The organism is Pseudomonas fluorescens group sp. PF-1 (assembly GCF_054481335.1).
Map to the genome: position 1 here is coordinate 334,976 of NZ_JBTMNG010000001.1, position 57,533 is coordinate 392,508.

Sequence of the window (57,533 nt, forward strand, 5' to 3'; positions counted from 1 at the left end):
GCACCGGCCCAGAACGTGTCGGCGGTGAGGCCGGAACCGGGAATGGCTTCGTTGTTCACGAAGTCGAACAGGACTTTGGCGACCTGCAGGCCACCGACTTGAACGTGTTCAGTCATTGCTTGCCTCACTCTGCTCAGCTATTTCGCTTTTCAGCTCTTCAATTTAACAATGAAGCCTTTGGCATTTAAACCACAAACCCTGGGACCAGTACATGCCATTTCTGACGGCTGGGTGGGGACCCATCAACGGCGCGGAGACCGTGCTGACGGGGCTTTCAGGGATGCGACTGCGCCTGAGGCAGACATCGATCCAACGTTATGTAGTGCGCGCTGCGGCATACTACATGATGAATTGCGGTTGTGAAAATTAGACTAATTACGTCGTTCTGCGACCCCATGACGCATTGCAGTCACGTCGAGGATCGGGATGTTCTCAAAAAAACATGAGATTGTTCCAGTTAAATATAAAAAGTTGTACACATAATCTTTGGTGGCCCGGCGATGGGGCTTTGTTTTCTGTGGCGAGGGAGCCAGCTCCCTCGCCACAGAACAGCAGTGCCAAGCCGATTCCGGCGCCTTGCCTATACTTGGTTTTCTATAACAAAAGTCATGACCAGAGGGCTGCGCCATGGACCACCTCGTACTCACTGTTTTCGCTCCAGACAAGCCAGGGCAGGTCGAGCGCATCGCCCAATGCATTGCCGAGCACGGCGGCAACTGGCTGGAAAGCCGCATGTCGCGCATGGCCGGGCAATTTGCCGGGATCCTTCGGGTCGGCGTACCGGCAGAGGCCTACGATGAACTGGTCGATGCCCTGCAAGGTTTGTCCGCCCAAGGCATTCGCGTCTTGATTGCCGAAAGCGGCATTGAGCAATCGTGCACCTGGAAACCCATCGCCATGGAGTTGGTCGGCAATGACCGGCCGGGAATCGTACGTGATATCACCCGACTGTTGAGTGAGCAGGGCGTGAACCTGGAACGGCTGGTGACTGAAGTGCGGCCGGCGCCGATGAGCAGTGAGCCGCTGTTCCACGCCGAAGCGATTCTCGCGGTGCCCTTGACCTTGTCCCTGGATGTACTGCAATCGCGCCTGGAAACCCTGGCCGACGATCTGATGGTGGAATTGGTGCTGCGCAGTGAGCCTTGATCCGGTTATCCAAGTTAAACGTGCACCTGCCTGTGGATAACCTGTAGAGACAGCCCGCCAGGCCATGCTGGCCGGGGCTCTTCTGGAATTGATCAAAAAACCAGCAGTTTCAGCGACTTGCGCACATTCGCCGGGGATCAGGTTGTGGATAACCTTGGGAAGAAACGACGCAGGCCACGGTAGACGTGGCCTGCATAGATTTGTGCGTTTTTTGATCAGCTTCGGCGGCGCAGGCTGACCCAGGCATCGACGCTGTAAACGGCCAGGCCGGCCCAGATAAAGATGAATGCCAGTAACGTGCTCGACGACAGGTGTTCGCCAAACAGCAGCACGGCTTGCAACAACACCAATGTCGGCGCCAGGTACTGGAGGAATCCCAACGTGGTGTAGGGCAAATGCCTTGCAGCAGCGTTGAAGCAGACCAGCGGCACCAGCGTCACCGGGCCGGCAGCGACCAGCCACCAGGCTTCGGACGTCGTCCAGAATTCAGGTTGAGCACTCACAGCTGTCGGATTGAAAAGCAACCAGGCAATGGCAATCGGCACCAGCATCCAGGTTTCCACCACCAGCCCCGGCAAGGCCTTGACCGGTGCCTGTTTGCGGATCAACCCGTAGCAACCGAAGGTCAGGGCCAGCACCAGCGACACCCACGGCAGGCTCCCGACCTGCCACACCTGCTGCGCCACGCCGACCGTCGCCAGACCCACGGCGATCCACTGCATGCGCCGCAATCGTTCGCCGAGGATCAGCATGCCCAGCAGCACGTTCACCAGTGGGTTGATGTAGTAACCCAGGCTGGCTTCAAGCATGCGTCCGTTGTTCACCGACCAGACGTAGGTCAGCCAGTTGGCGGCGATCAGCGTGCCGCTCAGGGCCAGGATCGCCAGTCGTTTCGGGTTCTCCCGCAGCTCGCGCCACCAGCCCGGATGTTTCCAGACCATCAGCAGCAAAGTGCCGAACAGCGCCGACCACAACACGCGGTGGATGATGATCTCCGCGGCTGGCACGTTGGCGATGGCTTTGAAATAGAGCGGGAAAATTCCCCAGATGATGTAGGCACTCAGGCCCAGGATGTACCCCCGGCGGAGGTTGGCAGCTTGCATGCAGAGTCCTTGCTTAGGCAGCTAACAAAAAGGGGATTGTAAGGAGATTTTTCCCGATGTGCTGATCCTTGTAGGCGCGAGCCTGCTCGCGATGAACTCAGAGGCGCCGCGGGGTATCAGGTTCCCCGCGTCATCGTTCACGACCCTCACGAGCAGGCTCGCTCCTACAGGGGGCGCTGCTGTTTAGAAGAGTTTCAGCGGCTCTTCGTTGAGGGCCGCCAATTGTTCACGCAACGCCAGCACCTGGTCGCCCCAATACCTTTCGGTCCCGAACCACGGGAAACTGCGCGGGAAGGCCGGGTCGTCCCAGCGGCGGGCGAGCCAGGCGCTGTAGTGCATCAGGCGCAAGGCGCGCAGCGGTTCGATCAAGGCCAGTTCGCGCGGGTTGAAATCGTGGAACTCGTTGTAACCGTCCATCAATTCCGACAACTGCCCCAGGCAATCCTGGCGATCCCCCGCCAGCATCATCCAGATGTCCTGCACCGCAGGGCCCATGCGGCAGTCATCGAGGTCGACGATGTGGAACATCTCGTCGCGGCACATCATGTTGCCGGGGTGGCAGTCGCCGTGCATGCGGATGTTCTGGTGCGGGGTGGCGTCGTAGACCTCTTCCACGCGCTTGAGAAGATCGCGGGCCACTGACTCGTAAGCGGGCAACAGGCTGCGGGGGACGAAGTTGCCTTCGAGCAAGGTTGTCAGCGAGTCGTAACCGAAGTTCTTCACACCCAGGGCTTCACGGTGCTGGAACGGTTTGGTCGCGCCCACCGCGTGCAGGCGCCCGAGCAATTGCCCGAGGCGATACAGCTGATCGAGGTTGCCCGGCTCCGGCGCGCGACCGCCACGGCGGGGGAACAGGGTGAAACGAAAGCCGTTGTGTTCGTGCAGGGTTTCACCGTTATGGATCAGCGGCGCGACGACGGGCACCTCGACATCGGCGAGTTCGAAGGTGAACTGGTGTTCTTCGAGAATCGCTTCGTTGGTCCAGCGCTGCGGACGGTAGAACTTGGCGATCAGCGGCTCGGAGTCTTCGATGCCGACTTGATAGACGCGGTTCTCATAACTGTTGAGCGCCAGAATGCGCGCGTCGCTGAGAAAGCCGATGCTTTCGACGGCATCGAGCACGAGGTCTGGGGTGAGGGTTTCAAACGGATGGGCCATGCTGACTCCTGCGCGCAGCAGGCTGCCGCGTCCGGCCAAGCATGGTAGCGCAGACGGGGCTTCTTTAGTGACTGGGCTTGAGATGTGTGTGGTTTGGGCTGACATCACCGCGAGCAAGTTCTCCCCCACAGGTTCGGTGTTGACCATGTGGGAGCGAGCCTGCTCGCGATGACGCCGGATCAGGCGCCGACGATTCCGCCATCCTCGCGGGTAATCGCCATCACCGAAGAGCGCGGCTTGCCGTTCGGCAAATGCTCGGGGAAGGTCGATCCACCGTTTTCGCCAGGATGCTGAATCCCGACGAACAGCGTCTTCTGATCCGGCGAGAAGCTGATCCCTGTTACCTCGCACCCAATCGGTCCGACCATGAAGCGGCGAATCTCACCCGTCTTCGGGTCGGCGCAGAGCATCTGGTTGTTGCCCATGCCGGCAAAGTCGCCGGCATTGCTCATGTCGCCGTCGGTCAGAATCCACAAGCGCCCGGCCTTGTCGAAACCCAATCCGTCCGGGCTGTTGAACATGTTCTGGGCGGTGATGTTCGACGACCCGCCTTTTGACGTCCCGGCGTGCACCTGCGGGTTGCCCGCGACCACGAACAAGTCCCAGGCGAACGTGTTCGCGCCATGGTCGTCGTGGTCGGTGCGCCAGCGCAGGATTTGCCCGTAGACGTTCTTCTCCCGCGGGTTCGGACCGCCTACCGGTTGGCCGTCTTCACCGCGTTTGGCGTTGTTGGTCAACGTGCAGTAAACCTGGCCGTCCATGGGGCTGACGACGATCCACTCCGGGCGATCCATGCGCGTGGCTTTGACCACGCTGGCGGCCAGGCGCGCATGAATCAACACCTCAGCCTGATCGGCAAACCCGCTGCTGGCGTCGATGCCGTTCTTGCCGTGGGTCAGTTCGATCCATTCACCCTGGCCCTTGGGGTGATCAGCGTTCCCGTCACCGGCGTCGAAACGCGCCACGTACAAGGTGCCGTGGTCCAGCAGATCGCGGTTGGCCTTGGGGTTGTTGTGGTTGATTTTGTCGCGGCTGACGAATTTGTAGATGAACTCGCCGCGTTCGTCGTCGCCCATGTACACCACGGCGCGACCGTCACCGGTTTCCGCCAGGGCCGCGTTTTCATGTTTGAAACGGCCCAGCGCGGTGCGTTTGACCGGGGTCGATTTTGGGTCGAACGGGTCGATCTCCACCACCCAGCCGTGACGGTTGAGTTCGTTGGGGTTCTTGGCCAGGTCGAAGCGCTCGTTGTGCGGGTGCCAGTTGATGTCTTTACTGGTCGCCACCGCGCCGTAGCGTTTCTGTGCGGCATCGAATGTCTGTTCGGCGTTGCTGCTGCCGAAGCAGTCGGTGAAGTTCTCTTCGCAGGTCAGATACGTGCCCCAGGGCGTCTTGCCGTTGGCGCAGTTCTGGAATGTCCCGAGGACGTTCTTGCCGTGTGGATCGGCGCTGGTTTTCAACAGATCGTGGCCAGCGGCCGGGCCGCTCAGGCTGATCGGCGAATTGCCGTGGATGCGTCGGTTGTAGTGCGAGCCCTGGACGAACTGCCAGTGACCGTTCTTGCGCTGCACCTCGATCACCGACACGCCTTCGCAGGCCAGTGCCTTGCGCACATCTTGCGCCGACTGCGGCATGCCGCCGTGGGGATAGAGGTAGCGGTAGTTGGTGTATTCGTTGTTGATCGCCATCAGCGCCCGGTCTTTTTCACCGGGGAATTCGAACAGGCTCATGCCGTCGTTGTTGTCGCCGAACTGCACTTCCTGATGTTCGGCCGTGCCATTGCCGCTCGGGTCGAAGGCCGGGCCGTTTTTCTGCAGCGGTTGGCCCCAGCTGATCAGTACCGATGATTTGTAGCCTGGCGGCAGGGTGATCGCGTCGCTGGTGGCGGCGGGGATGCTGTCGAAACCCAGTAACTGGCTGGTGCCGGCGCTGACGCTGGCGGCCAGTACGCTGCGGCTCAGCAGGTTGCCACCCAGAAACATCGCAGCACCGCACAGGGCGCCTGCACTGATGAAACCGCGACGGCTGAAGCCGACCATTTGTTCGAGGTCGGTGGGTTGGTTGTCTTTTAATAGGCTCACATCAGGCTCCCTGCGAATTTTGCAGTCACCTTAATGATGGGCGATGAAGCTTTTGTTGCAGTTGTCCTTACAGCGGTGTGCCGAGCAGGACGTTGGACGGCGAGAACTGTACGCGTACCGATTTGCCGACGCTCAGCTGGCGTGATTGCAAATGCCGGGACCCGGCCAGTGCGCAGAGTGTCAGGCCGTTGGGCAGGCCGATGCGCACTTCGCATGGGCCGTCCTCGGCGTCGAGAATTTCCTCGATCACGCCTGCCAGGCAATTGTTTCCGGCTGTTGCCTCGTCGTCGCCGCCCAGCACTTCGAGCCAACCGGCCTTGATCAGGGCCACGACTTCGGTACCGGTTTGCAGGTCCAGGCGCAGGGTGCTGTCGTGAGTGATTTGCGCATCGAGGCTCAAGCCAGCGGCCAATTCGAGGCGAATCCGGTCGTTGTAGCCCTGGGTTTCAATGGTCGCGACCTTACCGTGCAACTGATTGCGTGCGCTGGTCCGGAGCATCAGCCGGCCAAGCAGGTCGAGGTCGCTGGCGTCCTCGGCGGCCTCCAGTACCTGGGCCTGCAGCGCCTGCAGCTTCTGATAGAGGCGCAACACGCGCTCGCCTTCGGCGGACAGTTTGGCGCCGCCACCGCCCTTGCCGCCGACACTGCGTTCCACCAACGGTTTCTGCGCGAGGTTGTTCAGCTCGTCGATGGCATCCCAAGCGGCTTTGTAGCTCAGCCCCGCGCTTTTCGCCGCGCGGGTGATCGAACCTTGCTCGGCGATGTGTTGCAGCAAGGCGATGCGTTGCGGGCGGCGGACAATGTGCTGGGACAACAACGTAGGCAAGGACATGGCAAGACGCTTTGGGCTGTGACGAGGGTGAGGACGTTGGCGGCTCGGGGGCCGGGAGTCAAGTCACGGCGACTCGCCAGGCTTGGGCGTGCGCGCCAGGCAATAAACGTCGACGCGGGTGGCCCCGGCCTCCATCAGCAGGCGGGCCAGAGCGTGCGCCGTGGCGCCGGTGGTCAGTACGTCATCCACCAGCGCCAGATGGCGTCCCTCTGGGGCAGCATCGGCGGCCAGGGCGAAGGCCTTGCGCAGGTTTTTCTTGCGTGCCTCGGCATTCAGGTCTTGTTGAGCGTCCGTGTCCCGGGGTCTCAGGAGCAACCGTTCATCGGAAGGGATCTCGAGGCGAATGCTGAGCCAGCGCGCCAGCATGGCCGCCTGATTGAAACCCCGTTGGCGCAGGCGCCGGGCGGCCAGGGGCACCGGTACCAGCGTGTCGGGTCGAGGCAGGTCATTGTCGAAGCGATGTTGCAGCGATTGGGCAAGAAGTTCGCCGAGCAGGTGGCCAAATGGCCATTTGGCGCTGTGCTTGAAGCGGGTAATCAGGCTGTCGATCGGGAAGCTGTAAGTCCAGGGCGCGATCACCTGTTCGAAGGCCGGCGGCTGGTTCAGGCATTGGCCGCACGTCAGGCCGGCAGCGGGCAAGGGCAGGGCGCAGGTCTGGCAATGATCGCCGAGCCAGGGCAGCTCGGTTTCGCAGGCCATGCAGATCGGCGTGACGCCATCAGTCCGCTCATCACACAGCAAACAGGATTGTTTGTTTTTTAACCAGTTGTAAACCGGCCCTTTGTATCGTGGTTGACAGCGCATCGCTCTTCCTTAAATATGCCGAAACATCTGTGATGCGCCTGCGGGGTTCCGTTCCCGGCGCTTGCCAAGCATAAAACAAAGGAAACACCCATGAGCGCCAGCACCTCTGCAACCCTGCGTCATGACTGGTCTTTGGCCGAAGTCAAAGCACTCTTCGTTCAGCCATTCAATGACCTGTTGTTTCAGGCTCAGACGGTGCACCGCGCGCATTTCGACGCCAACCGCGTCCAGGTATCGACCCTGCTGTCGATCAAGACCGGCGCCTGCCCGGAAGATTGCAAATATTGTCCGCAGTCCGGTCACTACAACACCGGCCTGGAAAAAGAAAAACTGATGGAAGTGCAGAAGGTCCTCGAAGAGGCCGCTCGCGCCAAGGCCATCGGTTCGACCCGTTTCTGCATGGGCGCGGCGTGGAAACACCCGTCGGCCAAAGACATGCCTTACGTGCTGAAGATGGTCGAAGGCGTAAAAGCCCTGGGCCTGGAAACCTGCATGACCCTCGGTCGCCTGGATCAGGAACAGACCGAAGCCCTGGCCAAGGCTGGCCTCGACTATTACAACCACAACCTCGATACGTCGCCTGAGTTCTACGGCAGCATCATCACCACCCGCACCTATAGCGAGCGCCTGCAAACCCTGGCGTACGTACGTGATTCGGGGATGAAAATCTGCTCCGGCGGCATTCTCGGCATGGGCGAGTCCCTTGATGACCGCGCCAACCTGCTGATCCAGCTGGCCAACCTGCCGGAGCATCCGGAGTCGGTGCCGATCAACATGCTGGTGAAAGTCGCCGGAACGCCGCTGGAAAATGCCGACGACGTCGACCCGTTCGACTTCATCCGCATGCTCGCCGTTGCGCGGATCCTGATGCCGAAATCCCACGTGCGCCTGTCCGCCGGCCGCGAAGCCATGAACGAGCAGATGCAGGCCCTGGCGTTCTTTGCCGGCGCCAACTCGATTTTCTATGGCGAGAAATTGCTGACCACCGCCAACCCGCAGGCCGACAAGGACATGCAGTTGTTCTCGCGTCTGGGCATCCTGCCGGAAGCCCGTGAAGAGCACTCGGACGAAGTTCATCAGGCCGCCATCGAGCAGGCGCTGGTGGAGCAGAAGAGCAGCGAGCAGTTCTATAACGCGGCGGTTTGATGACTGCACCTGTTCCATTGCTGGAATGCAAAACACTGTGGGAGCGAGCCTGTCGAATCGTCGCACCGTCGCGATGGTCGTCAACGATGACGCGGAAAATCTGATACCCCGCGGCGTCCTCAAGCCCATCGCGAGCAAGCTCGCTCCCACACGGAACCGCGATTGCTTCTGAAACCTGACCATCGAGGCCTGCATGTCTTTCGATCTCGCCGCACGCCTTGCTGCCCGTCGTGCCGACAATCTCTATCGTCAGCGTCCGCTGCTTGAAAGCCCGCAAGGCCCGCAAGTGGTGGTCGATGGTCAGCCGTTGCTGGCGTTCTGTAACAACGATTACCTGGGCCTGGCCAATCACCCGCAAGTGATCGAGGCCTGGCGCGCTGGCGCGTCGAAGTGGGGCGTCGGCGGCGGGGCCTCGCATCTGGTGATCGGTCACAGCGGTCCCCATCACGCGCTGGAAGAAGCGCTGGCCGACCTGACCGGTCGTCCACGCGCCTTGCTGTTCACCACCGGCTACATGGCCAACCTCGGCGCAGTGACGGCGTTGGTGGGGCAGGGCGATACAGTGCTCGAAGACCGGCTCAATCACGCGTCGTTGCTGGACGCCGGGCTGTTATCCGGCGCGCGCTTCAACCGCTATCTGCATAACGATGCGGTGAGCCTGGCCAAGCGCCTTGAGAAGGCGACCGGCAATACGCTGGTGGTCACCGACGGCGTGTTCAGCATGGACGGCGACATCGCCGACTTGCCGGCGCTGGCCCGGGAAGCCAAGGCCAAAGGCGCCTGGCTGATGGTCGATGACGCCCATGGTTTCGGTCCGCTGGGGGCCAACGGTGGCGGCATCGTCGAACATTTCGGCCTGAGCCAGGACGAGGTGCCGGTGCTGGTCGGCACCCTTGGCAAGGCGTTTGGCACCGCAGGCGCCTTTGTCGCTGGCAGTGAGGAGCTGATCGAAAGCCTGATCCAGTTCGCCCGCCCCTACATCTACACCACCAGCCAGCCTCCGGCCCTGGCGTGCGCCACCCTGAAAAGCCTGGAGCTGCTGCGCAGCGAGCACTGGCGGCGTGAGCATCTGAAAACGCTGATCAGCCAATTCCGCCGAGGTGCCGAGCAGATCGGCCTGGAGTTGATGGACAGCTTCACGCCGATCCAGCCGATCATGGTTGGCGACGCCGGGCGCGCGGTGCGTCTGTCGCAGATGTTGCGCGAGCGCGGCCTGATGGTGACCGCGATCCGCCCACCGACCGTGCCCGCCGGCAGCGCCCGGTTGCGCGTGACCCTGACCGCCGCCCATAGCGAGGCGCAGGTGCAGCTATTGTTAGAAGGACTGGCCGATTGTTTTCAGCAACTGGGACCGGAGCCAAGTCATGCGTGATCGACTGATTCTGCTGCCCGGCTGGGGGCTCGGCGTTTCACCGCTGGAACCCTTGGCAGCGGCGTTGCAGGGCCTGGACGAGCACCTGCGTGTGGAGATCGAGCCGCTGCCGGAGCTGGAGTCGAGCGATCTTGAAGAATGGCTCGACGAACTCGACTCGACGCTGCCCCAGGACGCCTGGCTCGGCGGTTGGTCCCTGGGTGGCATGCTCGCTTGCGAATTGGCGGCGCGTCGCGGTGATCGTTGCTGCGGCTTGCTGACCCTGGCGAGCAACCCGTCCTTTGTCGCCCATGAACAGTGGCCGAGTGCGATGCCCGGCGAAACCTTCGATGCGTTTCTGGCAGGCTGTGCCGCCGACCCACGGATGACGTTGAAACGCTTTTCACTGCTCTGCGCGCAAGGTGCCGAAGACCCGCGCGGCTTGTCGCGTTTGTTGCTCGGTGGCGCGCCCCATACGTCGGTGCCGGTGTTGATGAGTGGCCTGGAGTTGCTCGCACAACTGGACACACGGCCAGCGTTGCAGGCGTTTCGCGGCCCGCAGTTGCATCTGTTCGCCGGCCTCGACGGGCTGGTGCCGGCCGAAGCGGCGGGCGACTTGCTGGCGTTGCTGCCGGATATCGAAATCGGTCTGATTGAACAGGCCAGCCACGCGTTTCTTCTGGAAGACCCCCACGGTGTGGCGGGGGCGATCCAGGCCTTTTTGCATGAGTCCGGTGATGACTGATTTATCCCTTCCCGTTCCACCCGGCGGTTTGCCCGACAAGCGCCAGGTCGCGGCGTCCTTTTCCCGTGCGGCGGCGAGCTACGACAGTGTGGCCGAGTTGCAGCGTGACGTCGGCAGCCAGTTGCTGCGTCGTTTGCCGGATGATTTCGTGCCGGGGCGTTGGCTGGATCTTGGGTGTGGCACCGGGTATTTCAGCCGTGCGCTGGGCGAGCGGTTTCCCGCCAGTCACGGCGTGGCGCTGGATATTGCCGAGGGCATGCTCAAGCATGCCCGGCCGTTGGGCGGCGCCACGCATTTCATCGCGGGCGATGCCGAGCGTTTGCCGCTACAGGATTCGACCTGCGACCTGATCTACTCCAGCCTGGCAGTGCAGTGGTGCGAGGACTTCGCGTCGGTGCTCGGCGAGGCCAGGCGCGTGCTGAAGCCGGGCGGTGTTTTCGCATTTGCTAGTCTGTGCGTGGGCACGTTGTTTGAATTGCGCGACAGCTGGCGGCAGGTGGACGGCATGGTCCACGTCAACCGCTTCCGCGAGTTCGCGGTTTATCAACGCTTGTGCGCGGCCAGTGGTCTGCAGGCGATCAGCCTGGAAACCCGGCCCCATGTGCTGCATTACCCCGATGTGCGCAGCCTGACCCATGAGCTCAAGGCGCTGGGGGCGCATAATCTGAATCCTGGTCGGCCGGGCGGTTTGACAGGCCGGGCGCGGATTCTGGGTTTGATTGAGGCTTATGAGCAGTTTCGTCAGGCCCAGGGACTGCCGGCGACTTATCAAGTGGTGTATGCCGTTTTGGAGAAACCCTTATGAGTGCAGCCTATTTCATCACCGGCACCGACACCGATGTCGGCAAGACCACGGTAGCCGCCGGGTTGCTGCATGCGGCGCGTTCGGCGGGCCTGAGCACCGCGGCGGGCAAGCCGGTTGCTTCCGGTTGCGAGGTCACCCCCAAGGGCTTGCGCAATGCCGATGCATTGGCGCTGCTGGCGGAGTGTTCACTGCCGTTGACTTATGCACAGGTCAACCCGGTGGCGTTCGAACCGGCCATCGCTCCGCACCTGGCCGCCCGAGAGGCGGGCGTGGCGTTGACGGTGCAGTCCCTGTTGACGCCGATGCGGCAGATTCTCGACAGGCAGGCCGACTTCACCCTGATCGAAGGCGCCGGTGGCTGGCGCGTGCCGTTGGCCGACCAGGCCAATTTGTCCGACCTGGCGATAGCGCTGGACCTGCCGGTGATTCTGGTGGTTGGCGTGCGCCTGGGCTGCATCAGCCATGCGTTGCTGACGGCCGAGGCGATTGCCCGGGACGGTTTGCAACTGGCAGGCTGGGTGGCCAACATCATCGATCCGAAAACCTCGCGGCTGGAAGAAAACCTGGCGACCCTCGCCGAACGAATCCCGGCGCCGTGCCTGGGACGTGTGCCGAAACTCAAGGTGGTGACGGCTGAAGCGGTGGCGGAGCATCTTCAGCTGGATCTGCTTGACTAGGCTTTACCTATGACAAGGCACTGTGCCATTAGTGTTTTTGTCGGGTGTTTTGCAACCGGCTCTGGTTCAATGCGCACTCTTGATCCTTTGCAAAGACGGGTTCTCCCATGGAAATCTCAGGAAGCACCGCTTTTTATGCCGGTCTGAGCACTATTCAGACAGGGCAGAACCGTGTCGACCAGGCCGCCAGTCAGATCGCCAACACGACGATCGAGCGCTCGGTGACCAGCCAATCGTCAGAAGCTCAAGTCGATCGGTTGCGTTCGGTCGATCGTAGTCAGCAATCGGACCTGGCCAGCAACGTGGTCGAGCTGTCCCAAGGCAAATTTCAGGTGGAGCTGGGGGCCAGGGTGGCCAAGGCATCCGATGAAATGCTCGGTACGCTGATCGATACGTTCGCCTGATTCCTCGCTGAATCTGCACCTGAGACGCCGCGACCATTCGCGGCGTTTTGCTGTGTAAGTCCTTCTTGCCAAAAATAATCTTTCCGATACGGCGTGTTGCTCGGTCAACGGCGTTGCGCATCGGTGCGTCCGCCATTCCCGAACAGTGATGACGAACGGCAAAAGATCGGCGCTTGACAAGATTTGGGCGTAAACGTATGTTTCAAACAGCTGTTTGACCGTCATAACAAATCGATACGGTCGCTCATTCCCGGTTACATCAGCAGAGGTTTATCGCTATGCCTGACTACAAGGCCCCCTTGCGTGATATTCGCTTCGTTCGTGACGAACTGCTTGGCTACGAAGCGCACTATCAGAGCCTTCCGGCTTGCGCAGACGCAACTCCGGACATGGTTGACGCCATTCTCGAAGAAGGCGCCAAGTTTTGTGAGCAGGTGCTGGCTCCGCTGAACCGCGTGGGTGACATCGAAGGCTGCACCTGGAGCGAGTCCGGCGTTAAAACCCCGACCGGTTTCAAAGAAGCCTACAAGCAATTCGTCGAAGGCGGCTGGCCAAGCCTGGCCCACGACGTGGAACACGGCGGCCAGGGCCTGCCGGAGTCCCTGGGTCTGGCGGTGAGCGAAATGGTCGGCGAAGCCAACTGGTCGTGGGGCATGTACCCAGGCCTGTCCCATGGCGCGATGAACACCATCTCCGAGCACGGCACCCCAGAGCAACAACACGCCTACCTGACCAAACTGGTGTCCGGCGAATGGACCGGCACCATGTGCCTGACCGAACCGCACTGCGGCACCGACCTGGGCATGCTGCGCACCAAGGCCGAGCCTCAGGCTGACGGTACCTATAAGGTGTCCGGCACCAAGATCTTCATCTCGGCCGGTGAACACGACATGGCCGACAACATCGTCCACATCGTGCTGGCCCGCCTGCCGGATGCACCGGCCGGCACCAAAGGCATCTCGCTGTTCATCGTGCCGAAATTCCTGCCGAACGAAGACGGTTCGATCGGCGCGCGTAACGCGGTGTCCTGTGGTTCCCTGGAACACAAGATGGGCATCCACGGCAACGCCACGTGCGTGATGAACTTCGACGCGGCCACCGGTTTCCTGATCGGCCCGGCGAACAAAGGCCTGAACTGCATGTTCACCTTCATGAACACCGCACGCCTGGGTACCGCGCTGCAAGGTCTGGCTCACGCCGAAATCGGTTTCCAGGGCGGCCTGAAATACGCTCGTGATCGCCTGCAAATGCGCTCGCTGACTGGCCCGAAAGCGCCGGACAAAGCCGCTGACCCGATCATCGTGCACCCTGATGTGCGTCGCATGCTGTTGACCATGAAGGCCTTCGCCGAAGGCAACCGTGCGATGGTGTACTTCACCGCCAAACAGGTCGACATCGTCAAGTACGGTGTGGACGAAGAAGAGAAGAAGAAAGCCGACGCTCTGCTGGCCTTCATGACGCCAATCGCCAAAGCCTTCATGACCGAAGTCGGTTTCGAATCGGCCAACCACGGCGTGCAAATCTACGGCGGCCACGGTTTCATCGCCGAGTGGGGCATGGAGCAGAACGTTCGCGACAGCCGCATTTCGATGTTGTACGAAGGCACCACCGGTATCCAGGCACTCGACCTGCTGGGCCGTAAAGTGCTGATGACTCAAGGCGAGGCTCTGAAAGGCTTCACCAAGATCGTCCACAAGTTCTGCCAGAACAACGAAGGCAACGAAGCGGTCAAAGAGTTTGTCGCACCGCTGGCTGCACTGAACAAGGAATGGGGCGAGCTGACCATGAAGGTCGGTATGGCCGCCATGAAGGATCGCGAAGAAGTCGGCGCGGCCTCCGTGGACTACCTGATGTACTCCGGTTACGCCTGCCTGGCCTACTTCTGGGCCGACATGGCGCGTCTGGCTGCGGAAAAACTGGCTGCCGGCACCACCGAACAGGCGTTCTACACCGCCAAGTTGCAGACTGCGCGTTTCTACTTCCAGCGCATCCTGCCGCGTACCCGCACTCACGTGGCAACCATGCTGTCGGGCGCCAATAACCTGATGGACATGAAAGAAGAAGACTTCGCGCTGGGCTACTAAGCCTTAACGCTGTCGTGCAAAGAGCCGCCATTCCTTCGGGACTGGCGGTTTTTTTTCGGCAATGCTCAAGCGACAGCGGGACTCGTCCAGCGTGTCGGGGCTTCCCCTGCGTCACTGGCAGACCGTTCGTCGACAGTGATGCTCTTTTTTACAAAAATACCTCAGTAATTCACTCAGCAATCCGGAGATTTTGCCGTTAAAGTGGTGGGCACATTGCCATCTTTTTTGATTTGACGGTCGGAGCTTTACCCTTGCCGCGTTCTTCCGCTGTACGTTTCAGTCATTTCCTGCCGTCATTACTGCTGTTGTTCGCGGGACTTGCGGCTGCTTACGTCAAGGATCTGAACGTCTTCTTCACTTCGCTGTTCAACGTGCTGCCAACCCTGGTGCTGTTGCTCGGCGGTTCTTACTGCGCGGTGTACCGACGTCAGCGTGAACTGTTTCTGATGGTCACGGTGTACATCGCCTACTACCTGCTCGACACCCAGACCGACTACTACCGCGATAACGGCAAGGTGCGCGATGACGCGGCTGTGGTCTTCCACTTGTGTTGCTTGCTATTGCCGTTGTTATTCGGCGTATTCGCCGCCTGGCAGGAGCGTACGCATCTGTTCCAGGACATGGTGGCGCGCTTCGCCGTGTTGCTGGCCGTGGGCAGCGTGGCGTTGGGGCTGGAGCAAAGTTACCCGCATGCGCTGTTGATCTGGCTGTCGGAGATCCGCTGGCCGGCGTTGCACGGTGCCTGGATGAGCCTGATCCAATTGTCCTACCCGGTGTTCATCGGTTCGTTCCTGCTGCTGGTGTATCAGTACTGGCGCAATCCGCGACCGCTGCACGCCGCGCAATTGGTGGGCTTGCTCGGACTGTTCTGGATGTTGCCGAAAACCTTCATCCTGCCATTCACCCTGAACATCATGTGCAGCCAGGTGATGCTGATGATCGCCGCCGCCGTTGCGCACGAGGCCTATCAGATGGCGTTCCGCGATGAACTCACCGGTCTGCCGGGGCGTCGTGCCTTGAACGAGCGCATGCAGCGACTGGGGCGCAACTACGTGCTGGCCATGAGCGATGTCGACCACTTCAAGAAATTCAACGATACCCACGGTCATGATGTCGGTGACCAAGTGCTGCGACTGGTCGCCAGCAAACTGTCGAAAATCGGTGGGGGTGGCAAGGCGTATCGCTATGGCGGTGAGGAGTTTGCCCTGGTGTTCGCCGGCAAGACCCTCGAAGAGTGCATGCCGCACCTGGAGGTCATCCGCGAATCCATCGCCACCTATAACATTCATCTGCGTAACCAGGACAGCCGTCCGCAGGACGATAGTCAGGGACGCCAGCGCCGTTCGGGCTCCAATGCTTCGAGCGTGTCGGTCACGGTGAGCATCGGCGTCGCCGAGCGCATTGAACAACGCACCCCTGAAGAAGTGCTTAAATCCGCGGATCAGGCGCTCTACAGCGCCAAGGGTGCCGGCCGAAACTGTGTCATGGCATTCGGTCAGACTCGTCGGGGCGCGGTTCGCATGGACGCCGCTGCGGTTGAGTGATGATGGCGCATTCAGCGTCTGGACTGTGATTGTGAGGCGTGGTCGGCAGCAGTAGGTTTGAGTCATCTGCTGCCGGAGAAATGACCATGCCCGAGTACAAAGCTCCCCTGCGCGACATGCGCTTTCTGATCGACCACGTCTTCGACTTTCACAGCAATTACGCCGCACTGGGGGCTACTGACGCCAGTGCGGACATGGTCAGTGCGATTCTTGAAGAGGGCGCGAAGTTCTGCGAGAACGTGCTGTCGCCACTCAACCGCAGCGGTGACGAAGAGGGCTGCCATTTCGACAATGGCGTAGTGACTACCCCGAAAGGCTTCAAGCAGGCTTTCGCCCAGTATGTGGAAGGCGGCTGGCATGGCCTGGCGGCTGACCCGGCCTACGGTGGCCAGGGTCTGCCGAGCTCTCTGGGGCTGGTCATCAGCGAAATGGTGGCGTCGAGCAACACGTCCTGGGGCATGTACCCCGGCCTGACTCACGGCGCCATGTCAGCGATCCACGCCCATGGCACCGACGAACAGAAACAGACCTACCTGCGCAAACTCACCGCGGGCCAATGGACCGGCACCATGTGCCTGACCGAAGCCCATTGCGGCACGGACCTGGGCATCATCAAGACCCGCGCCGTGCCCCAGGCCGATGGCAGTTACGCGATCTCCGGCAGCAAGATTTTCATCTCTGCCGGCGAACACGACATGAGCGACAACATCGTTCATCTGGTGCTGGCGAAGCTGCCGGACGCACCGGCCGGCACCAAGGGCATTTCGCTGTTCATCGTGCCCAAATTCCTGCCCGATGCCGCCGGTGAGGCTGGCGAGCGCAACGGTGTTTCCTGCGGCTCCATCGAACACAAAATGGGCATCAAGGCGTCGGCCACCTGTGTGCTGAACTTCGACGGCGCCAAAGGTTTCCTGATCGGCGAGCCGAACAAGGGTCTGAACTGCATGTTCACCATGATGAACCATGCGCGTCTGGGCACCGGGATGCAGGGCTTGTGCCTGGGCGAGGCGAGTTTCCAGGGCGCGATCAAGTACGCCAACGAGCGTTTGCAGATGCGCGCGCTCACCGGCCCCAAAGCACCGGACAAAGCGGCCGACCCGATCATCGTCCATCCGGACGTGCGCCGGATGCTGCTGACCATGAAGGCCTTCAACGAAGGCAATCGCGCACTGACGTACTTCACTGCGCAATTGCTGGATGTTGCACACCTGAGCGCAGACCAAACCGCACGCCAGGACGCTGAAGACTTGCTGGCGTTCCTGACGCCGATCTGCAAGGCCTTCATGACCGACACCGGCCTGGAAGTGACCAACCTCGGCATGCAGGTGTTCGGTGGTCATGGCTTCATTCGTGAATGGGGCATGGAGCAACTGGTGCGCGATTGCCGCATCGCGCCGATCTACGAGGGCACCAATGGCATTCAGGCACTGGACCTGCTGGGGCGCAAGGTCCTGGGCAGCCAGGGCAAGTTGTTGCGCGGCTTTACCAAGATCGTGCATAAGTTTTGCGCGGCGAACGCCGAACATCCGCAGTTGGCCAGCTATGTGGCGCAACTCAATGGCCTGAACCAGCAGTGGGGCGAATTGACGACCAGGGTCGGCATGGCGGCGATGAAGAATCCGGATGAAGTGGGTGCCGCTTCGGTGGATTACCTGATGTACAGCGGCTACATCATCCTTGGCTATTTGTGGCTGCGCATGGCACTGGTGGCCCAGGCACGGCTGGAAGCGGGCAGTGGCGATGCGGATTTCTGCAAGGCCAAACTGGCGACCAGCGAGTTTTACTTCAAGCGCCTGCTGCCCCGTACAGCCGCTCATCGGTCGGCGATCGAGGCGGGCAGCGACTGCCTGATGCAGCTGCCGGCGGAGTTGTTTGCGCTTTAATCTTTAAAACCAGTGACAAAGGAGCCCGCGTAATTGCGGGTTTTTTTATGACTGCGCGGTCGATGACCAAACATTACAAAATGGTCACCGCCTGACCCTATGTGTCACAAAAGTTGTTGAGTTACACTCGGACACAACGAAAATACTCCCCCTACGATTCACCCGTTTAGATCTTGCGAGGTTTGCCATGGCTGACTACAAAGCGCCCCTGCGCGATATGCGTTTCGTCCTCAATGAAGTGTTCGAGGTCGCCAAACTCTGGGCCGAGCTGCCTGCGTTGGCCGAAACCGTCGACGCGGAAACGGTCGAGGCCATCCTGGAAGAAGCCGGCAAGGTCACCAGCAAAAGCATTGCGCCCCTGAGCCGTGCCGCGGATGAAGAAGGTTGCCACTGGGCGGACGGTGCCGTTACCACGCCGGCCGGTTTCCCGCAGGCTTATCAGACTTACGCCGAGGGCGGCTGGGTCGGCGTGGGCGGTGATCCGGCCTACGGCGGCATGGGCATGCCCAAGGCCGTTTCGGCTCAGGTCGAAGAAATGGTCAACTCTGCCAGCCTGGCGTTCGGTTTGTACCCGATGCTGACGGCCGGTGCCTGTCTGTCGATCAACGCTCACGCCAGCGAAGAACTGAAAGCCGCCTACCTGCCGAACATGTACGCCGGTGTCTGGGCCGGTTCCATGTGCCTGACCGAGCCGCATGCCGGTACCGATCTGGGGATCATCCGCACCAAGGCCGAACCTCAGGCCGACGGTTCCTACAAGGTCAGCGGCACCAAGATCTTCATCACCGGCGGTGAACACGACCTGACCGAGAACATCATTCACCTGGTGCTGGCCAAACTGCCGGATGCCCCGGCCGGGCCGAAAGGCATTTCGCTGTTCCTGGTGCCGAAGTTCATGGTCAATGCCGATGGCAGCCTGGGCGCGCGCAACCCGGCCAACTGCGGTTCGATCGAACACAAGATGGGCATCCAGGCGTCCGCGACCTGTGTGATGAACTTCGACCAAGCCGTGGGTTATCTGGTGGGCGAGCCGAACAAAGGCCTGGCAGCCATGTTCACCATGATGAACTACGAGCGTCTGGGTGTCGGCATTCAAGGCCTGGCGACGGGCGAGCGTTCCTACCAGAACGCCATCGAATACGCCCGTGACCGCCTGCAAAGCCGTTCGCCGACCGGCGCGCAGAACAAGGACAAAGTGGCCGACCCGATCATCGTCCACCCGGACGTGCGTCGCATGCTGTTGACCATGAAAGCATCGAACGAAGGCGGCCGCGCTTTCTCGACTTACGTGGCCATGCAACTGGACACTGCCAAGTTCAGTGAAGACGCCACGACCCGCAAGCGTGCGGAGGACCTGGTGGCGTTGCTGACGCCGGTGGCCAAGGCATTCCTGACCGATCTGGGTCTGGAAACCACCGTACATGGCCAGCAGATTTTCGGCGGCCACGGCTACATCCGCGAATGGGGCCAGGAGCAACTGGTGCGCGACGTGCGCATCACCCAGATCTACGAAGGCACCAACGGCATTCAGGCGCTGGACCTGGTCGGGCGCAAGATCGTCGGCAGCGGCGGGGCGTTCTACAAACTGTTCGCTGACGAGATTCGTCATTTCACCGCCACGGCCAGCGCCGACCTGGTGGAGTTCACCAAGCCGCTGAACGATGCCGTGACGACCCTCGATGAGCTGACGGCGTGGTTGCTGGATCGGGCAAAAAACAACCCGAATGAAATCGGCGCCGCGTCGGTCGAATACCTGCAAGTGTTTGGCTACACGGCCTACGCCTACATGTGGGCACTGATGGCCAAGGCTGCTTTCGGCAAAGAATCGCAGGACGATTTCTACGCCAGCAAGTTGGGCACGGCACGTTTCTACTTCGCCCGGCTGCTGCCGCGAATTCATTCGTTGAGTGCGTCGGTGAAGGCTGGCAGCGAGTCGCTGTTCCTGCTGGATGCAGCGCAATTCTGAAGGTGTTGCGTCATGTAAGCATTCTCTTACACGACGTGCTGCACTTCTCCCATAGAAGCAGATTGGATCCACGGCTAATCTACTTCACATGGACGTAGCGCAGGAAGCGCAAAGCTACAACACGGACACGTAGGATTCTGCCAGGACGGCGGAGTGAAATGGATGTCAGGGAAACAGTCTGCAAAGCCCCGCTTCGGCGGGGTTTTCTTATGCCCGCAAAAAAGTACTCAGCTCAGTCCATCCAGTGCCGGTGGGGTGTTCAAGCGCTCATCCGGTCGATTTATCACTTCCTCCAGCAATGTTCGCAACAATGCCATCGAGGCCTGTTGCCGTTGCACATCCCGACACACCAGTCCGATTTTCAGCGGTACCCGGGGTTCACTCAGGGGTTTCCACAATAGGTCCTTGCTGCCGTGGGCTTTTTGCGAGCGCCCAGGCAATACCGTCGCCAATCGCGTGTGCGGCAGGCTGTCGAGAATCCCCGCCATGTTGTTCAGCTCGGCTTGTACCTGCGGGCGTCTCCCCATGCTGGCCAGTTGCGTTTGCCAGATCTGCCGCACTTGAAACTCCTCGCCCAGCAGCAACATGGGCAGCTCGGCGGCCTGGCTCATGGATACTTTCTTGAATTCCCGCAGCGGATGGTCCGCCGGGATGACCAGCGTCAGCTCATCTTCGTACAGCATCACGCCGTGCAAACCAGGCTGCCGGGGCGGCAGGTAGCTGATGCCGATGTCCAGCGAGCCATTGAGCAGGCGTCGCTCGACTTCCAGGCCGGTCAACTCATAGATCTGCACCACCAGATGCGGTTGCGCCTTGCGCACCCGTTCGAGCATCTGCGGCACCAGGCTGGTATGCACGGTCTGCAAAACGCCAATCGCCAGTGTGCGCAGCGCTTGCCCCTTGAAATTGCCCAGCGCCTCGCGCGCCCGTTGCAAGCCATCAAGCAGGGGCAAGGCGTGGTTGTACAGGGTATGTGCCGCCAGCGTCGGCAACAGTCGTTTGCTGCTGCGTTCGAACAGGGTCACGTCCAGCGATTGTTCGAGTTGCCGGATCTGCTGGGACAGCGCCGGTTGAGAGATGGACAGCCGCTCGGCAGCACGGCCCACATGGCCCTCTTCGTAGACCGCGACGAAATAACGCAGTTGTTTAAAATCCATAAGTAATACTTATCGAAAATGTTGAGAAATCGAAATGGCCAAAGGCCTTGCCTGAGCCTAGTCTAACCGTATTCACAAGGCTTACAGGGCCACAAAGCGCGATGATTACCGTTTGCTTCGATGGTGTTGACATAGGTAAGGCAAAAAATCCAAAACGGAGATTGAACGGATGAATTTGTTCAATCTGCGTCGTCACTCACCGAGCCTTGATGATCTAGTGGCGCACGCTTCCTTTCAGTCCAGGGGCGACAACCTTTCCAGTGAGTGCCTGATGCCCAGTGTCGAGCGACCGAAACAGGTTTTTGTCCGCGGCCAGGGCTCTTGGTTGTGGGACAACGATGACCGGGCTTATCTGGATTTCTCCCAAGGTGGTGGCGCCAACAGCCTTGGACACAGCCCCAAGGCACTGGTCAATGCCATCGCGACGCAGGCACAAACACTGATCAACCCCGGTTTCGGTTTGCATAACCGCGGCATGCTGAACCTCGCCGAGCGACTGTGTGTCAGCACCGGCAGCGACCAGGCCTACCTGCTCAACAGTGGCAGCGAAGCCTGTGAGGCGGCGATCAAGCTGGCGCGCAAATGGGGCCAACAGCATCGCGGCGGCGCTTCGCGGATCATCGTCGCCAATAACGGCTGTCATGGTCGCAGTCTGGCGACGATCTCCGCGTCAGACAGTTCGACGCAGGTTAACCGGTTCGAGCCGCAGCTGCCGGGCTTCAGCCACGTTCCGTTCAACGATCTTCCAGCGCTGCATGCGGCCGTGGATGAGCGCACCGTCGCCATCATGCTCGAGCCGATCCAGAGCGAAGCCGGCGTGATACCGGCGACCGCGCATTACCTCAAAGGCGTCGAGCGCCTGTGTCGTGAACTCGGCATCCTGTTGATCCTCGACGAAGTGCAAACCGGCATCGGGCGCTGCGGCACTTTGCTTGCCGAACAGTCCTACAGCGTGCGGGCGGATATCGTTGTGCTCGGCAAAGGGCTGGGCGGTGGCGTGCCCGTGGCGGCGTTGCTGGCGCGGGGCAAGGCCTGTTGTTTTGAAACCGGTGAAATCACCGGTACTCATCACGGCAATGCCTTGATGACAGCGGCGGGGCTCTCCGTGCTCGACAGCGTGCACGACAAGGGATTTCTTGAGCATGTCGGGCAAAGTGCCCAGCATCTGCGTGAAGGGCTGCAGCGTCTGGCGCGCCGTTATGGACACGGCGAGTTACGCGGACAAGGCCTGCTCTGGGGTCTGACCTTGTCCGATGATTCCGCCGACGCCGTGGTCAAGGCTGCACTTTACGAAGGCCTGTTGCTCAACGCCCCGCAACCCGACTGCCTGCGCTTCACACCGGCGCTGAATGTCAGCAAAGCCAACATCGACGAAATGCTCCTGCGACTGGCCCGTGCCTTCTCCCGTGTACGCACTGCCCAGTTGCAGTGCCGCAAAGGAATCGCCGTCTGATCAGATACACCCTGCACGAATCCCCGAACCGTCTCGCGGTATAACGCACGCCCCACGCTGGATTTTTTTGGCGTGGGGCGTTTTTTTTGTGGCTGGGTTTTGCCAGGCGTGTTCCGGCGCTTGAGGGATGCTTGGGTTAATGGTTTTTTAGTCGGGCGTCGGCAAGGAGTGTCGATGCCAGCGAAACTATGTGTTGGGAAGCTGGTTTTGAGTTCTATGCCACTGGGTGGTATGTTTTGCGGAAGGGATGCCGATGTCAGTAAGGTTATTCAAGGCAAAACGGTTCGCGATGCTTGCCGGGAAGGCGTGGATCAGCGATGAGGAGCTTCGGGAGGCATTCGTCGAAACGCTCAATGGGCAGGCGGACAATCTCGGCGGCGGGGTCTGGAAAAAGCGCTTGAACGCCAATCGCCATCGCTCGATTATCCTGGCTAAAGGTGGCCGTAATTGGGTTTATCAGTTTCTTTATGCCAAGAAAGACCTCAGTAATATTGGCCCCCGGCAATTGGTCGATTTACGCGAGTTAGCCAAGACTTACGGAGGGCTGACCGAGTTGGAAGTCCAGCGTTTGCTGGATATGCAGGAGTTTGTGGAGATACCTTATGAGTAAAAAATTCAAAAGTGAAATAGCGGAATCAATCCACGAATCGGCCAGCGCCTTGTACACCATCGGTGCAATCAGCAAGGCGACCATGCGTGAATTCGATGAGTCATGCCTCGCTACCGTACCGGACGCAATTCCCGCGGAGCAGATCAAAGCGCTGCGCGAACGCAACAATGTCAGTCAGCCGGTATTCGCACGGTACTTGAACACCAGCGCTTCAACGGTCAAGCAATGGGAGGCGGGGGCCAAACACCCCAGCGGCATGGCGTTGAAGTTGCTGAGTATCGTGCAGAAGCATGGCCTGGAGATCCTGGCTTGAGAAACGGGGCTGAACCCTGACCAGCGGCGCTGGTCGATTGTGTGTGAGGCTCGCATGAGCCGACTTCAATCAGGAGCTGACCCCATGGATTTCATTCGCATCATCATCGCCATTCTGTTGCCGCCGCTGGGCGTGTTTCTGCAAGTCGGGTTTGGCGGCGCGTTCTGGCTGAACATTCTGCTGACGTTGTGCGGTTACATTCCAGGCATCGTGCATGCGGTGTACATCATCGCCAAGCGTTGAGTTCGCGGCGTATCAGACATCGCGATCAGCGACTGGAGCACCGCCGATTTCAGCCGGCGTGCTCCATCACCCGTCGATAAAACAACCATTCCTGCTCCAGCGCATGGGCCTGATTGCCCGCCTTGCGAAAGCCATGGCGTTCGTCAGCGTAGTAATGGGCTTCGACGGCAATGCCGTTGTTCTGTAGCGCTGTGACCATCTCGCGGGTTTGCTCCGGCACCACCACCGCATCCAGTTCGCCCTGAAAGAAGATCACGGGCACGCTGATGTTGCTCGCATGCAGTAATGGCGTCCGTGCGGTATAGCGCTCGGCGTCTTGCACCGGATCACCGATCAGCCAGTCCAGATAATCCCCCTCGAACTTGTGGGTCGCCCGGCCCAGGGCGACAGGATCGCTGACCCCGTAGAGGCTGGCGCCGGCGCGGAAGACCTTGTGGAACGCCAGTGCGCACAGCGTGGTGTAACCGCCGGCACTGCCGCCACGAATGAACGCTCTGTCGCCGTCGATCAATCCACGTTCGGCGAGGTGACTGGCCACTGCGCAAGCGTCTTCGACGTCGACGTCGCCCCAGCTCAAATGCAGGGCCTGGCGATAGGCTCGCCCATAGCCGCTGCTGCCGCGGTAGTTGAGATCGGCCACGGCGAAACCCCGTTGCGCCCAGTACTGAATGCGCGGATCGAGCATCGGATAGCACGCTGATGTCGGGCCGCCGTGGATGAACACCACCAGCGGCGGTTTGGCCTCGCCCGTCATCGCCGGGTAGAAGAAGCCATGAGCTTCGCCCGAACCACTCGGGTAACGCAGGGTTTGTGGAAGGCTGATCTGCTCGGCAGGTAGTGGTGTGATGCCGCCGGCGAGTGTGTTCACCTCACGGGTCTGGCGGTCGATGGCGATCACCGCTGACGAACTGATCGGCGATGCCGCGATGCAGTAGATGAACTGGTTATCCACAGCGAGATGGCGGAAGCGGCTGTATTCGCCCGTGAAGTCCTCGTTGTTGTCGCCACACACCGCCAATCGGCCAAAACCACCTTCCGTCCAAGTGGCCAGATAGCCGGCCCCGCCCAGCGGCAGCCAGGTGCAGCCACCGAGTTGCCAGGGCGCGGGACCATGATCGGCAGCGGCACTGGGTAACGGGCTCAATCCCTCGCTGGATTCCACCCAGGGTTGCCAGAAACCGCCGCGATCGGTCAGGCAATACAAGCGCCCGCTGTCGTCAAATCGTGGTTGTTGCAGAGACTCTTGAGCGTCGTCACCGGCGACGCAACAGGGCGGTGAAAACCCGCCATCGCGCTGGCGTTCGGCGACCATCAAGCGCGTCGCCGTCCAGGGCTGATGCGGGCGATCCCACTCGACCCAGGCCAGGCGACGGGCATCCGGGCTCAGCGTGGGTGCCGCGTAAAAATCCGCACCCTCGGCCAATAAATGCCGTCCGCCGTCCGTCAGATCAATCGCCACCAGGCGATGTCGGTCGCGGTTCTCTTCTACCGCCAGCACTTGACCCTGGGCGAACTGAAGATCGCCATAACGGCACACCCCTGATGTCAGCACTTCGGGTTCGCCCTGCAACGATTGCCGATACAGTTGCTGGTCGGCCTCGTTGACGAAAACGACGCCGTCGTCAGTCAGACAAAACGCGCCACCGCCATATTCGTACACCCGACTGCGCACACTGAACCCTGGTGGCGTCAGACATTTCGCCGTGCCATTGCGCCAGTGCCAGATTCGGCAGGCGCCATCTTGCGGGCGGTATTCGTTCCAGAACAGGCCGTTGGCGCCGGCCTGCAACTCGGCAAAGTCGACACCGGCGGCGACGGCGTTGGCCGCGCTGAAGGGTTCAGCTTTTGGCGATGAGGCGTGAGTTTCGTTCATTGCGAAAGGCCAGTTGGTCGATGGTCTGAGTGGCGTGCCCGGCATCTTCGCGGGCCTGGAGGATCACGCCGTGATGGTGCGATTTACTGCACACCGGGTCGGCGTTGCTCGCATCACCGGTGAGCATGAACGCCTGGCAGCGACAGCCGCCGAAGTCCTTTTCTTTCTCGTCGCAGGAGCGGCAGGGCTCAGGCATCCAGTCGTAGCCGCGAAAGCGATTGAAGCCGAACGAGTCGTACCAGATGTGCTGCATGCTGTGGTCGCGCACGTTGGGAAACTGAACCGGCAGTTGTCGGGCGCCGTGACAGGGCAGTGCGGTTCCGTCCGGGGTGACCGTCAGAAAAATACTGCCCCAGCCGTTCATGCAGGCTTTCGGGCGTTCTTCGTAATAGTCCGGGGTGACGAAAATCAGCTTGCACGGATGACCTTCGGCTTCGAGTTTTGCCCGGTATTCGTTGGTGATGCGTTCGGCGCGCACCAGTTGCTCTTTGGTCGGCAACAGGCCCACGCGGTTGAGCTGTGCCCAGCCGTAGAACTGGCAAGTGGCGAGTTCGACGAAGTCCGCTTCCAGCGCAATGCACAGCTCGATGATGCGGTCGATCTGGTCGATGTTGTGCCGATGGGTCACGAAATTGAGCACCATCGGATAGCCGTGGGCCTTCACCGCGCGGGCCATTTCGAGCTTCTGCGCGAAGGCCTTTTTCGACCCGGCCAGCAGGTTGTTCACCTGCTCGTCGCTGGCCTGGAAGCTGATCTGGATGTGATCGAGGCCGGCCTTTTTGAAGTCGCTGATTTTCTGCTCGGTCAGACCGATGCCGGAGGTGATCAGGTTGGTGTAGAAGCCCAGCTTGCGCGCCTCGGCAATGAGCTCGGCGAGGTCCTGGCGCACCAGCGGTTCGCCGCCGGAGAAACCCAGTTGCGCCGCGCCCATCTCCCGGGCCTCGCGAAATACCTTGATCCACTGCTCGGTGCTCAGTTCCTTGCCCTGCTCGGCGAAGTCGAGGGGGTTCGAGCAGTAGGGGCATTGCAGCGGGCAGCGGTAGGTCAGCTCGGCGAGCAGCCACAGTGGCAGACCAACCTCAGGCTTGGGCGGCAGATCAGTCAAGGGTGATCCAGTGCTGCGCACGGGCAACCTCCATGAATTGCTCGATGTCGTCACTGAGTTCGGGCACGCCGGGGAACTGGTTGTCGAGCTCATTGATGATCGCCGCGACATCGCGCTGGCCATCGATCAAGCCACCGATCAGCGCGGCGCTTTCATTGAGTTTGATCATGCCTTCGGGGTACAGCAGCACGTGGCCTTTCTGCGCCGGTTCGTACTGGAAGCGGTAGCCGGGCCGCCAGGTCGGGGTCTTGCTGCGATCGAAACTCATAAGGTGATTCCTTTATGCCAGACCCGTTGTTCGGTCACGCTGTGATATGGCGGGCGCTTGAGTTCGTAAGCCATGCTCATGGCATCGAGCATGCTCCAAAGAATGTCCAGTTTGAACTGGAGAATTTCCAGCATGCGCTCCTGGCCCTCGCGCGTTGTGTAGTGCTGCAGGGTGATGGCCAGGCCATGCTCGACATCGCGTCGCGCCTGACCCAGGCGCGTGCGGAAATACTCGTAGCCGGCCGGGTCGATCCACGGGTAATGCTGCGGCCAGCTGTCCAGGCGCGACTGGTGGATCTGCGGCGCGAACAGTTCGGTCAACGAACTGCTGGCGGCTTCCTGCCAACGGGCGCGGCGGGCGAAGTTGACGTAGGCGTCCACGGCGAAACGCACGCCGGGCAGTACCAGTTCCTGGGAGCGCAGTTGATCCGGGTCGAGGCCGACGGCCTGACCGAGGCGCAGCCAGGCTTCGATGCCGCCGTCCTCGCCGGGCGCACCGTCATGGTCGAGCAGGCGTTGAATCCACTCGCGACGGATTTCGCGGTCCGGGCAGTTGGCCAGAATGGCGGCGTCCTTGAGCGGGATGTTCACCTGATAGTAAAAGCGATTGGCGACCCAGCCCTGAATCTGCTCGCGGGTCGCCCGGCCTTCATACATCGCCACGTGGTAAGGGTGATGGATGTGGTAATAGGCACCCTTGGCGCGCAGGGCGGCTTCGAATTCGCTGGGGGACATTGGAGTGTCAGTCATGTCTGTTCTCCGGGAACAAGCATTGGGATCTCAGGCGTCTGGTCTTCAGTCATCGCTGGCAAGCCAGCTCCCACAGGGTTTTGCGGTGTTCACAGCACCGGTGGGAGCTGGCTTGCCAGCGATGGGGCCATCAGTTACAGCACAATACTCATGCCGTCATACGCCACTTCAACCTGGCGCCGATCCAGTTCCGCGCGTTGCGGCGAATCTTCATCGAGAATCGGGTTGGTGTTGTTGATGTGGATAAGGACTTTACGCTGAGTGGGCAGTTGCTCCAGCACTTCGAGCATGCCGCCGGGGCCACTCTGCGCCAGGTGACCCATCTCCCGCCCGGTGCGGGTGCCGACGCCACGGCGCTGCATTTCGTCGTCGTCCCACAGCGTGCCGTCCACCAGCAGGCAATCGCTGCCGGCCATGATCTCCAGCAACGGCGCATCGACCTTGCCCAGGCCCGGTGCGTAGAACAGTTTGCCGCCCGTGTTGAGGTCTTCGACGATCAGGCCAATGTTGTCGCCCGGGTGCGGGTCGAAGCGATGGGGCGAGTAGGGCGGCGCGGCGCTGCGCAGCGGCAGCGGGGTGAAGCGCAGGTTGGGGCAGGCCGGGACGCTGAAGCTCTGATCGAGCTCGATGCGGTTCCAGGTCAGGCCGCCGTTCCAGTGGGTCAGCATGTTGAACAGCGGGAAACCGCTGCTCAGGTCTTCGTGGACCATGTCCGTGCACCAGACCTGGTGCGGACACCCTTCACGCAGCATGAGCAAGCCGGTGGTGTGGTCGATCTGGCTGTCCATCAGAATGATCGCGCTGATCCCGGTATCACGCAGCGCGCGGCCGGGTTGCATCGGGGCGAAGCTCTGGAGTTGGGCGCGGATGTCCGGCGAGGTGTTGCACAGCACCCAATTGACCCCGTCATCGGAGATCGCGATCGACGATTGGGTACGCGCCCTGGCATTCAGGCTGCCGTCGCGAAAACCGGCGCAGTTCGCGCAGTTGCAGTTCCATTGGGGGAAACCGCCGCCCGCGGCGGATCCCAGGATCTGGACAAACATGGAGGCTCCCATCATTCAACAGCTGAAAATAAAAACGCCTCGGCAAACCGAGGCGTTGGACCGCATGTTCTGCCTGGCGGCAGGACTCAACGGCTGGCGAAGTACATGGTGACTTCAAAGCCGATACGCAGGTCGGTGTAAGCAGGTTTGGACCAGGACATGGAGCGCTCCTTCAGGTGATGGGACAGTTGAGATCTATACATATAGTCCACCTCCAGCGGGAGATGTTCAGATAGTTAGGCAGCTATGTTACTTAAAATTTCACAATAATTGGCCGCAAATGTTCGAGAAAGTTAATTGCGGCCCCAGTAACGATCATTTTGTCACTTGCCAGGGCGAACCGGGGCAACTCCCGTTGGACAGGCAGCGCCAGCCGCCTTCGGCCTGTTTCAGGCGTTGGGCAGCGGCGATGAGTGTCGGTCGATCAACCAGCAGAATTGCCTGGGGCAGTTGACTCAGATAATCCGACGAGCGGCCCGCCAGTTTGCCCTGCCACAGCAGTTCGGCCGCTTGGGCGTCGGGCAACACGGTACTGGCGAACTGGTCGGCCAGGGTCTGGCGCAGGGCGATGAAGCGCTCGTCATCGATGTCCCGGATCATCGGCGGTAACCCGTCCAGGAACTGCTCGATGTGTTGCAGCAGGTCGACCGGCTCGACACTGGGTGATTGCACACCGAATAGCAGTCCGGTCTGCCCGTGCATCTGGCGCAAGGCACTGAACACCGCATAGCCGAGTTGCAATTCCACCCGCAGGCGCTGGTAGAACGGCGTCTGGCAGACGTGTGCCAGCAGGCGCCACGCGGCTTCGTCAACGATCGCTTCGCTCGCGGATGGGCAGAACAACAGCAATGCGTGTTCGCTGGAACCGGTATCGATGGTGCTCCACAGATAGTGCGACTGGCTCGATGGCGGCGGTGTCAGCTGACTGTCCGGCGTGCCGGGGATGCGGCTCAATGCCACGCCCATGGCCGCTTGGGTCTGCGCCGACAAGCCTATCGCCAAGCCATCCCAGCGGGCGCCTGACCAGAGTTGTTGCAGATCATCCGAGCGTGCGCAGGGCGCGAGGCAGCAACCGGGCAGCGCCTTGAGCAGCTGCCGAATGGGCATCAACGCTGATTCATCCTGCGAACCGGCGATTTCAGGTTTCGCCAGCGCTTTCAGCACATGCTCCAGTACAACGGGCATTGGCTCCTGCAGTCCGGTCATCTTCAGCAACCATTCATTGCCCGAGGCGGTGAACGAGACATCCACACCCGCCTGCCGCGCCTCTTCGCGCAATGGTTGCAGATGATTGTCCAGACCCGATTGCAGGAGAGTGCTCGGTGCCGCATCAAGACGCCAACGCAGATACACGGCCCCTTGTGCACCGCTGTCCGACAACGCCTGGCTGAACTGCATGGGCGAGCGTTCGCGACGAGTGCGCGAGCGATCCTGGGCAAAGGTGCGCAAGCCACGGTGTGCGCTGGTCTGGCCACGAATCAGGCCGGCGTTGGGGGCGGGCGCGTCGGAGCGCAGGAACGGATTGGGTGTCGGCAGTTGCCATTGACCGCTGAAGTTATCCACAGCGCCGATTTGATTCAGCACGTGCCTGAGAGCTGTCACCCCCTGTTCGGATAACCCGGCTTCGCGTTGTTCGCTGTCCAGTCGGGCCAGTTGCAGGGCTGTGCTGACGTGCTGCTGGCGTTGCAGCAGGGTCGTGTATTCGGTGCTCAACGCGCTCCAGTCTTGCCGGGCGAAAAAGCCCAGCCAATCCAGCAACTGCTCGCGAATCGCCGTTGAAGGTACACCGGCACTCAGCGTGAATTCAATATGCAACAAGGCTTGCCCGGCAAATTGATACAGCGGCGCCGCTTTCAGGTGAGTGGCCCAGCCCCGGTCGCGTAAACCGGCCAGCAGCCCACCGGGCTTGGCGCTGTTGAGCCAATGGCACAGGAACGCCAATGCGTCAGCCGATGAGTCGAGCAGTGCTTCGAGGGCGAACAACTGATGCAGGCGATGGGCGTCCACCTGTTGATAACGGTTGTCGGCAGTGCTCATCAGAGGCGCAGGCGCTTGTTGCGCGATCGTGCTGCCCGCAGGTATCGCATCAGCAAAAGCCTGGGCCAGCGCTGTCAGCTCTTCGAGACTTTGCGGGCCCGCCAGGCTCAGCGTCATCTGCCCGGCTTGATAAAAGCGCTGATAAAAATCCTGCAAGGCGTGCTGAAACTCGGGTTGCGATACCGGAAGGCTGTCGCGGTTGCCGGCGTGAAAGCCGCGCAATGGATGCGTTTCACTCAGCCCGTTGAACAGCGCCAGTTGCTGTTGGGCCGTGGCGTCCTGGGACCAGGCGATAAACTCGGCCTGCAGCACTTCTCTTTCGCGCTGCTGATCGTCCGGATTCATGCGCGGGTGAGCGAGCATGTCTGACAGACGCTCCAGCCCACCGGCCAATGCCTGCGTCGGCAATTCGAAGAAGTAGTCGGTGGTGCGCTCATTGGTGCGCGCGTTGACCTGTCCACCATGACCCTGGACGTAGGCCATCAACCCCTGGCCCGCAGGAAAACGCTCGGTGTGCAAAAACAGCAGATGCTCGAGAAAGTGTGCCAGGCCGGGCCAGGCCAGCGGCACATCATGGCTGCCCGCGGCGACTCGCAACGCCGCTGCGCAGCGCTTCAAATCCGGCGCATGACGCAGCGTCACCCGCAGACCGTTGGCCAGGGTTTCAGAAGGGGGGCGAGGGTGATTCAGCGCAGGCATGGGCACTTCCAGAACAGTGAAGTGCCAATGCTAGCGGATTAGTGCTTGTTCAGCGCGTCGTAAAGCTCGGGGCGGCGATCGAGGAGGTAGCGATTGGCGGCGCGGGAATCGACCATCAACTGACGATCCAGCTCACCGACGATCAATGCCTCATCAAGGCCGGCCTGGGCGATGCGGCTGCCGTCCGGTGCGGCGATGCTGCTCTGGCCGCAGTAGTGGATGTCGCCTTCGTGCCCGCAGTAGTTGGCGTAGGCCACGTAACACTGGTTTTCAAAGGCGCGGGCGCGGACGGTGACATCCGCGATGAAATCGAAGGGAATCATGTTCGCCGTCGGCACCAGGATCAGCTCGGCGCCCTCGAGGGCCAGGCGCCGGGCATTTTCCGGGAACTCCAGGTCGTAGCAGATCAGGAAACCGAGCTTCCAGCCGTTGAGCTCAACGACCGGAAAATCGTTGGTGCCGGGGCTGAACATCGAGCGGTCGAGGTCGCCGAACAGGTGCGTCTTGCGGTAGTTGCACAGGCGTTCGCCATTGGCGTCGATCAACTGCACGGCGTTGTAGATCTGCCCGTCCTCGGTGCGCTCGGGATAGCCATACAAGATGGCGATCCCGGCCGCCTTGGCGATGCGCGCGACCTGTTGCGCCGACTCACCGTTGTACACCTCCGCCAGCACGCTGACGGCATCGACGCCAATGTTGTAGCCAGTCAGGAACATCTCCGGCAGCACCAGCAAATCGGCGCCTTTAGCCTCCAGCGCAAGCTGGTGCAAGCGTTGCAGGTTGCCGGCAACCTCCAGGGGCAACGGTGGACATTGGTAAAGGGCTACGCGCATTTCGGATTCCTCTTACTCGGGCAGGGCGATCGGTCCGATCTCGTTGAACACATCACCTGGACCCGGGTTCTCGGCGTGAGTTGCACCGCCGAAGTGTTTCATGATGCCCCATACCGCGTTGAGCGACGTCTGCACGGCGCCTTCGACCCAGGCCGGCGTCCACGAAACATCGTCACCGGCAATGAAGATCCCGCGCTGTTCTGCTGGCATGTCTTCCTGCATGAAGTGCGCGTACATGCGCTGGTTGTAGCGGTAGTGGCCGGGCAGGGCGCCTTTGAAGGCACCGAGGAAATGCGGGTCGGCTTCCCAGGACACAGTGATTGGATCGCCGATGATGCGCGCGGCGATGTCGACTTTCGGGTAGATCTTTTTCAGTGCATCCAGCGCCAGCTTCACGCGTTTTTCCACCGGGTGCGGGAGCATTTTCAGCGCATCGCTCATCCACGAGTACGACAGGCAAATCACCCCCGGCTTGTCGTCGCCGTTGTCGAACAGGTAGGTGCCACGGGTCAGGCGATCGGTGAGGGTCATGCTCATCAGGTCGCGGCCGGTTTCCGGGTCCTTGTCCTTCCAGAACGGACGGTCGACCATCACGAAGGTTTTCGACGATTGCATGTAGCGGGTACGGTCCAGGGCCATCCACATCTTTTGCGAGAACAGGGTTTCGTCGCATTCGATCTGGGTGGTCAGCAGCCAGCTCTGGCAGGTGGTCAGCACCGCGGCATATTCGCGGGTGTCGCCGTTGTTGTCGGTCACCGCAAAACGGCCACCGGGGGCATGGGCGATTTTTTTCACGCCGGAGCGCGGGGCGCCCCGGTGCAACGATTTAAGGCTGGTGCCTTCAGGCCAGTGCACGCAACGTTCCGGCACATGACGCCAGATCCCTTGCGGTACTTGCTCGACACCACCGACCACCAGGTGCTGGTGGTCGTCGCAGTTGGTCATGACCACGCGGAAGATTTCCAGCATCGAGTTCGGGAAGTCCGAGTCCCAGCCGCCGGTGCCGAAACCGACCTGGCCGAACACTTCACGGTGATGGAACGACAACTTGGCGAATGCCTTGGACGTGGCGACGAAGTCGTAGAACGTGCGGTCGTCCCACAGTGGCACCAGGGTATTCCACAGTTCCTTGAGGCGTGGCACATCGCGGTCGCGAATGGCCTGCTGGATTTCGCCGAAGCGCGAGCCGTCTTCCAAGGCATCGGCCCAGGCGTCAGCCACTTCCTGGAACAGTGCAGGAAGATCCGCCAGTTTCTGTGCGTAATGGGTTTGGCCTTCCAGGTCGATCACGGTGCTGCCGGAGGCAGGCGTCAGCGGGTTAGGGAAGGGTTTGGTCTCAAGACCGAGTTTGTCGACGTAGTGGTAGAACGCGGTGGACGACACCGGGAAGCGCATGCCGCCCAGTTCGGCGACGATGCCATCGGTCCCGTTGAAGGTCTGTGAGCGCAGGCGGCCGCCCATCTTCGACGCTTCGTAAACCACCGGCTTGAGGCCGAGTTTCATCAGTTCATAAGCCGCCACCAGCCCGGCGATGCCGGCGCCAACGATTGCCACTTCGGCACCATGGTTATGCTCGGGAATGCTGCCCAGCCCGGCCGGGTGTTCGATCCAGTCGTCGAAGGCGAAAGGAAAATCCGGGCCGAAAATGGTGACTGGTTTCTTACCGTCTGCAGGGTGGCGATTGTTCTTGTTCATGGCTGACCTTACTGGCGACCGGACGCAGGGTGCGCGTCTGAGTATAGGAAAAGATGCCGGCCATTCTAGAGAGCGTGGAACACGTTAATAAGACGCAAAGTGTCGTCGTTTTGCCAGATTAATGATCAATATGACGATTGTGCTGTGCACACTGTCCGTTGTGGGAGCGGACGTGCCCGCGAAGAGGCCCGATCAGATAACGACTATCTACGGGTGGAACCTCAAACCGGCTGCCCCCGATCAATCTTGCTGCTCAAGATGATTGAGGTCGTGGTCTTCTCCACCCCGTCGACACTGCCGATCTGATCCAGCAACTGGTCCAGCTGCTCCGGCGAATCAGTCCGCAGCCACGCCACATAATCAAATTCGCCACTGACGGCACACAACTGCTGCACCTGTGCCATCGCACTCAGGCGTCGCAGCACTTCCTTGCCGGAGCGCGGCTGCACGGTAATCCCCACGTACGCCTGCAATCCGCCGTCGACCACACGCTGACCCAGGCGAACGCCATAACCGGTAATCACTTTGGCTTTTTCCAGGCGTGCCAATCGCGAAGTGACGGTGGTGCGCGCGATGCCTAGTTGCCGGGCAAGCATGGCCACGCTTTCGCGGGCGTTGATCTGCAGGGCCGCGATCAGCTGGCGGTCGATTTCATCAAGAACGGGCGGGCGAGTGTCAGGCAAAGGTTGTCTCCAACGGGACAGAGCATTGGGCACGCATGTTACCGCCACATCTCATCGAGCGGATGCTTGATCTAGGCTCACTACCGTTCATGCCATTTTCACCTGCGACAATTTGCCATAAGTAACTAGGTAGTACATTATTCCGCGCTTGTCACAAATGGGGATAATTTCCGACATGAATAATTCTGGGGCTGCCGCCGGCAGCAAATGGTTGCTGGCGGGGCTGGGTGTCCTGATTGCACTGATCGGGCTCGGCCTGGCGGGGGGTGGTGGCTACCTGATTTCACTCGGTGGCAGCGGGTATTTCCTGCTGATGGGCCTGGCGATGCTGGTCTCCGGCTTGATGATTGCCCGCCGTAAACCGGCAGGCGCCTGGCTGTATGGTCTGGCGCTGATCCTGACCGCGATCTGGGCCGTGTGGGATGCCGGCCTCGAGTATTGGCCGCTGGTCTCGCGCGTGCTGACCTTTGCCGTGATCGGCCTGGTCGTGGCGCTGATCTATCCGACGCTGGTGCGTGCCTCGGGCGCGTCCGCAGGGCGTGGCGCCTATGGGCTGGCCGGTATTCTGGCCGTCGGTGTCGTCGCCACCCTGGCCTATATGTTTGTGCCGACCCACGTGGTCAAGGCCACCACCGAACCGGCCGTCACGCCGGTCGCACCGGGCACTGAGCAGAAAGACTGGGCGCACTGGGGCAACACCACCGCCGGCAACCGCTTTGCCGCGCTGGACCAGATCAACAAGGGCAACATCGACAAATTGCAGGTGGCCTGGACCTTCCGGACCGGCGACATCCCGCAAAGCACCGGCGCCGGTGCCGAAGACCAGAACACCCCGCTGCAAATCGGTGACACGGTCTACACCTGCACCGCCTACGGCAAAGTCTTCGCCCTGGATGCCGACACCGGCGCCCAGCGCTGGAAGTTCGACCCGCAAGGCTCGGCGCCGAACTGGCAGCGTTGCCGTGGCCTGGGCTATTCCGAAGCCCCCGCACCTGCTGGGGCTCAACCAACGGCCTGTACGAAACGTCTGTTCCTGCCGACCGGCGATGCGCGTTTGATCGCCATCAATGCCGAAACCGGCAAGCCGTGCGAAGCGTTCGGCAACCAAGGCACGGTCGACCTGAAAACCGACATGGGTGAAGTGAAGCCAGGCTACTACCAGCAGACTTCGACGCCATTGGTCGCCGGAGACGTGGTGATTGTCGGTGGTCGCGTGGCCGACAACTATTCCACCGGCGAGCCGCCAGGCGTGGTTCGTGCCTACGACGTGCGCAGCGGCGAACTGGTGTGGGCGTGGGATCCGGGCAACCCGAACACCACTAAACGCCCGCCAGCGGGTGAGACGTATACCCGTGGCACGCCGAACGTGTGGTCGGCCATGTCCTACGACGCCAAGCTCGGCCTGGTCTACTTGCCAACCGGCAACGCCACCCCGGACTTCTTCGGCGGCCAGCGTACCGAGTTCGACGACAAGTGGAACTCCTCCATCGTCGCCGTCGACGTGAAGACCGGTCAGGTGCGCTGGCACTTCCAGACCACTCACCACGATCTGTGGGACTTCGACCTGCCGGCACAACCGCTGCTGTACGACGTGCCGGACGATAAGGGCGTTATGCAGCCGGCGCTGGCCCAAGTCACCAAACAGGGCGAGATCTTCCTGCTCAACCGCGCAACCGGCGTGCCGATCGCGCGCGTTGAAGAGCGCCCGGTACCCCAGGGCCATGTGCCTGGCGAACGCTACTCGCCGACCCAGCCGTTCTCGGTGGACATGCCTTCGATCGGCAACAAGACCCTGACCGAATCCGACATGTGGGGCGCCACGCCGTTTGACCAGTTGATGTGCCGCATCCAGTTCAAGGGCATGCGCCACGAAGGCGTCTACACCCCGCCGGGTATGGACCGCGCGCTGCAATTCCCGGGCTCGTTGGGTGGCATGAACTGGGGCAGCGTCTCGGTGGATCCGCACACGAACTACATGTTCGTCAACGACATGCGCCTGGGCCTGGCCAACTACATGATCCCGCGCGACAAGATCGGCGCCGGGGCCAGCGGCATCGAAATGGGTGTGGTGCCGCAGGAAGGCACGCCATTCGGTGCCATGCGCGAACGCTTCCTCTCGGCGGTCGGCATTCCGTGCCAGAAGCCACCGTTCGGCACCATGTCCGCCATCGACCTCAAGACCCACAAACTGATGTGGCAAGTGCCGGTCGGCACCGTGCAAGACACCGGCCCGCTGGGCATCCGCATGCACCTGCCGATCCAGATCGGCATGCCGACCCTCGGCGCTTCGCTCGCGACCCAGTCCGGCCTGCTGTTCTTCGCCGGCACCCAGGATTTCTACCTGCGTGCCTTCGATACCGGCAACGGCAATGAGATCTGGAAGTCGCGCCTGCCAGTGGGCAGTCAGTCCGGGCCGATGACCTACGTTTCGCCGAAGACGGGTAAGCAGTACATCCTGCTCACCGTAGGCGGTGCACGTCAGTCGACGGACCGTGGGGACTATGTGATTGCGTATGCGTTGCCCAAATAAGGGCTGACGTTTGACTCGGAAAAGCCGCGCCATTGCGCGGCTTTTTTCTGGGCGAAAGAACGTCTGTGGAGATCGGCTAGGATTGATGCAGTCGAGAGTGCGAGGCGAAGGACATGACGACAAAACTGCCTGCCGCAGTAAGGGACCGTGCATTGCAGATCGCCCATCACGAAATGGGCCACTACGTCGTGGCCCGTGCGTTGGGCTTTGAAACAGGTGGCGTCACCCTGACTGTGACCATGGACTTGCGGCACAAAGGGGGCGCAACCATCAATCTGGTGCGGCCCATCTCGTCGATGGACGCCATGAGGGCCTATCTGGAATCCCGGATCATCATGCTTTTCGCGGGCGCGATGGCCCAGACGTTACCTTCAGCACCTGTCGGCGTAAAACGCGTCGACCTGTCGGACGCTGCAGCCATCCTCAACGGGGCACAAGGTGCTGAGCAGGACGACGCAAAAATCAGGGAGCTGCGGCACCTGCTGCGCAACATCACCTATCCCGATACCGGTCTTGCTTCATCCGACCGCATCGCGACCGAACTGAAAGCGATCAATGATTGCCTGTGGCTGCGGGCTCAAGAAATGGTCGAGGCTTTGGCTGAGACCATTACAGGATTGGGCGCTGCGGTGGTGGATCGTATGGTTCTAGTGGAGCAGTGGGGGAGGCCTGCGGATACGTATGAAGTGGTGTTGACGGGCGAGAAGCTCGAGAGCTTTGCCCGTTAAGCGATAAAAACGCCCAGACACGAAAAAGCCGCGCATTGCGCGGCTTTCTTGTTTGGTGGGCCCACACGGACTTGAACCGTGGACCAAAGGATTATGAGTTGCCTAGAAACGCTGCAAGCTAAATAAAACCGTCCGTAGAGTAACGTAGGTACGCCAAGCTGAACGCGGCGTAAACCGTGGGTTTGGCGTAGTTTTTAGAAATCTGCGATAGGTCATGACTGTACCGCTGTTGTACCTGCACGTCGCTACCTCCGCACAAATCCGCAGCCTTGGTTGGGTAATTGCACTGACTTGATACCTGTTTGCATTGGAGCTGACCGGTCGTTTGCATCGGATTTGACCACTACACTGAGCGGCCCAGACCGGCAGAAGTCGGCCAATTGCAGTCATTCACGCCGGGCAGTAATCGGTTCATCCCACCGATGGTTGTTGGCGTATGGGCGGGAGCTTTAACAAGTCGATCCACTGCCTACTCATTGCCTGAAGCTTGCTAGAAGCGACTCAGCGAAGCCCGGATGCGAGGTCCCCTCGCCAAACTCCAGCTCTCTCATAAGCTGAGTTGACACCCACGCTCAGAATGGCGCATCAGAAAAAACATCTCTGAACTGTTCTGCACATAGCTGAATATGATAATGCCCATCATTGTTCTATGGCAGATAGCCACTTCTCAACGTATCTTCCTCCTATTGGCCCCTTCTTTTCCTGGGCCACCCTGACCTGGTGCAATGGACTATATGGACATTCTGAGCTTCCAAAGCGAGAACCCTTCCGAGATCGATGCGTTTAAGGGAGGTAGTCACGACCGAGTAGCGACTGCCATCCACAATTACCTACTCAATGACAAGAACCACAAAGTTATCGGTCTCGATGGCGAATTTGGCTCTGGCAAGAGCTCGATTCTTCAGATGCTTGAAAAGAAAATCGTCGACGTGGACTCCGCGACCAGGCTATGGCTGTTTGACTGCGAGCAGAATTATCAGGGCTCAATCAAAAGCAATTTCATTGAGCTTCTTACTGAGCAGGTGCTCAAAGCGATCCCTCCTAGCGCCAAGGCATCAGTCAGAGAAACCGTGCTGAGAAATCGCGACATCGCCTTGGGCAGGCACGTTAGCTACACCAAAGATACGCGCAGCCATATCAGCATCTGGGCCATCCTCCTGATCGCTGGCGGCGTACTTAGTCCCACTCTTCTCCGCGACTACCTGTCTCAGCTTCACCAAAAAGACCCGTTAGAAATATGGAAACACGGGCTCTACGTGCTGGGTGTCATCTTCCCTGCCGTGACCTTGGGCCTGGCAATGTTTGCAAATCGCGGAAAAGGTAAGAAGAAATGGAATCTCTCCAGCATTCTTAAAGGAAGCTCAGACGATCACATCACCGAGACGATTGAGATCAGCAAGGAAGTCAGCCCTCTCGACCTGAAGCGAACGCTGGATCATCACCTTGAGGCCGTTTCCGGCACCAACTTCATCATCGTTATCGACAACCTGGACAGGCTGCCGCGCGAGGCGTTGCGCTCTGTATGGAGTGACCTGGAGATTTTCACTTCGGTTAGCCGTAGGCAGAATCTGAGCATCATCGTCCCCTTCTGTTCCACGAAGGTGTCCAAGTATTTGAACGGCGATAACGAGAAGAGCTACGACTCTAAAGACTTCATTGCAAAGAAATTTCCGGTAGTTTTCCGAGCGCCTCCCATCATCACCTCCGGATGGAAAGATGCATTTCGCACGCTTTGGACACAAAGCTTTGGATCTCTGCCGCTTGAACAAGCCGATATCTGCAGTTTAATTTTGAAACGCCACAGCCCGATGGCCGACGGTCTGGTCACCCCGAGACTTCAGAAGCGCTTCATCAATGATCTCGCGACCACGTTGCTCGTCACTGTCGGCGATCCGAAGATGGAGGTGATCGCGGCATACATCACGATCTGCAAATACAACGGCACGCCCATCGAAACACTCCTGAGCGATGGCGCTACCTCGAAATCAGAGGACGCTGAATCAGCTGAGACGAAAGAAGACAATCCGGTTGACGCTCACAAGCTACGTAAGACCCGTGAGCTCCTGACAGGACTCTATGGGGAGGACGTCGACACCGGATGGCCTATCCAAATCTTGCAGGTCCATTTCCAGACGTCGAAAGACATCGCCATTGCAGAGCTCATTGATCAGCCGCTTGCGACCGCGATCGAGGAACAGAACGGCAAAAAATTGGCTGAGCTCAGCTCGTACTTTGGATTCATGGACTCCTTTACCAGATACTTGGAAGGGGACATCTCTGTTAAGAGTCTGCTGCAAGCGCTTCATCTCGCAACTGCGGTTGAAGGGTTCGATATAGCCACAATACTATCAAAGGTCTCTGCTCGCTTAGCTGGTAGCGCTTTGATAGAAAATGTAGAAGGTGACACTGATTACTACGCTGCGATCAGAGATTTGACCAAGGCGGGACTTAACAAAGCGCTGTTCAGCAAGAAACTGGAAACTCTTGCATCTGAATTCGACCAGTTGCATGAATATACATATGACGCTGAGCACGCCGACGAACAGGTCGAAGCCATTACGACCTACGACGCGTATCTCCATGCTCTAGACGAGTCGTTTAACATCAGGACGGTCAGCAGCGCAGAGAATCTGTTCCACCTCATCGTAGGCCGCGAAGATCTGCACGTCATCGACATCGCTGACATCAAGCTCGACAGTGTGGGCGTCAAGGACGCGCTCAGACAGATCACATCTACCGCTGCGTTGACCAATTCAATGACACCAATGTCAGATACAGTCTGGGAATCGTGTTTCGTGACCTATTTCGGCAGGCTTCGGTTAGGCCAGGATGTTCAGAGCACTCAGTTCGATGATCCAGAGTTTCTGCAAATCCTAAATCTTCTACCCTCCAATGCGAGCGATGACCGGTTCTGGCTTGCTCTAGCTATGTATAAGAATTACGTGCCCCAGATTGTGGGGATCATAAATTCCTACTCTGTAGGTCTCACATCGGTTCGAGCAAAGCTTGCTATCGCAGGCATTTACTTACGCCAGGGGATGTTGACAGAGCTCGCGGCGATCACTGGCATTTCGAAAGCCCTCGAAGAATCACCTCTATTTTTTGATGCCTTGGTGAAATCAGTGGTTCCCAACGTAGAGCTTATGAAGGCTTGCGTTCACCCTGACAGCGTGGCATTGATGGCGCCTGTATTCGTGCGACAAGTCAAAACGGACAGTATTGGAGTGATAGGCTCGCATTTCATCTATCGCAATTTCGATCTGCTCACTCACGCCCTTCAGCCATACGGCTTGAGTGAAGACGAGCTGCTGAATTGGTTTGCTGCGGCCGCATTGTCGCCGGCAAACATTCCTTCATTCCAAGAGCTCGATCCTCTGATCCTTCAAAGAATCTTGAGTTCGGATCATCCGATGCTAACAAAGCTCAGAGACCACATGTTCGAAGAGCGTTTCGTCAAACTCGATGCACACGGCTGGGCGACAGTGATCGGCCAAGAATCGCGATTGCAGTTACTAACATTGCAACGTTTGCTGGAGCTCAACTGGCCGGTCAGCACCGTTACACATGTACACGACGCTGCACTGTCGTATCTCACAGGTGTTTCCAAACAATCGCCATTTGCTGAGCCTGCGATCTACCAAATTGAGACCCTGCGCCTGGTGATCAAGCTGCTGCCTCAATCAGACCGCTCCGTGTTGGGGACAGAGCTGCGCGAGATCCTCTACTCCTCCGAGTGTACTCCACCCGCGGGCCTCTATTTACTGGCAAACTTCGGGATGCTGATTCCAACTTTTGTTCCGGTCAATGAGGTAGAAAGTGGGCGCCTGCTCCAGCTTTTAAACCTGGTTGGCTCTGACACTCCTTATAGCGCAGAGGCTGCTACGTTCCTCAACAGCCGTTACCAGCAACTCATCTCTTGGACGCCAGGCGACCTAATGGATACCTACATGGAAGTCGTGACGCAGCGCAAAGAAGAGCTGCCTCAGGTGTACCAAAGCTTGTCCAATAAGAAGGGAATCAAACGACAGATGAAACTGTTAACTGACAAGTTTTTTTCGTAACCCGATCATCCTCGTCATGAATCGCCCCGGGTTTCGTAGACGCTTCGAACGGCTGCACTGGCCAACTTCTGCCGGTCATGGACACCCAGTGTGCTGGTCAAATCCGATGCATTCGACCTGATCAGGTCGAATGCAGTTGAATGGTCATTGGCAATGCAAGCGGATGGTCAAGTGGAATACAATTACGCGCTCAGTGGCTATTTGCGCTTAGCGGATGAGGCTGCCTAGAATGCCCCTCCCTCTCTACTTAAGGAATGAGTCATGCGGTGTAATGTTCACTTGTTAGATAGCAAAGGCGAGTCATGGTTTGACGGTAGCCGAGAGTTACCAGCCGACTACATTTTGAAATTGGCTGCAAAGCGTAAGCCCGCTGCGATGGAAAAAGGACTTGAATTCGCTCAGGGGGCAATTCCTTTTTTTGGTGCTGAGCTTGTCAAGGTCGTCAAAGCGAGAGGCAGTGAAGACGCAATCGACAAGGCGGTGATTGAGCTTGCATTGGCCACGGTAGTCGTTGAAAGCTGCATGGGGATCGAGGATGACGTGTTAGCAAACCGCGACCTACGATTGACTGTGCACGCGGACGGCGCTGTGCGATATGACCGCATGGACATGCAGTTCTAACTAATCATGACGTGGGCTGCTGGCATGCTTAGGTGGCCCCCATCGCTGTTTCAGGGCGTCGTAGGCTATCTGCGTTTCTATGTGGGAGTTGTTCATCACCGCTTTAGCCTAGGTATTTCAGATCGTTCGTAGCCTTGGTCCGCGATTATCCTCACTTCTCGTAATGTTCAGATTTTTCGCGCCCGCGAAAAAGGGGTGGTGTCACCGGTTTTTTCGCGGGCGCGAAAATCTATGGTTGCTGGTGAGATCCAGCGCGACAAGTCACCCTGGCTCTCACCAGCTCGTTTGGAAGCACAGTGTTGAGTGTCCAAACGAGCTCCAAGCACTATTTGCTCAGCGCGCAGAAGAGGTTTCGAACCGTCCATGATTTTCGCGCGCGAGAAAATGAAGAGACACCGATGAAGTAGAAACAGCCCGGCGTTCTGTCGCGGCTTTCAATTTTTAGCTCCCGTCAACGGGTTGTAACCTTGGGCCGCGCATTTGGCTCTCGCCATGATGCTGGCCGTGCATTCCCTTTGCTTCGCTTCTGCCGCAGCTTCCGATTGGCGTTTCGCCGCCGCTAGTCGGCGCTCGGAGTCCTGCTCTGCTCGGCGTGTAGCCTCGACGGCTGCGCTGGCCTGGCGATTAGTGTCACGTTGGCGCTGAATAGAAAGGCGCTGCGCTTTCTGTTGCTCGCGTTCTGCCTGCTGCTCCGCCTGTCGGGCGTCCCGCTCTACCTGACGTGCTTGATTCTGGGCTTCCAACTTTGCCCGTTGCTCCTGGCGTTCTGCGTCTCTCTCCGCTTTACGGATCGCGCTGCTGAGCGTGTCAATGGACGCTGTAGGTGTAGGCAGTACCTGCTGCAGCTCGGACGGCTGTTCTCTACCGTAATCATCGGAAGCTTGCTCTGCTACTGCTGCTGGCCCGAGCGCCCCTGCCTTATCGCCGTTCAGTTGCACATCTAGTCGATGAACCAGGGTCTCAGTCTGAGCCTGTAGCTTGAATCCTTCTTGCAGCACCGGTAGGGCATCGAGTACGCCATCTGACAAGCGCTGATAGTCGAACCGAGAGGGCTGCTTGACCTCAAGCGCGCTTAGAAATAATTTTCCCTCAACGCTCAGCGGCACCTGTTGCTTCGTAAGATTTTTGAACGGTGATGTCTCGATGAGCTGCTGTGCCTGATCGTATTTTTCCTGTTGTGCCGCTGCTTTCTGAAGGACCTGTTCCGGGCTTGGCGCTTTGATACGCGACAGCTGCGCCTGAAGGTTAGACGTCTGTTCGGTTGCAACTTCTCGCAGCCACTCAGGCTGGTCCGCTATCAAAACTTGCAGGCGAGAAAGTGCTGCCTCAGTGTGTTGCACCGATTGGGCGCTTAGCGCATTGATTGCTTCAAGGCGGTGAACGGCCTCGCCAGCTTTCATTGCGGGATATCGGTAGGCATACAAGACTGCAACTAAAAGCAGAGCCAGTGCAAGGAGGGTGGCTGAAGAAGTGGACCCTGGCCAATACCAGCGACCCTCTGTTTCACGCATCACGGGCATACGGATTTCAGTAGTCATCATGCAGTGCCCCCCTGTTTTTTCGGATACAACCGGATTACGTCCCGACGTTGAATACGTCCACGATTGATGATTGCTATCGCAGTACCAGGGATGGCGAGCAACGTATCAATCTCATCAGGCTGGATAAGGGGCGATAGCTCTAGCTGTAGCGATGGACGCTGCGGTGCCTGAGTTGAATCATCCGGCACTACCATTCCATTCAGCCAGTTCATGGCCTTGGGAGTCCACTGACGGTGCCAAAGACCGATAGCGTAAGACAGACGTGGCGCGCCAAAGCGACTCTGTCGATTCATCGTCGTCGATTGCATTGCTTGATCCGTACCGGAGTTAGCGTATAGGCCAAGGTCGCTTGCCGCGTCTGGTAGTCCTTGGAAGCTTTGTGTTGAGGCCTTCCACACATGGCCACCACGCTTGGAAACGTAATTGTTTGAATCGTCTGTACGGGGAGCTAAAGCAATGATGCTGGCCAGGTTACCGAGCATCTGAACCGCACCATCACGCTCCAGGCGTTTGTATAACCCGTCGACGTTTTGCGTTGCAAACATTAGGTACAGGCCCAGGCTGCGTGCTACAGGAACAGTCTCTAAGTCTGCTTTGGTCAATAGGTTCTGAACTTCGTCGGCTGCAAGTAACACGGGCCGGTGGCCTTCCAGATGTTGCCAATTGTCGCCGCGTTTTTTCACCGCATCGTAGACTCGTCGCATGCATAGGGCCGAGATCGCAACCCCGCCAATACCATATTCCGATTCCGGTAATAGGAGTCCGATTTTCTGGCCGGTCATTACGCCCTCAACCCTGAAGTGGGTATCAGTTGTATTGACCCAAGGCCCCAGCTTTTCTTGAAGCAGGATGTTCCCCAACCAAGTCCTCAGCATGTTGCTGATGCAACCTGCAGTCTTCTCTGGGAAATCGGGATACTCCAACAACCAGTAGTGAGCGGCTGCGAGCAGGCGGCCGCTGTGGTCAATCTCGTTTGATATGGGGTCTAGCCAGTCCGCTCGCTCTTGATGGCTTGCCAGGCAAAACTGCTGGATTTGTGTCAGCGTATAGGGAAGATCGGGATGTGCTTCCACTAGGATTGCCGCCATACGCAGCATCAGGCGGGCAGAGTCCCGCCAGAAGGTATCTCCTTCCCCGTCGTCGCAAACGTCAGGCAAAACATCAGCCAGAGCATCTGGCGTCATCTCGTAGATAGGATTGAATGGGCCGTGGTCCGGGCTGATGAGCGTGTAGCCGTCGATACCATGGAACTCAAGCGGCAGTGCACCCTTACCATCGAGCACCAGAAGACCTCCTAGATCGCCATCGATCCACTGTTTGGTGAGCGGACGAATGACCCCTGAAGTTTTGCCCGTGCCGCTAGCTCCTAGCACACCGACATGAGTAGCCAGATCTGTAACCGACAGGCCAAACGGTATACCCGCTTCTGTAGGTGCTAGCGGGTCACGTCGTTGCGCTAACAAGCCAGTACTGGTTCCGAGTTGGATGAAAGGAGAGATGTCCGTTTTGGCGTTTTTGATCTGCTCATTCCGTGCTTCCTCCAAGTGCTGGAAATACGCGCGCCCGGCCTTGTCGATTAATAGCTCGGTACCGCTTTCACGCACGGCTTGATCAAGCAGCATTGCGCGAACCGTAAGAGGGGATTTGGCCGTGAAGGTAAGATAGATTGCGAAACCCCACATACCTAAAACGTATAGCCAATTAATCAGCTGAGCATCCAGGCGAACGAATGTGTCCAGATGTTCACGATAGGACGCCGAGAGTCCCACAAAAATCAGGGCTGGAATAATGACTATTTTGAGGACAAGGAGGAATACAGACGGGTCCGTTTCCTTCTGCACCGGTTGTGCTTTTTCCTGATCACGCGGAATCCAGAAGGCAACACGTTTCCACACCAAAAGGGCGAAATAATCCAAGACCGCAAGCATGGGCGATGAGATTGCGAGAGCCGGAGTTAGCATTACCAAACCAACCATGAACAGCACCGCCTTCGTGGTCATCCATTCAGAGCGAACAGCGGAAAATTCTAGGTCGGTGGCTAGTACTTGTCCCGTGACAGACTGGCCGTTGGAGTCTGTCACCAAAAGCCGGGCGCGGTCTGCCAAATCGGGCGGAGTTCCTGGCTCCAAATCACGAATAACGCACCGGGAAATAATGCTTTTCACTGAGTCGATTTCATCCTGACGTACAGGTGTTCTTGGCAGGAGTATTTGAGCGATCAGAGGGCCAAATAGTGTTGCAGAACAACACAGCAAAACGCTAAGCCATACAGTGATCGTAAACGCCAGAGGGATGAGGGTGTCATTTGTTGTCGTTCCGGCTTTGTTCACTAAAACATAAGTTAAAAATAATCCGATGAGCATCAGCGCCGGAACAGTCAACCAAGTTCGTTTTGCCCAAATACGTTGCGCGAGGAAAACACCAATTTGAGACAGCGAGAGCCTCTGAGCCATTCTTTCGATATGATCATTTGATAGCCCGTCATGCTCAGTATCCGTTCCGCTGATCCAGTAAACTTGTGGATCTAGCACGCCCTCATACTTGCGCCTGATGACAGTGCGCATTCGTTCCTGTTCGTGATGTAGAAGCCAGTACTTTGTCTTTGACACAGGGTCATCAAAAAAACTATTTTTTGAAATGCTCATTATTATCGCCTATACAAGAAGTGATTAAGGTGCGGCTGGTAGCCGCTAATTTTTTCTTGGCCGCTCGCGACTCGCGAGGAGTGCGTCTCCCGTTCGCTTCCACTCAGTCCTCACCGCGTCGGTGACGGACGTTTCCTCAACCCCAATCAGAGCGCCTAGTAACTCGCCGCGATCAATCAACGGGCTTCCTGTCTTCGTATCGACGAGGCCCGCCAATATGAGTAGTCCCGCTGCTTGATAGAGCTCGCGGTCCCGGGCTTTACGTGCAGACTCTTTCTCTGCATTAACAATACGAGCTACATCGCTTCTGGCCTTCTGTGCCTTGGCTTCTGCCCACTCTGCCTTGATGAGAAAACTGAGCTTTCGCTCCTCGTCATTTGTTCGAGGGGTTTTCTCTGAAAGCATCAGGAGTAATCGCTGTTGATCACTTGGTGATTTCAGATTTTTTATATGCAGAATTCTTTCGCTAAGCCATTTATCTTTCATTTCGCTTAATTACGCTAAGTTTGTTTTTAGGGTTTTAATTATAACTATTATATGTTTAATGTGCGCGCGGACTGCTTTATCCTTCCAGTATTGGAAGGCGCGCTTAGTTGTTTCTTCGTTCCTCAGAAACAGCGCGCCCTGCCGGGGGCAGAAGCGAAAATCAAAAGCAAATTTTCGCGGGCGCGAAAAATCAAGCGAAGTGCGAATGCATATTTTCGCGGGCGCGAAAATTCAGAAGCGTAGAGGTAATGCGCATATGGCTATTGGCCGTTTAAGCATGAAGGTAGGGAGAGTTGGGAAGGCAGGGCCGCATGCGGCCTACATCGCCCGTGAGGGTAAGTACGCCGCGCGACTGGATAGAAATGAAAAACTGGAAGCCACCGAATCCGGGAACATGCCGGCTTGGGCTAAGCATTGTCCTCAAGAATTTTGGAATGCCGCGGACGCGAATGAGCGCAAAAATGGCACTACTTACCGCGAGATGGAAATAGCATTACCTCGTGAGCTTTCACCACAGCAGCGTGCTGACCTGGTGCATGACTTTGTGCGCCAAGAAATAGGGGCGCGCCACGCTTATCAATGGGCGATTCACTCACCTAAAGCAACAGACGGCAGAGAGCAGCCCCACCTGCATTTGATGTTTAGTGAGCGGCAGTGTGATAGCTACGAACGTGATCCTGAGCAGTATTTCAAGCGCTATAACTCGAAGAATCCAGCTATTGGCGGTGCTCGTAAGGGCTATGGCCCAAGCGCTGGACTCACACTGAGTGCGGCTGAGCGTAAAGCGGAGTTACGTCAGTTGCGATACCGCTGGGAGACGAGCTGCAACACACATCTACAACGAGCAGGGTTTGCAGAGAGGATCGACATGCGCAGTCATGCCGAACGGGGCACTGGGTTAACCCCAGAGCGGAAATATTTGCCTAGCGAGTGGAGAGATCCGTTGCTGCGTGCAAAGGTGATCGACTTCCGACAGGCCCGCGCCGAGCTTTCTCGTTCTCGTGATGATTTACGGCGCGAAGTGCCTAGCGCTGGAGCTGAGATTATTAGCCTCGATAAAGAGCGCGAACGGCGAACTCAATTGCAAAACAACTCGGGTGGTAGCCCGCAACAGACCATCATTGCGGCCGGTCCGGTCGGGAGGCAAAGCAACGTGTCAGATAAATCCAATCGTAGTCTTACTAATACAGAGAGAGCTGAGCGAATTAGTAGAGAAGAGGCCGGACGAATCGCCACAGCGCTCTCCCAAAAAAATGAGCGCCGCGAGAACCTTGAAACCATGCGACACATCGAACAGATTCCGCAGGCGGAAAAGTTAGCTCAAGAACTGCGAGATCAAAAAGAGCGATCAGACCAAGAGAAGGAGGTCCGCGACCAGGTCCGTAGAATGGAGCAAGCGCGAAGCGATGACGGAGAGCGATTGATTAACCAATTACAGCGGGAAAGGGAGGAGGATAGTGCCGGCATACCAAGCGCAATGGAACAGATGAAGGCCCAATTGGCCCGCAGCGGGCGCGAAAGAGGCCGCGACCATGTATATGGTCAGAACGCTTCAAGCATTGAGCAGATGCGATCCAAGGCAGTGGAGCGAGGTCACGTTAGAGGTCAGGCGCTAAAGCCTGACCAAGAACGTTCCAGCGCATCCAGGACGCTTGAGCAGATGAGAGCCGACGCTGACGCAATTTGTCTCGCGAAAGAGCAGAACCCCCATGAGACGGATATCGAGCGCTAAACGTGATTGCGCTATCACATCTCTAACTGTTGCCGCACTTTGGGTGGTAGCCATTCCAGTTCAGGAAGATTGATTTCCTCCAAGGCCTGCAGCATGGCTTTCAACTTGCGTTGGTGTCGCTGAAGAGCATCTTCGACGGATTCTTTTGGCAGCGTGGGGATCTCACAAAGCTCCGTATCGTCGAAAATTCCTCGCCAAACGGCAAGGCCAAGCGGGGTTTTGTCTAAGGTGATGAAATAATCTCGCCAGTAGCTAGGTTGCTCGATAGATACGGTCGTCATGTTTTTGTGTAATCCCGGATTTTTTCTCGTATCTCTTCCAAATCGATTAGGGCGTTAGTTTGAAAGCGGCCGATCAGAAGCTTGCTTAACTGCACCTGTGGAACGCCCGCCAGTCGTGCTGCGTCACCAAGTGACAGCCCTTTTTCCTCGATGAGTCGGATGATCGAGGAAACCGTCCGTGCTTTGGCCAGCATTTCCTTCGCTTCAGGGTCGCCAATATCAGTGTATACGTTGCCGCTGCCTGCTTCGACCTCAATCATTATGGTCTCCAAGCTGTATTAAGATGATTATAAAAGGATTAAGGCGATGCGCGTTGTCCGCGCAGCCCCTCAGTGGCGAGGCTTGCAGCCATTTAGGCTTGTAAATAATTTAGCCAGCCGTACGGTATTTTTTAGCCGACGGTACGGTACATCCGAGCCAACGGTACGGGGCTGTCTAGCCAATGGTACGGTACTTATTTTTTGCTTTAGAGCCGCCGCTTTTCCTTGCAATGTGCCTAGCCTGGCTATTGGTCGGGGTTTTTGTGAAATACACGTTGCCACCGCTGATTTCGTAGCTGAACGGCTGTTCGTGCAGGTTGCTTGCGTGCTGCAGTGCGTCCAGTGCCCTTCGAATATTTTGCTCACGGCTTGATGTAGAGCTGTCGAGACTGCCGGCCATCTTCATTAGCGTATCAATCGACACAGGGAAGGGCTCAGCATGGCTCGACAAATACCCATGTAGCCACTGTGCTAGTGGTTTGGCGTTCAGACTTCTGCGAACGGCCCAATCAATGTGAGTGAAGTCATTTGGTCCGAACAGGTAAGAAAGCTCAAGGTTCAAAGTGATGACGAGCTTTTGCTCGATATCGTCTCTATGGATCGAGTCAATCAGGCCGCCTGTATAGGTATGGCGTTTTGCTGTTAACTCAAGCGTGCCCGCTGCGAGGCGGAACAGGCGCTTGTAGAGCGTTTTTCTATTATTCCCGGCATCCGTCTTCCCTTGTAGTTTCAGAAGCTCGTACGCGCTGGTTTTAAAAGATTTCCCCATCTGCTTTCGGCGAGCGATATGCAACAACGTGATCCAGACATCTAAATCGCCCTGGTCTAAACGTGGTCCCGTGTATCTCATTTGCGTGGGCCTCTGAGTGTAAATTTCGGCGCGCTGTAGGAATGCGTTGCTAGCGGAGCGACTGGACCCGAAAAGCGCAGACCGGAGAGTGATATTGGGTACGCCTCTCACTTCGTCTGGCCAGCTCGTCAGCACCTTTTCAGATCGGACTGGTTCCAGTGATACCACCGTCGGAGTGGGTGGGAGCCTGGAAGCCCGTTCCACCAGTCGCGATAGTTTGGTCACTGCGGACACGGGCTAGTCTTACGCTTCGTCGATAAATCGAGCTATGCCAGCTACGCGGAAATAGACGCGCCGACCAATTTTTATCCTGCAGGGTTTCAAGTTTCGGGCGATGTCGTTGTCCCCCGATAATGTTATGCGCAACCCCTCCGGGCTGCGATGAAGGATCTCTGCGACCTGTGATAGTGACAGTAGGGGAGAGCCCCCGTTGCTGGTCAGAATTAGCTCTTCGGTTGTCATGTTTCTTTGCCTACAGTGAGTAATGTAGGTAGAACATTACGAGTAATTACGCCTAGAATGAGGCGAATGTTTTTAATTTCTAGGTTGACATGGTGCGCCTCGATTACCTGACGAATCTGCTCGATGTTTACGATCACGATCCTCGTTGTTCAACCCAGTTTGCTTCTGGCTACAGCGCGGTGTTAGGTCGGCTTAACGCATCTTCGAGCCTAACCTCCAGGCGCTATCCCATCTGGCCTCTGGTGAGGGCGAATTTGGATGGGCCGTTTGATCAGTGCCTAGCTGGCTACAAGGGCGACTGGGCCAAGAGTTTGCTGATTGGTGCTCGGCTGTCGGAAATGGCCCATATCCCACCACCTTTTTACGCAGCGCCTTACGTTGCAGGACCTGAGATAGATGGAAGCGGTCTGACGGCAGATGTTCTGGCTCGCGATTTGATACCCGCTAGACCAGAAAATATGCCGGAGATCGACTGGCAGCTCCAGAACTTGGATCGCTGGGATTCAAATATTAGGTTCGCAATTCGTAGCTTGCTCAATCCGAAGGGGGTGCCGTTCGAAGGCGCGGAACCGCTTTGCGGAGCTTTGGAATCTGTACGTGACTTGTTTCGATTGATGCACCACTTCAGACCTCTGCGTACAAAGGCATTGAGGGATTTTGATGCCGCTATAGATGACCGAACCCGTCCACAGGATGGCGGTTACTGTGAGCTTTGCTGGCGTGTAAGCATTCGGTCCAGCAGACTGCAGGAGCTCGCAGTGCAGCAGCGGCAAGAGGTTGGCGAGATTGTGCGCTCAGGTCAGTGCCAGCTCTCCGCGGAGGAACAGGACGCCAGGCTGTCGCAGGCCTGGAGGCTGGAAAGCAGCCTCCAGCTTTCTCCATCCTGTACTTTGATATCGAAAGCAGAGGCTGCAAAGCTGCGCCTTGTATTCGAGCGGTTTCGCATCGAGAGAATCGTGGCTGGAAATCTAAGCGACCGGTACTGCGCCATACACAAGCCCGGGTCGGCTAAATACCATGCTGACTTACGCTACAAAGCTGCGTTTCAACGCCATTTGTCCGCACTCAACAGATCTGGAAGGTCTGAGTTTGCATTCAATTTTCGGCCACCCAGTGCTGCTGATACCCAGGAGATAAGAAAGGTTGCCTACGACCAGGTGCACTCAGGTTTGCATGTGGTGACTTCGCGTAAAGCCCCCTCAATTGGTCTGCGCGAGAAAGTTTGGCTCATGCACGTAGAGGGGATCAGCCAATCAGAGATGGCGAGGCGGTTGGGCATATCGCGTCAGGCGATATCAAAAGCTAAGAAAAGCCTTGAATCGTTGATGAATACGCACCATGCCGGTAGCTACATCAACCCTCTAACCGGCGAGGCGCAGGTTCCAGATGCAATTAGAAAGGCGATAATGGATGCTGCAGCGAAAGGGCAATCGATCACGGCAATCGCTAAGGACGTGGGGCTTAGCAAGGCTACAGTCGATGGGCTGGTACGTCTGATGCGGGAGCTCTAAGCATGCAAAATAATAGTGCTAGCCGTTTTTGTCCCGGCGGATTTTCAGCCGGGGCAAAAGCGGCTGATGCTTTGATTAGTGACGATGGTGTCGGGCCAGGTGGGTAATTGCATTTGACCACTCATTTGCACGGCCACCGACCAGTAAATTGCATTCGTGTTGAGCGAAAATTTGCATCCGATCTGATCAGCGCACAGCGTATTGACGACTGGCGAAGATCGACCAAAAACTGCGTCTCACCAGTAGCTAGTAGCTAAAATCGCGGTTGCTGGGGCCATCGTGTCCCAGTACTTACAAAGATTTTCATGTATTACCGTCTTATCGGCACTCTGAATTAAAGTCATTTGGTATTATGGAAAAGATTGATATAGATCGGATTTTTACTTCTGCCAGCATCCGTCCAATCAACATTGAGCAATGATAAGGTAATCTGAACCAGCACAAATAGAAACACCATTATCGAGTAGCGCCGCATCCAAATTAAGTTTTTTACTTGCAGCTTCCCATTATTCAAGTCCCGACGCCTTTCTACATCCTTCCGAAAAGAAGACACATGGGACCGAATTGCACGTATTCTATCGCGATTAAACTTGCGATATCTTTCTTCACACCAGTGCAATCCCTCTTCAACAGCAGTCAATCTTTCCTCAATTACGTTCAGTTCAACTCCTGCATCAAGCAATTTTTTTAGATCGCGCTCTTCTTTTTTATTGTGGCTTAAAAAGACAGGGCTTACGTTGCTCGTGCATCGCTGGAAGCGTGAGTATATTTCCGCCAGGATTGCTGTATAGGTGTAATTATCAGTAATCCCAATTGACTTAAAATCATAGCGGCGATAGCTTTCAGTATCCAAGCTCACTTGGCTCTTCAAAAAAATTGCATCTACTCCAAATTGGCTCGGAATGTAGTTTTCTATGTACTCCTCTGATGTATCTTCGCTCAATGGGCTGATTAAAAAACGGCCTCTGTGACGTTCAATTACTACAATAGAAGTGCTGGTCTCGTCGCTTTCCGATAATGAAAGCTCATCAAAGTAAGAGCCTGTACCCTCTCTGAAAAAATCGGCAACCAACGAAAACTCATCAATCTTTCTTTTTACACCCCAAGCTTCTAGCATCGCTTCGATCGCTTGCTTAGCCTCACCTACTACTTCATTTGCCTTTCTGTATAAGAATTTTTCAATTACAGACCTTCTGTCGTGATGTTCAGTTATTGCAAACCTTGGGGAGAACGGGTTGAACGATTGAAATACTTTGTATCGACTAATGTGGCGAACGTCAACGTCAGAAACTAGCGACCTGACAGAGTCATCAAGTTTCACATAAAGAGAGATGTAGCAAGCCCCATTTTTCAACCTCAGAAGACTTATATAGCAGCTTTTAGGGAGTTGAGGTGCAATACTTATGCTCCCCACCGAGAATATTGTTGGGCGATCGAAAGACACGAAGCCTAAGTTATTGTAACTGGCACCAATCAAATTCTTGCTCTTTATACCCTCTTCGTGTGTCGAACTGTAATTTCCTCCTGCGCGTGGTTGGCCACTCATCCACTTGTGGACTTTCCCTAAATCCTCGCGTCCAATTTCCGCAACAAAGCTTATACCTTTCCAAGAAATCCGGCCTTCAAAAATGCTGGCAGTTTTAATCCGATTCTCTTCGTTATAAATCTCACGCATCACCTCGCTATCTTGCTTGCCATAATCCTGTCCGAGAAATCGCAAAAGTCTCGGCACAAGCCAAGGAAACCTGGAAGAAAATACCAAAACCCAATGCGTCAGCTTTATTTTCATTGCAAGCATGACCAGCTCCCCGTTCAATATCAGCTCACCTCAAACATCGCACTTTATTCTATCCTTTCGGCCGACTCCGACCTAAAGCACTGCGTACGATTTTTTGATTCCTCAATGCCTTTCATTTATAGAACTGCACTACAACTCCATCTATTAAATCGTCAAAAGTTATTATCTCTAAGCCCTGATGATCTGACATGATTTCCCGCCATACATCAGACTCAAAATCGCTTCTGCGTCCTACGACGAGCCATCTGCGAGGCTTGTGAACTTTAAATCCATACTTTTCTTCAAACCATCTTCGATTGTTCGGATCATCAAAGTAGGTAGCGTACACCCTGGTCTGAGAAATATAAGAATTTAGCCACGAAGAAAATGTTTCTCTGTTTTGACCGCCGACAATGAAGCCTTTGTCAATTTCGGGAAGTTTGAATTCGACAATGTCTGCGTAACCGTTGGGCTGCAGAACAAAAAAATCTGGTCTTATAGCGTTCCTTTTTTCGCTCTGCCATTCGCAAGTCAATTCAGAAAACACATCCTTTGCTCCAAATTTCATAGTTAGTATAAATTTATTTTCTTCTTTCGATAAGTGAGAAGTTATATCTGGCTCCGTGCTTTTGGAACTCCCCCATACTTCGATGAATCTATTTATTTTCGGTAGCTGAATGTATTTGTAGTCATCCGGCATAGGGTAAGAGTAGTGAGCGTCATGCTCTACAAATTTTCTAATTTCCTCTAGGTTGAAACCGATGCGATCAAATTTTTCATCGCTACTATCAAAATGGATAGGGAAGAAATCTAGCCACTTTATATGTCTGGTCCTCAATCCAGAGTCGTCAGCGTCGAAAAACATTCCGTTTACGATTCTGGTAAATTGCCCTTTCATAGGTTCTGGGCTTGGTACGTTAAAACCCATAATGCTATTTTGAGCTGCAAAGTTCCATTTCAACTCTGTGAGTTTTTCCCAACCTTTATTTGTCGGAAAGACTAGGTCCTCACTGAATGGTGGCAAGGGCATTGAAAATACACGACTTGCGGTCGAGTCATATTCAAAGCCAATGATTTTTTCGAAAAGATTGCACTTTTTTACCGAGTAATCATGATATCTCAGGTTCAGTAACCCGTCGGAATTCAGCTTCTCAGCAATCTCAGATCCTATGTACTCTACAGCGATGTGAGTTTGGCCAATATATACAACAATTTCCTCAGGGTTTAATAGGAAGCCAGGAGCTGTTTTGATGAGATTCGGATTTTCTTGTACGTATTGCCAAAGCGGGCCCAGATAATTATTCATCACCCCTTGCATAAAGGCCATTGTTAGTTTTTTCGCTGGAGAGTCTGTTTTCTCTTCTTCGTTCATTTGTATAAAGCCTGAATTATGACTAACACAAAATAACGGCCATAAAGCGGTGAATTATAAACGCTACTTATGTTATATAAAATTCTGCCCATTCCCAACTCCTTGTCTGGACTGAATGCTTCTGCAAGAACGCCAAGCAGATTATAGGCAATTCGACTTGGATGGCGAGGACATTACGAAGTCATGAGGATGTCTACCATCTGCTTTTTACCGTTAGTTGCCCTCCCCGAAGGCAGATTTGGGTCGTTCTCTGTCGGTCATGGCAATACAGATGACTGCTCGCGTCGAATGCGAATGGGTGGCCAAGTCGATGCAATTACTCAATTAGGAGTTTCTTGTCTCCAGCTTATCCAATTTGCCTACCAGATCCTCTGCTCGTAGATGCGTGTAGCGCTTGAGCATCTGCATCGACTTATGCCCGCTGATGGCAGACACCTCCTGGTCAGAAAGGCCACCCTCTACCAACCGGCTGACTGCCTCATGACGAAGGTCATGAAAGCGCAGGTCAGGCATTCCTAGCTTGGTCTTCAGCTTGCCCCATGTCTTGGTAAAGGCATACGCGTTGCGCTTATCGTCTTTGCCAGGCTCCCCAAAAAACACCAGGTCGCAATCGATTGGGCGAATTGGGTTGCTCATCGCCAATTGGAACGTGTCGGTAGCTAGCCGGGTCAGCGGCACAGTGCGGGCGCTATCGTTCTTAGTGTCAGAGAGGCGCACCACGCGCTTTTTCAGATCGACTTGATGTCGGCGCAACGATGTTATCTCCGACGAGCGCATGCCGGTCTCCAATGCGATTCGAACAATCCAGCCAAGCATCGGATTGCTGTGCGCATTCACTGCGGCCAGCAACCGGCGTTCCTCTTCGGCAGAAAGGCGTCGATCTCTGCCTTCGCCGGGGCTTGGCTTGCGGATGTTCAGCACTGGGTTGAAGCTTAACCCCAGCCCCCACTCCTGAATCGCTACGGTAAACAGGTGGCTCAGAAGGGCAAGCTCCAGGCGCACAGTATTGTTGCTTGTTGGTTTGCCGCGATTGGTGATCGAGGCAAGGCGCGCGTCCCGGTACTTAGCGATAATTTCCGCAGATAGTGCTGCCATAGAGTACTTGCCCAAATGGCTGATCAATTGCTGAGCCTTGGTTGCCTCGGCACGCTGTGTGCTCGGCTTCTTCGTCGGGCTGATTTCGGCCAGATATCGCTTTAACGCCATGGCCAGCGTCATGCGCTCGGAGCCACTTCGTTGAATATACACGCCTCTGACCATTTCATCTTCAGTGCGACGGGCCCAGTCTTCGGCATCTCGCTTGGTACGAAAGGTCTTTGCGTTAGCGGGCCAGCCTGTTTTGCGTACCAAGGCTTTCCATGTGCCGGCATCTGTTTTGACGATGGTGGCCATCTCGTTTCTGCTCCAAAAACGTACCGTTGCGCTGGCACTGTACTGATTTTGTACCTGCGGACCATAGGACTGGTCTAGCTGTTTTTATCGCAGACAGCGAAAAGCCGCGCAATGCGCGGCTTTGGAGTTGGTGGGCCCACACGGACTTGAACCGTGGACCAAAGGATTATGAGTCCTCTGCTCTAACCAACTGAGCTATAGGCCCTCAGTAGGCCGCGGATTATAGCGACGGTTTCGCGGCTGTGCTATCCGAAAAGTCTGAAACAGTTGAACGAAGAAACGTCGCGGCAAATTCGTCGGGGGGCAGGGGTAGGCTGACGATGTAGCCCTGGATCTGCTCGCAGCCTTCGTCGGCCAGGAATTGCTGCTGCGCGTGAGTCTCCACGCCTTCGGCAATCACGGTGAATTGCATGCTGCGGCCGAGGGCGATGATGGCGCGCACGATAGCGGCGTCGTGCGGGTCATCGGGCAGGCCGCGAACGAAGGATTGATCGATTTTGAGTATGTCCAGCGGCAGGCGCTTGAGGTAGCTCAGTGACGAGTAGCCTGTTCCGAAGTCGTCGATCGCCAGTTGCACGCCCAGATGCTTGAGTTGGTGCAGCACCGCCAGCGCTTCCTCGGCCTGGCTCATGATGAAGTTTTCGGTGATTTCCAGTTGCAGGAAACCCGGTTTGAGGTGGTTGTCCTTGAGCAGTTGTTCGATGCGGCCGAGCAGGTTGGGTTGGCGCAACTGAGCGCCCGCCAGGTTGACGGACAGCGGGCCGAGGCCGTCGTAAGTCAGGTTCCATTCG

General features: G+C 57.6%; 49 protein-coding genes and 1 tRNA gene (2 of these 50 running past the window's edge). 21 read left to right on the forward strand and 29 right to left on the reverse strand.

Annotated features, from left to right (window positions below; genetic code table 11):
- On the reverse strand, positions 1 to 116 hold the start of the coding sequence (locus tag ACX3YD_RS01595; RefSeq protein ID WP_458959143.1) for a malate synthase G. 2,062 nt of this gene lie to the left of the window's left edge; the window shows 116 of its 2,178 coding nt (coding positions 1–116); its start codon is at positions 114 to 116; its stop codon lies off the left edge, out of view.
- Positions 117 to 627: 511 nt separating this feature from the next.
- Between ACX3YD_RS01595 and ACX3YD_RS01600 the strand changes: the two genes are divergently transcribed.
- A complete protein-coding gene (locus ACX3YD_RS01600) occupies positions 628 to 1,146 on the forward strand; it encodes a glycine cleavage system transcriptional repressor (protein ID WP_130210220.1) in 519 nt (172 codons plus the stop codon).
- Positions 1,147 to 1,361: 215 nt separating this feature from the next.
- Here the strand turns inward: ACX3YD_RS01600 and rarD are convergent, their stop codons facing one another.
- The 5 genes from rarD to ACX3YD_RS01625 all read right to left on the reverse strand — a co-directional run bounded on the left by rarD (position 1,362) and on the right by ACX3YD_RS01625 (position 7,124).
- Complete coding sequence (gene rarD / locus ACX3YD_RS01605; protein WP_458959144.1) at positions 1,362 to 2,249, reverse strand: EamA family transporter RarD; 888 nt, start codon at positions 2,247 to 2,249, stop codon at positions 1,362 to 1,364.
- Between the two features lie 183 nt (positions 2,250 to 2,432).
- A complete protein-coding gene (locus tag ACX3YD_RS01610) occupies positions 2,433 to 3,407 on the reverse strand; it encodes a serine/threonine protein kinase (RefSeq protein WP_103404144.1) in 975 nt (324 codons plus the stop codon).
- 179 nt (positions 3,408 to 3,586) lie between these two features.
- Positions 3,587 to 5,488, reverse strand: coding sequence for a PhoX family protein (locus ACX3YD_RS01615; protein WP_458959145.1), 1,902 nt, complete (start codon positions 5,486 to 5,488; stop codon positions 3,587 to 3,589).
- Between the two features lie 67 nt (positions 5,489 to 5,555).
- Positions 5,556 to 6,320: a TOBE domain-containing protein gene (locus ACX3YD_RS01620; protein WP_458959146.1), complete on the reverse strand. Its 765-nt coding sequence runs from the start codon at positions 6,318 to 6,320 to the stop codon at positions 5,556 to 5,558.
- A gap of 63 nt (positions 6,321 to 6,383) precedes the next feature.
- Positions 6,384 to 7,124: a double zinc ribbon domain-containing protein gene (locus tag ACX3YD_RS01625; protein ID WP_458959147.1), complete on the reverse strand. Its 741-nt coding sequence runs from the start codon at positions 7,122 to 7,124 to the stop codon at positions 6,384 to 6,386.
- Between the two features lie 90 nt (positions 7,125 to 7,214).
- On the opposite strand from ACX3YD_RS01625, the gene bioB reads away from it, so the two are divergent.
- The 10 genes from bioB (at position 7,215) to ACX3YD_RS01675 (ending at position 19,729) form a co-directional block, all read left to right on the forward strand.
- The gene (gene bioB, locus ACX3YD_RS01630; protein WP_047534246.1) at positions 7,215 to 8,270 is read left to right on the forward strand and encodes a biotin synthase BioB; all 1,056 of its coding nucleotides are present in this window, start codon (positions 7,215 to 7,217) and stop codon (positions 8,268 to 8,270) included.
- 193 nt (positions 8,271 to 8,463) lie between these two features.
- Positions 8,464 to 9,642, forward strand: a complete 1,179-nt coding sequence (bioF, locus tag ACX3YD_RS01635; protein ID WP_103404140.1) for an 8-amino-7-oxononanoate synthase — start codon at positions 8,464 to 8,466, stop codon at positions 9,640 to 9,642.
- A complete protein-coding gene (locus ACX3YD_RS01640) occupies positions 9,635 to 10,366 on the forward strand; it encodes an alpha/beta fold hydrolase (RefSeq protein WP_458959148.1) in 732 nt (243 codons plus the stop codon). The genes bioF and ACX3YD_RS01640 overlap by 8 nt, the downstream gene beginning before the upstream one ends.
- Complete coding sequence (gene bioC / locus ACX3YD_RS01645) at positions 10,359 to 11,171, forward strand: malonyl-ACP O-methyltransferase BioC (protein WP_458959149.1); 813 nt, start codon at positions 10,359 to 10,361, stop codon at positions 11,169 to 11,171. The genes ACX3YD_RS01640 and bioC overlap by 8 nt, the downstream gene beginning before the upstream one ends.
- Positions 11,168 to 11,848, forward strand: a complete 681-nt coding sequence (gene bioD, locus ACX3YD_RS01650) for a dethiobiotin synthase (RefSeq protein ID WP_103404137.1) — start codon at positions 11,168 to 11,170, stop codon at positions 11,846 to 11,848. Before bioC ends, bioD begins: the two co-directional genes overlap by 4 nt.
- Before the next feature lie 107 nt (positions 11,849 to 11,955).
- Complete coding sequence (locus ACX3YD_RS01655) at positions 11,956 to 12,252, forward strand: pyrroloquinoline quinone biosynthesis protein PqqE (protein WP_103404136.1); 297 nt, start codon at positions 11,956 to 11,958, stop codon at positions 12,250 to 12,252.
- Positions 12,253 to 12,530: 278 nt separating this feature from the next.
- Positions 12,531 to 14,336, forward strand: coding sequence for a phenylacyl-CoA dehydrogenase (locus ACX3YD_RS01660; RefSeq protein WP_103404135.1), 1,806 nt, complete (start codon positions 12,531 to 12,533; stop codon positions 14,334 to 14,336).
- 251 nt (positions 14,337 to 14,587) lie between these two features.
- Positions 14,588 to 15,880 carry a GGDEF domain-containing protein gene (locus ACX3YD_RS01665; RefSeq protein WP_103404134.1) on the forward strand — a complete coding sequence of 431 codons (1,293 nt, stop codon included), beginning with the start codon at positions 14,588 to 14,590 and terminating at the stop codon, positions 15,878 to 15,880.
- 86 nt (positions 15,881 to 15,966) lie between these two features.
- Positions 15,967 to 17,763, forward strand: a complete 1,797-nt coding sequence (locus ACX3YD_RS01670) for an acyl-CoA dehydrogenase C-terminal domain-containing protein (RefSeq protein ID WP_458959150.1) — start codon at positions 15,967 to 15,969, stop codon at positions 17,761 to 17,763.
- A gap of 187 nt (positions 17,764 to 17,950) precedes the next feature.
- Positions 17,951 to 19,729, forward strand: a complete 1,779-nt coding sequence (locus ACX3YD_RS01675) for an acyl-CoA dehydrogenase C-terminal domain-containing protein (RefSeq protein WP_103404132.1) — start codon at positions 17,951 to 17,953, stop codon at positions 19,727 to 19,729.
- A gap of 227 nt (positions 19,730 to 19,956) precedes the next feature.
- Here the strand turns inward: ACX3YD_RS01675 and ACX3YD_RS01680 are convergent, their stop codons facing one another.
- Positions 19,957 to 20,886, reverse strand: a complete 930-nt coding sequence (locus tag ACX3YD_RS01680; RefSeq protein WP_103404131.1) for a LysR family transcriptional regulator — start codon at positions 20,884 to 20,886, stop codon at positions 19,957 to 19,959.
- A 169-nt stretch (positions 20,887 to 21,055) separates the two neighbouring features.
- Between ACX3YD_RS01680 and ACX3YD_RS01685 the strand changes: the two genes are divergently transcribed.
- The 4 genes from ACX3YD_RS01685 (at position 21,056) to ACX3YD_RS01700 (ending at position 23,505) form a co-directional block, all read left to right on the forward strand.
- Complete coding sequence (locus ACX3YD_RS01685) at positions 21,056 to 22,339, forward strand: aspartate aminotransferase family protein (protein WP_458959151.1); 1,284 nt, start codon at positions 21,056 to 21,058, stop codon at positions 22,337 to 22,339.
- 253 nt (positions 22,340 to 22,592) lie between these two features.
- Positions 22,593 to 22,949 carry a type II toxin-antitoxin system RelE/ParE family toxin gene (locus ACX3YD_RS01690; RefSeq protein WP_458959152.1) on the forward strand — a complete coding sequence of 119 codons (357 nt, stop codon included), beginning with the start codon at positions 22,593 to 22,595 and terminating at the stop codon, positions 22,947 to 22,949.
- Complete coding sequence (locus tag ACX3YD_RS01695) at positions 22,942 to 23,262, forward strand: helix-turn-helix domain-containing protein (RefSeq protein ID WP_090466753.1); 321 nt, start codon at positions 22,942 to 22,944, stop codon at positions 23,260 to 23,262. The genes ACX3YD_RS01690 and ACX3YD_RS01695 overlap by 8 nt, the downstream gene beginning before the upstream one ends.
- 84 nt (positions 23,263 to 23,346) lie before the next feature.
- Positions 23,347 to 23,505, forward strand: coding sequence for a YqaE/Pmp3 family membrane protein (locus tag ACX3YD_RS01700; RefSeq protein ID WP_003228885.1), 159 nt, complete (start codon positions 23,347 to 23,349; stop codon positions 23,503 to 23,505).
- A gap of 49 nt (positions 23,506 to 23,554) precedes the next feature.
- Here the strand turns inward: ACX3YD_RS01700 and ACX3YD_RS01705 are convergent, their stop codons facing one another.
- The 10 genes from ACX3YD_RS01705 to ACX3YD_RS01750 form a co-directional block, all read right to left on the reverse strand.
- A complete protein-coding gene (locus ACX3YD_RS01705; protein ID WP_458959153.1) occupies positions 23,555 to 25,378 on the reverse strand; it encodes an alpha/beta hydrolase family protein in 1,824 nt (607 codons plus the stop codon).
- Entirely contained in the window at positions 25,344 to 26,483 is a 1,140-nt protein-coding gene (gene pqqE, locus ACX3YD_RS01710) for a pyrroloquinoline quinone biosynthesis protein PqqE (RefSeq protein WP_259334686.1), read from the reverse strand. The genes ACX3YD_RS01705 and pqqE overlap by 35 nt, the downstream gene beginning before the upstream one ends.
- Positions 26,476 to 26,751 (reverse strand): pyrroloquinoline quinone biosynthesis peptide chaperone PqqD, encoded by a 276-nt coding sequence (pqqD, locus tag ACX3YD_RS01715; RefSeq protein WP_458959154.1) that lies wholly within the window; start codon positions 26,749 to 26,751, stop codon positions 26,476 to 26,478. Before pqqD ends, pqqE begins: the two co-directional genes overlap by 8 nt.
- Positions 26,748 to 27,500: a pyrroloquinoline-quinone synthase PqqC gene (gene pqqC / locus ACX3YD_RS01720; RefSeq protein WP_458959155.1), complete on the reverse strand. Its 753-nt coding sequence runs from the start codon at positions 27,498 to 27,500 to the stop codon at positions 26,748 to 26,750. Before pqqC ends, pqqD begins: the two co-directional genes overlap by 4 nt.
- A 134-nt stretch (positions 27,501 to 27,634) precedes the next feature.
- Complete coding sequence (pqqB, locus tag ACX3YD_RS01725; protein WP_458959156.1) at positions 27,635 to 28,546, reverse strand: pyrroloquinoline quinone biosynthesis protein PqqB; 912 nt, start codon at positions 28,544 to 28,546, stop codon at positions 27,635 to 27,637.
- Positions 28,547 to 28,632: 86 nt separating this feature from the next.
- The gene (pqqA, locus tag ACX3YD_RS01730; RefSeq protein ID WP_009045898.1) at positions 28,633 to 28,707 is read right to left on the reverse strand and encodes a pyrroloquinoline quinone precursor peptide PqqA; all 75 of its coding nucleotides are present in this window, start codon (positions 28,705 to 28,707) and stop codon (positions 28,633 to 28,635) included.
- A gap of 154 nt (positions 28,708 to 28,861) precedes the next feature.
- A complete protein-coding gene (pqqF, locus tag ACX3YD_RS01735; RefSeq protein WP_458959157.1) occupies positions 28,862 to 31,282 on the reverse strand; it encodes a pyrroloquinoline quinone biosynthesis protein PqqF in 2,421 nt (806 codons plus the stop codon).
- A gap of 38 nt (positions 31,283 to 31,320) precedes the next feature.
- Entirely contained in the window at positions 31,321 to 32,115 is a 795-nt protein-coding gene (locus ACX3YD_RS01740; RefSeq protein ID WP_103404123.1) for a carbon-nitrogen hydrolase family protein, read from the reverse strand.
- Positions 32,116 to 32,127: 12 nt separating this feature from the next.
- On the reverse strand, positions 32,128 to 33,810 hold the full coding sequence (locus ACX3YD_RS01745; protein WP_047534184.1) for a flavin monoamine oxidase family protein: 1,683 nt from the start codon (positions 33,808 to 33,810) through the stop codon (positions 32,128 to 32,130).
- 221 nt (positions 33,811 to 34,031) lie between these two features.
- Positions 34,032 to 34,493, reverse strand: coding sequence for an Lrp/AsnC family transcriptional regulator (locus tag ACX3YD_RS01750; protein ID WP_007980298.1), 462 nt, complete (start codon positions 34,491 to 34,493; stop codon positions 34,032 to 34,034).
- A 175-nt stretch (positions 34,494 to 34,668) separates the two neighbouring features.
- Between ACX3YD_RS01750 and ACX3YD_RS01755 the strand changes: the two genes are divergently transcribed.
- The 4 genes from ACX3YD_RS01755 (at position 34,669) to ACX3YD_RS01770 (ending at position 42,433) form a co-directional block, all read left to right on the forward strand.
- On the forward strand, positions 34,669 to 37,023 hold the full coding sequence (locus ACX3YD_RS01755) for a glucose/quinate/shikimate family membrane-bound PQQ-dependent dehydrogenase (protein WP_458959158.1): 2,355 nt from the start codon (positions 34,669 to 34,671) through the stop codon (positions 37,021 to 37,023).
- Positions 37,024 to 37,136: 113 nt separating this feature from the next.
- On the forward strand, positions 37,137 to 37,751 hold the full coding sequence (locus ACX3YD_RS01760) for a peptidase M41 (protein ID WP_458959159.1): 615 nt from the start codon (positions 37,137 to 37,139) through the stop codon (positions 37,749 to 37,751).
- A 734-nt stretch (positions 37,752 to 38,485) separates the two neighbouring features.
- On the forward strand, positions 38,486 to 41,812 hold the full coding sequence (locus tag ACX3YD_RS01765; protein ID WP_458959160.1) for a P-loop NTPase fold protein: 3,327 nt from the start codon (positions 38,486 to 38,488) through the stop codon (positions 41,810 to 41,812).
- Positions 41,813 to 42,073: 261 nt separating this feature from the next.
- Complete coding sequence (locus ACX3YD_RS01770; RefSeq protein ID WP_458959161.1) at positions 42,074 to 42,433, forward strand: hypothetical protein; 360 nt, start codon at positions 42,074 to 42,076, stop codon at positions 42,431 to 42,433.
- Positions 42,434 to 42,867: 434 nt separating this feature from the next.
- Here the strand turns inward: ACX3YD_RS01770 and ACX3YD_RS01775 are convergent, their stop codons facing one another.
- Genes ACX3YD_RS01775 through ACX3YD_RS01785 form a run of 3 tightly spaced genes read right to left on the reverse strand, consistent with a single transcriptional unit; the run spans position 42,868 to position 47,105 of the window.
- On the reverse strand, positions 42,868 to 43,974 hold the full coding sequence (locus tag ACX3YD_RS01775; RefSeq protein WP_458959162.1) for a hypothetical protein: 1,107 nt from the start codon (positions 43,972 to 43,974) through the stop codon (positions 42,868 to 42,870).
- On the reverse strand, positions 43,971 to 46,619 hold the full coding sequence (locus tag ACX3YD_RS01780) for a type IV secretory system conjugative DNA transfer family protein (RefSeq protein ID WP_458959163.1): 2,649 nt from the start codon (positions 46,617 to 46,619) through the stop codon (positions 43,971 to 43,973). The genes ACX3YD_RS01775 and ACX3YD_RS01780 overlap by 4 nt, the downstream gene beginning before the upstream one ends.
- Positions 46,620 to 46,664: 45 nt before the next feature.
- Positions 46,665 to 47,105 (reverse strand): conjugal transfer protein TraD, encoded by a 441-nt coding sequence (locus ACX3YD_RS01785; protein ID WP_458959164.1) that lies wholly within the window; start codon positions 47,103 to 47,105, stop codon positions 46,665 to 46,667.
- Between the two features lie 205 nt (positions 47,106 to 47,310).
- Between ACX3YD_RS01785 and ACX3YD_RS01790 the strand changes: the two genes are divergently transcribed.
- Positions 47,311 to 48,837: a MobA/MobL family protein gene (locus ACX3YD_RS01790; protein ID WP_458959165.1), complete on the forward strand. Its 1,527-nt coding sequence runs from the start codon at positions 47,311 to 47,313 to the stop codon at positions 48,835 to 48,837.
- Positions 48,838 to 48,851: 14 nt separating this feature from the next.
- On the opposite strand, the gene ACX3YD_RS01795 is transcribed toward ACX3YD_RS01790, so the two are convergent.
- The 4 genes from ACX3YD_RS01795 to ACX3YD_RS01810 all read right to left on the reverse strand — a co-directional run bounded on the left by ACX3YD_RS01795 (position 48,852) and on the right by ACX3YD_RS01810 (position 50,690).
- Complete coding sequence (locus tag ACX3YD_RS01795) at positions 48,852 to 49,118, reverse strand: hypothetical protein (protein ID WP_428633074.1); 267 nt, start codon at positions 49,116 to 49,118, stop codon at positions 48,852 to 48,854.
- A complete protein-coding gene (locus ACX3YD_RS01800; RefSeq protein WP_458959166.1) occupies positions 49,115 to 49,378 on the reverse strand; it encodes an XRE family transcriptional regulator in 264 nt (87 codons plus the stop codon). The genes ACX3YD_RS01795 and ACX3YD_RS01800 overlap by 4 nt, the downstream gene beginning before the upstream one ends.
- Before the next feature lie 175 nt (positions 49,379 to 49,553).
- Positions 49,554 to 50,462, reverse strand: a complete 909-nt coding sequence (gene trfA / locus ACX3YD_RS01805; RefSeq protein WP_458959167.1) for a plasmid replication initiator TrfA — start codon at positions 50,460 to 50,462, stop codon at positions 49,554 to 49,556.
- Between the two features lie 9 nt (positions 50,463 to 50,471).
- Entirely contained in the window at positions 50,472 to 50,690 is a 219-nt protein-coding gene (locus tag ACX3YD_RS01810; RefSeq protein ID WP_080479916.1) for a plasmid-related protein, read from the reverse strand.
- An 89-nt stretch (positions 50,691 to 50,779) separates the two neighbouring features.
- Here ACX3YD_RS01810 and ACX3YD_RS01815 point away from each other — a divergent pair, with 89 nt between their 5' ends.
- A complete protein-coding gene (locus ACX3YD_RS01815; RefSeq protein ID WP_458959168.1) occupies positions 50,780 to 52,201 on the forward strand; it encodes a MarR family transcriptional regulator in 1,422 nt (473 codons plus the stop codon).
- 340 nt (positions 52,202 to 52,541) lie between these two features.
- On the opposite strand, the gene ACX3YD_RS01820 is transcribed toward ACX3YD_RS01815, so the two are convergent.
- The 5 genes from ACX3YD_RS01820 to ACX3YD_RS01840 all read right to left on the reverse strand — a co-directional run.
- On the reverse strand, positions 52,542 to 53,999 hold the full coding sequence (locus ACX3YD_RS01820; protein ID WP_458959169.1) for a hypothetical protein: 1,458 nt from the start codon (positions 53,997 to 53,999) through the stop codon (positions 52,542 to 52,544).
- 112 nt (positions 54,000 to 54,111) lie between these two features.
- Complete coding sequence (locus ACX3YD_RS01825) at positions 54,112 to 55,350, reverse strand: Shedu anti-phage system protein SduA domain-containing protein (protein WP_458959170.1); 1,239 nt, start codon at positions 55,348 to 55,350, stop codon at positions 54,112 to 54,114.
- Positions 55,351 to 55,674: 324 nt separating this feature from the next.
- Positions 55,675 to 56,742, reverse strand: coding sequence for a site-specific integrase (locus ACX3YD_RS01830; protein ID WP_458959171.1), 1,068 nt, complete (start codon positions 56,740 to 56,742; stop codon positions 55,675 to 55,677).
- A gap of 128 nt (positions 56,743 to 56,870) precedes the next feature.
- Positions 56,871 to 56,947: transfer RNA gene (locus ACX3YD_RS01835), tRNA-Ile, on the reverse strand.
- 15 nt (positions 56,948 to 56,962) lie between these two features.
- Positions 56,963 to 57,533, reverse strand: partial view of a bifunctional diguanylate cyclase/phosphodiesterase gene (locus ACX3YD_RS01840; RefSeq protein WP_458959172.1) — the final stretch only. The gene runs 3,176 nt beyond the window's last position; 571 of the gene's 3,747 nt are visible here — the last part of the coding sequence; the start codon falls outside the window, past its right edge; the stop codon is at positions 56,963 to 56,965.

Bases quoted from the DNA above. Each gene is read 5' to 3' on its own strand.
- ACX3YD_RS01600 (WP_130210220.1), top strand. From the start codon at position 628: ATGGACCACCTCGTACTCACTGTTTTCGCTCCAGACAAGCCAGGGCAG.
- rarD (WP_458959144.1), bottom strand. From the start codon at position 2,249: ATGCAAGCTGCCAACCTCCGCCGGGGGTACATCCTGGGCCTGAGTGCC.
- ACX3YD_RS01610 (WP_103404144.1), bottom strand. From the start codon at position 3,407: ATGGCCCATCCGTTTGAAACCCTCACCCCAGACCTCGTGCTCGATGCC.
- ACX3YD_RS01620 (WP_458959146.1), bottom strand. From the start codon at position 6,320: ATGTCCTTGCCTACGTTGTTGTCCCAGCACATTGTCCGCCGCCCGCAA.
- ACX3YD_RS01625 (WP_458959147.1), bottom strand. From the start codon at position 7,124: ATGCGCTGTCAACCACGATACAAAGGGCCGGTTTACAACTGGTTAAAA.
- bioB (WP_047534246.1), top strand. From the start codon at position 7,215: ATGAGCGCCAGCACCTCTGCAACCCTGCGTCATGACTGGTCTTTGGCC.
- bioF (WP_103404140.1), top strand. From the start codon at position 8,464: ATGTCTTTCGATCTCGCCGCACGCCTTGCTGCCCGTCGTGCCGACAAT.
- ACX3YD_RS01640 (WP_458959148.1), top strand. From the start codon at position 9,635: ATGCGTGATCGACTGATTCTGCTGCCCGGCTGGGGGCTCGGCGTTTCA.
- bioC (WP_458959149.1), top strand. From the start codon at position 10,359: ATGACTGATTTATCCCTTCCCGTTCCACCCGGCGGTTTGCCCGACAAG.
- bioD (WP_103404137.1), top strand. From the start codon at position 11,168: ATGAGTGCAGCCTATTTCATCACCGGCACCGACACCGATGTCGGCAAG.
- ACX3YD_RS01655 (WP_103404136.1), top strand. From the start codon at position 11,956: ATGGAAATCTCAGGAAGCACCGCTTTTTATGCCGGTCTGAGCACTATT.
- ACX3YD_RS01660 (WP_103404135.1), top strand. From the start codon at position 12,531: ATGCCTGACTACAAGGCCCCCTTGCGTGATATTCGCTTCGTTCGTGAC.
- ACX3YD_RS01670 (WP_458959150.1), top strand. From the start codon at position 15,967: ATGCCCGAGTACAAAGCTCCCCTGCGCGACATGCGCTTTCTGATCGAC.
- ACX3YD_RS01675 (WP_103404132.1), top strand. From the start codon at position 17,951: ATGGCTGACTACAAAGCGCCCCTGCGCGATATGCGTTTCGTCCTCAAT.
- ACX3YD_RS01680 (WP_103404131.1), bottom strand. From the start codon at position 20,886: ATGGATTTTAAACAACTGCGTTATTTCGTCGCGGTCTACGAAGAGGGC.
- ACX3YD_RS01685 (WP_458959151.1), top strand. From the start codon at position 21,056: ATGAATTTGTTCAATCTGCGTCGTCACTCACCGAGCCTTGATGATCTA.
- ACX3YD_RS01690 (WP_458959152.1), top strand. From the start codon at position 22,593: ATGTCAGTAAGGTTATTCAAGGCAAAACGGTTCGCGATGCTTGCCGGG.
- ACX3YD_RS01695 (WP_090466753.1), top strand. From the start codon at position 22,942: ATGAGTAAAAAATTCAAAAGTGAAATAGCGGAATCAATCCACGAATCG.
- ACX3YD_RS01700 (WP_003228885.1), top strand. From the start codon at position 23,347: ATGGATTTCATTCGCATCATCATCGCCATTCTGTTGCCGCCGCTGGGC.
- ACX3YD_RS01705 (WP_458959153.1), bottom strand. From the start codon at position 25,378: ATGAACGAAACTCACGCCTCATCGCCAAAAGCTGAACCCTTCAGCGCG.
- pqqD (WP_458959154.1), bottom strand. From the start codon at position 26,751: ATGAGTTTCGATCGCAGCAAGACCCCGACCTGGCGGCCCGGCTACCGC.
- pqqC (WP_458959155.1), bottom strand. From the start codon at position 27,500: ATGACTGACACTCCAATGTCCCCCAGCGAATTCGAAGCCGCCCTGCGC.
- pqqB (WP_458959156.1), bottom strand. From the start codon at position 28,546: ATGTTTGTCCAGATCCTGGGATCCGCCGCGGGCGGCGGTTTCCCCCAA.
- pqqF (WP_458959157.1), bottom strand. From the start codon at position 31,282: ATGCCTGCGCTGAATCACCCTCGCCCCCCTTCTGAAACCCTGGCCAAC.
- ACX3YD_RS01740 (WP_103404123.1), bottom strand. From the start codon at position 32,115: ATGCGCGTAGCCCTTTACCAATGTCCACCGTTGCCCCTGGAGGTTGCC.
- ACX3YD_RS01745 (WP_047534184.1), bottom strand. From the start codon at position 33,810: ATGAACAAGAACAATCGCCACCCTGCAGACGGTAAGAAACCAGTCACC.
- ACX3YD_RS01755 (WP_458959158.1), top strand. From the start codon at position 34,669: ATGAATAATTCTGGGGCTGCCGCCGGCAGCAAATGGTTGCTGGCGGGG.
- ACX3YD_RS01760 (WP_458959159.1), top strand. From the start codon at position 37,137: ATGACGACAAAACTGCCTGCCGCAGTAAGGGACCGTGCATTGCAGATC.
- ACX3YD_RS01765 (WP_458959160.1), top strand. From the start codon at position 38,486: ATGGACATTCTGAGCTTCCAAAGCGAGAACCCTTCCGAGATCGATGCG.
- ACX3YD_RS01770 (WP_458959161.1), top strand. From the start codon at position 42,074: ATGCGGTGTAATGTTCACTTGTTAGATAGCAAAGGCGAGTCATGGTTT.
- ACX3YD_RS01775 (WP_458959162.1), bottom strand. From the start codon at position 43,974: ATGATGACTACTGAAATCCGTATGCCCGTGATGCGTGAAACAGAGGGT.
- ACX3YD_RS01780 (WP_458959163.1), bottom strand. From the start codon at position 46,619: ATGAGCATTTCAAAAAATAGTTTTTTTGATGACCCTGTGTCAAAGACA.
- ACX3YD_RS01785 (WP_458959164.1), bottom strand. From the start codon at position 47,105: ATGAAAGATAAATGGCTTAGCGAAAGAATTCTGCATATAAAAAATCTG.
- ACX3YD_RS01790 (WP_458959165.1), top strand. From the start codon at position 47,311: ATGCATATTTTCGCGGGCGCGAAAATTCAGAAGCGTAGAGGTAATGCG.
- ACX3YD_RS01795 (WP_428633074.1), bottom strand. From the start codon at position 49,118: ATGACGACCGTATCTATCGAGCAACCTAGCTACTGGCGAGATTATTTC.
- ACX3YD_RS01800 (WP_458959166.1), bottom strand. From the start codon at position 49,378: ATGATTGAGGTCGAAGCAGGCAGCGGCAACGTATACACTGATATTGGC.
- ACX3YD_RS01810 (WP_080479916.1), bottom strand. From the start codon at position 50,690: ATGACAACCGAAGAGCTAATTCTGACCAGCAACGGGGGCTCTCCCCTA.
- ACX3YD_RS01815 (WP_458959168.1), top strand. From the start codon at position 50,780: ATGGTGCGCCTCGATTACCTGACGAATCTGCTCGATGTTTACGATCAC.
- ACX3YD_RS01820 (WP_458959169.1), bottom strand. From the start codon at position 53,999: ATGCTTGCAATGAAAATAAAGCTGACGCATTGGGTTTTGGTATTTTCT.
- ACX3YD_RS01825 (WP_458959170.1), bottom strand. From the start codon at position 55,350: ATGAACGAAGAAGAGAAAACAGACTCTCCAGCGAAAAAACTAACAATG.
- ACX3YD_RS01830 (WP_458959171.1), bottom strand. From the start codon at position 56,742: ATGGCCACCATCGTCAAAACAGATGCCGGCACATGGAAAGCCTTGGTA.